This is a genomic window from Flavobacterium sp. UMI-01 (genome assembly GCF_019656315.1).
Lineage (GTDB): Bacteria > Bacteroidota > Bacteroidia > Flavobacteriales > Flavobacteriaceae > Flavobacterium.
This window is the reverse complement of record NZ_BPLU01000073.1, coordinates 57672-115342: the sequence shown is the minus strand read 5'-3', so window position 1 is coordinate 115342 and position 57671 is coordinate 57672. Positions and strand designations below refer to the sequence as shown.

The window sequence follows — 57671 nt, the reverse complement described above, 5'->3', positions numbered from 1 at the left end:
GGTAAAAACCGTAATCGATTCCACCTCCAATTGGAGCGCCATTAGAAGCGCCAGGGTCAAAACCTTTGTATTTCGTAAAAGTGTATAAATTATTAACCCCCGCATACATTCTTAGTTTTGTAATTTTGGCTTTTTGAGAAATTTTAGGATTCAAAGTATAGCCTAATTGGATGTTTTGGATTCTCAAGTACGAAGCGTCTTCTACAAAATAGTCAGAGAAAACATTATTAGCTGTAGCTCCAGTTGTTACTCTAGGCACAGTTGTACTAGTACCTTCACCAGTCCATCTGTCAAGAACATAGGTCAAACGATTGGCATCCGATAAGGTTCTTTCGTAGTTGCGCACCATATCATTTCCTACAGAAGCGAAAGTATATAATGCAAAATCTAGGTTTTTGTAATTTAACTGTAAATTGAATCCCATAGTTGCATTAGGAATTGGGTCGCCTATGTTAGTTCTATCATTGGAATCAATCACGCCATCTTCATTCACATCTACAAATCGAATATCACCAGGCGCTGCATTAGCTCCCAAGGCAATTTGAGATGGATGGGCATCGATTTCAGCTTGGTTTTGGAAAATACCATTAGTTTTATATCCGTAGAAATATCCTATTGGCAATCCAACTTCCATTCTTGAAGGTGCTGGCTGTCCTACCCCAAAAGCTCCCCCTTCAATAAATCCAGTACCATTATTAACCTCTAATACTTTATTTTTTAAGAATGTAACATTATACCCTAGACTCATATCAAAATCATCAGAGAATTTTGTTTTGTAATCAATTGAAAATTCAAGACCTGAGTTTCTCACCGTTCCAGCATTTACAGTTGGTGCAGAAGCGCCTGGAGCATAATTTCCGGTAATTCCTGAAACAGGAATACTAGGTATCAATAAATCTTTTCGAGTATCTATAAAATAATCGGCAACAATAGACACTTTGTTATTCCATAACTTCATATCCATACCTACGTCAAATTTTTGCGCTTCTTCCCATTTTAAATCAGGATTAGCAATTTGACCTGTAGCTGTACCATTAACCAGAGCACCATCAAACACATAGGTCGCTTCACCTGATAATAAACTTACATAACCGTTATTTGGAATTTGGTCATTTCCAAGTGTACCGTAACTCGCTCTTAATTTCAAGAAGTTGATTTTTTTATCCTCTCCAAAAAAACCTTCGTCAGACACTACCCAACCTCCAGTAAAGGAAGGGAAATACCCCACTTTGTTTCCAGGACCAAATTTGGTTGAAGCATCACGACGTAACATGGCTGATAAAAGGTATTTCCCCTTGTAATCGTATTGCATTCTTCCAAAATAAGAAAGACGTCTTTCGTCATAGCTGTACGAACTATTCGTTTTAGCATCTAATGTTCCAGTCGTTAAGGAGATATCCGCATAATCCCAAGAATTATTAGGTACATCATAGCCCGTAGCCGAAAGTCCAGTTCCCCACTCTTTGAAAATGGTATTTCCTAAAGTGAATACAAAATTATGATCCTCAGCAAATTTTTTGGAATAGGTAGCAAAAGCATCAAATGAATAGTTATTGTCATTCACAGTGCCTTGAGTTACAGAACTTCTGGTAACATCAAATACTTTTCCGCCATAACTAATTTGCTTTGCAAAGTCTCTAGACTTACTATTAGAGGTATTGAATCCCATAGTACTGGACAAAACCAAGCCGTCGATTACTTTGTATTCTAATCCAAAATTTCCATTTAATTTTTTAAAACTATAATCGTTATAAGTATTGGCGATTTGTGCTAATGGATTGATGATTTCAGTTCCTAATCCTGTTGTACTAGGTACTAAACTAAAATCACCACTAGTAGTATAAGGACTTAATGTAGAAGGCACGTTCAACGCATTGAACAATACCGACCCTAAGCCGTTTTCGTTTAATGTTTTACGATTAAAATAAGTATAAATAACATTGGTTTTAAGTTTCAAATTTTCAGAAACATCTGCATTCAATCCTATTCTAGCAGTATTTCTAAGAAAACCTGATTTGTCTTCTCCCACAATACCTTCTTGGTCCAAATGGGAACCACTGACAGCATACGTTATTTTATCCGAACCTCCAGAGATAGACAAATCATGATTAATAATAGGCACTCCTGTACGTAACACTTCATTTTGCCAATTAGTCCCTTTGCCTAATCCGCTTACATTTGTGTAGGGTAACGCTTTTCCACCATTAGCATAACTTTCATTTAAAAGCAAAGCATACTCGGTAGCATTCAATAGGTTTAATGATTTAGACGCTTCCTGAAAACCTGCATACGTATTGTACGAAATTCTAGATTTGGAATTTTTCTTTCCTGATTTGGTCGTTACCAATATCACTCCATTGGCACCAATAGTTCCATAAATGGCGGCTTGTGCATCTTTCAAAACGGTAACCGACTCAATATCATTAGGGTTTAACAATCCTAGTTCCCCTACATACCCATCAATAATGGTAGTAGGTCGGTTTTCCCCATTGGTAGCAATCCCGCGAATACGAATGTCCAATGCGGCCCCAGGCGAACCCGATTGCGTCGTTACATTCACACCTGAAACAGTACCTTGTAAAGCTTGTTCAATTTTGACTGGTTTTAATTTGTCTAATGTTTTGCTATCTACAACTGATACTGCTCCTGTTACTTCTCTTCGTTTTTGACTTCCATAACCAATAACTACAACTTCGTCCAATGTCTTCGCGTCTTCTTCAAGCGTAATGGTTATATTCATATTGGTTGTGGTAACTTTATATTCAAATGTTTTATATCCTACAAAAGAAAAAACGACGATGCTTCCTGATGGAATACTCTTTACAGAAAATTTTCCATCAAAATCAGATGCAACTCCTTTTGTAGTATTCTTAATTTGAATGTTTACTCCTGGTATCGATAGACCAGAACTTTTTTCTTTGACTACACCTCCAATATCATAGCTTTGAGAAAAGCCTACTGTTGAGAGAAATAGAAAAATCATTAATAGATAATTTGATTTCATATAGTTTGAGTTTTTTGTGAATTATAAAATTAGGTAGTCGTTTCTTTAAAATAGCAAAAATTGCCTTTACAAAAAACATACAACACAAAAAAAACCACGAAGTATTGAGAATAATTCAATAAAACAACGGTTTAACTAAGTCTTAACAAATACAAACAAGTCTTGAATTATATAAAAAACACCACAACATTTAGCGAATGTTGTGGTGTTGTATAGTTTTTTTGTCGAGAATGAAGCTACCTATACAGATAAAATATACTCCACTAGCCCCTGTTCATGCGCTAAATCCATTTTTTTACGCAAACGGTACCTTTTTATCTCTACACTTCGTACGGAAATATTCAGTAATGGAGCTATCTCTTTGGAAGAAAGATTGAGTCTCAAATAAGCACATAATTTCAAATCATTGGCCGTTAAGGAAGGATGAGCCTCTTTTATTTTTTTCAAAAAATCTTTATCTGTTTTATCAAATGCCTCTTGAAAAACACTCCAAGCATCATTCTTAGTTATGTTTTTATTAATCGTTGAAATAACGGATTTGATACTTCTACTGTCACTTGCTTCTGTTTTCTTCAAATCTTCTTGAATCAAAGCCAGTAATTCGTTTTTACTATTGAGACTCATTGTGGATGCCGCCAATTCCTTATTCATACTATCTACATCTTGGGAAAGTTGTTCATTTTTTAGGCGCATCAATTGCTGTTGGTTTTCTAACTCTTGAATTTCTAACAACAAATTGTTTTCTTCAATTAGTTTTTGTTCTTTTTTCAAATAATAACTGGTGTATTGGTTATGCATGAATCGAGAAAACAATAATAACAATACGAAATACATACAAATAGCTAGATTGGTTCCGTACCATGGTTTTTTTATCGTAAAGGAATACGTTACTATAGTATCGAGATTGGAATTGGCAAACTTTGCTTTTAATTTAAACACATACTCCCCTGATGGCAAATTTTTAAAATTCACATTAGATCTTGTATTCCAATTGCTCCAATCGTCTTGAAATCCTTCTAATATATATTGATACTCTGGATTGATGTATTTATTGTATTCAGGTACCGTAAAGCTAAAACTGATGTTGTTTTCATCGTGCGCAAAAATTCCTTCGGTTTGAATAGGATTACTTCGCGAGGATGCATTCAATCGATTCGTTGTAATGTTTGAAATAGAGACTTTATAATTTTTGAAAACCAAATCATCAATATTCATCGTATAATACCCATCTGTAGTACCAAAAAGGTAATCAGAATTAGCCAAATGCGTAATATTTTCATAGCCTAACATCGAATTGGTCAACGAAGCTGGAATAGGAATGCTATTTTGTTTCAGCTGATCACTTAATTTGGTTGCGGCATAATAACTGGTATAATTTTTAGAGAACAACCATATCTTGTGAGTTTCATCCACAATCATTTTACCTGACGTATATTCGTCTTTCTCAAAAACAGTACTCAACAAAGCATCCTTATGGAATTCTTTTGTTTTCGCATTTAATTTAAAAACCCCCTCTTTATAAGCGTAATAAATGGCATTATTAAACTTAACCAAACTGGCATTTTTTCCTTTCGTAGGATGCTTGTAGGTGGTAAACGTATTGATTTTAGCCAAGCGAGCATCTGTTGCTAATCGAAACACGCCCTTATATTCATGGCTCACATAGATTTCAAAAGCATCCGTTATCTCAAAATATTTGGACGAATAATCGAATCCTTCGAGCTTATTTCTAAAATACCATTGACCTCCTCGCCTTTCCAAAACAGAGATTCCATAATAATTCCCTTGAAGCAAGATGTCTTTTTGACCTGGAACGGTGTTCAATTTCCAAGTCCCTGATTGTGAAAAAATGGATTGGATACTTCCATTTTGAACCACATAAGTTCCTCTATCATGTCCGCAAAATAAAGTCCCATCGTAAGCAAATAAAGTCCAAACCTGACCTTTGGTACCTGAAACAAATTTAAAATCCTCGTTGCTACGGTATTTTTTATAAAACAATCCTTGATTAGTCCCTACATATAACCAACCATCATGAAGTTTTGAGGTATAAATGGTACCCAAAATACCTGAGTCGTCCACATAACTTTGTATAGGTGATTGCAAATTGATGCAATTAATACCGTTGTCCAATCCTATCCATAGGTTTTTTTCAGCATCTTCAAACAAAGACAAAGCAGTGTTGTTACTCAAACCTTTGCTTTGGGAAATATGATAATTTAACTTTCCTTCTTTAGTTAAAATAAAAATTCCATTAGAGACTGTTCCTATCGCTATACCTCCATTAGTAAGTTTTTCACAACTATAAATACTACTAGATTCAAGTGCCTTATCTGCTTCTGTACTGAATTTAGTGATTTGATTACCTGATAATTGATAAAACCCATTGGACTCAGTAACGACTAATAGTCCATTTTCATTGGAAAAAACATTTACAATTCGGTTATTTTTAAACACTGGATGACTCGATTTTAAGGTGCTTTTGCCAGCTTCAATTTCGTACAATCCTTCATTGTAAACTTGATAATACAACCCATTGGTTGTTTTAAAAGCCTTAATAATAGTAGCACTTGGTGCAATAATCCTAAATTTTCCAGTTTTGGTATCAAACACATAAATACGATCCAATGATTGAAAAATTACCCAATGGTCGTAATGTAAAATATTCCAAAATTGTTCGTCGTCACGAATGTATTTTTTAATGGATGCACTGAGCGATTGGTACTTCAATTTCCCATCATTCATGTGTTTCCAAAAACCAAATTCCATATAACTCCCTGTATAGATTTTATCCCCTATCACCTTAACAGAACGAATAATCGTTTCATTTGGGGAAGGATACAGTTGCCAACTCGAACCATTGAACTCTAATAATCCCTCGTTATTAGCAAATAAGATGAATTGCTGTGAATCTTGACTTATCATCCAATTTTGATTGCCTGCACCATAAGTAGTTGGAGCATATTTTACAATGGGAGGCAACTCTTGTGCAAAAAGAGTGATGGAGAATAAAAAGGATAAAAGGGCAATTTTTGTTTTCAATGTTGGTTTCGTTTTGATTTAGGTAAATTTAAAATTAAAAAAGAATTCAGTCCTAAAAAATAGCGTTATAATAACTATACAAGAATAAAATCTAAAAAAAACATTTTATCAAGTCCAAAAACGAAAGTTATTCTTAAAATTTAGGAATCGTTTACCTTCCATTCTCTCTCTAAAATTGCTTACTTTTGTGCAAATTTCCATTAACTATGCAAGTTGACCTTTCTACATTAGACCCAAAGAAAAACATTATTATCAAAGGTGCTCAAGTACACAACCTTAAAAATGTGGATGTGGCTATTCCACGAAATCAATTGGTGGTGATTACTGGTCTATCAGGCTCTGGAAAATCGAGTTTGGCCTTTGATACTTTGTATGCCGAAGGACAACGACGCTATGTAGAAAGTTTGTCCTCTTATGCCCGACAATTCTTAGGCCGTTTAGACAAACCTAAAGTGGAATACATCAAAGGAATCGCTCCTGCTATTGCTATTGAACAAAAAGTAAACACTACTAATGCACGCTCTACTGTAGGAACCTCAACCGAAATTTACGATTATATCAAATTATTATTTGCTCGTATTGGCCGGACCTACTCTCCTGTTTCAGGACAAGAAGTGAAAAAAAACACCGTAACAGACGTTATCAATGATGTTAAAGCCCTAGAAATAGGTAGTAGATGGTTACTCCTTGCTCCTATTCATTTAGAAGATGGAAGAAAATTGGAAGACAAGCTCAAAGTCTTACTCCAACAAGGTTTTGCCCGAATATTGGTAAATGACCAAATGGTTCGTATTGACGAAATTGACCAACACTCATTAGACAATCAAGATGTAACCCTTATCATTGACCGAATTGTGGTGAAAGACGATGAGGAATTCTATAACCGACTAGCGGATGCGGTACAAACTGCTTTTTATGAAGGAAAAGGCATTTGCTATCTGCAAGAAGTAAAAACAAATAAACGCTTCGATTATTCCAATAATTTTGAATTGGATGGGATTTCTTTTTTAGAACCTAATGTGCATTTGTTCAGTTTTAATAATCCTTACGGAGCTTGTCCAGTATGTGAAGGCTACGGAAATATTATTGGTATCGACGCTGAACTAGTGATACCTAACACCTCTTTATCTGTATATGAAAGCGCTATTTTCCCATGGAGAGGCGAAAGTATGAGTTGGTACAAAGATGAATTAATCAAACACGCTTATAAATTTGATTTTCCGATACACAAACCCTACTTCGAACTGACAGAAGCTCAAAAAGAATTGATTTGGACAGGGAATAGTTATTTTCAAGGACTCAACGATTTTTTTAAAGAATTAGAAGAAAAAAATTACAAGATTCAAAACCGTGTCATGTTATCCCGTTACCGAGGTAAAACAAAATGCCATGCGTGTAAAGGAAAACGACTACGAGATGAAGCCAATTATGTGAAAATTAACGGCAAAACCGTTTCGGAATTAGTTGATTTACCTATTCAGCATCTGGTTGATTTTTTCAAAAACCTGGAATTAAATAAATACGAACAGCAAATCGCCAAACGATTGTTGATTGAAATTAATAACCGACTCTCTTTCCTGACGCAAGTGGGATTGAGCTACTTAACATTAAACCGAAACTCGGCATCCCTATCAGGTGGAGAATCCCAACGCATTAACTTAGCCACTTCATTAGGAAGTAGCTTAGTGGGCTCCATGTACATTTTAGACGAGCCAAGTATTGGGTTACATCCCAAAGATTCGGAGCGATTAATCCAAGTTTTATTGTCCTTACGTGATTTAGGAAATACAGTCATTGTAGTTGAACACGATGAAGACATCATGAAAGCAGCCGATATGATTATAGATATTGGTCCTGAAGCGGGAACTTTTGGTGGAAATCTAGTGGCACAAGGCACTTACAATGAAATTTTAAAATCTACTTCACTTACAGCAAAATATTTGAACGGCGATTTGAGTATTGCAATCCCTCAAAAACGACGTTCTTTTAAAAATTATATCGAAATAATTGGGGCTCGTGAAAACAATCTGAAAAACATCAACGTCAAATTCCCACTTGACGTACTAACTGTCATCACAGGAGTTTCGGGAAGTGGAAAAAGTACTTTGGTTAAGAAAATCCTTTTTCCAGCGATGCAAAAAAAACTGGATAATGCTGGTGAAAAAGCAGGTCAATTTAGCGAACTAAAAGGTTCTTTTGCTCATATCCGACACATTGAATATGTCGATCAAAATCCCATAGGTCGTAGCTCGCGTTCTAATCCGGTTACTTATATCAAAGCTTATGATGATATTAGGGATTTGTATGCCAAAGAAAAGTTATCCAAATTAAGAGGGTATTTGCCTAAACATTTTTCTTTTAATGTAGATGCAGGTCGTTGTGAAACCTGTAGTGGTGAAGGAACTATCAATGTAGAAATGGTTTTTATGGCCGATGTGCAATTGCCTTGCGAAACTTGTGGAGGCAAACGTTTCAAGAAAGACATTCTGGAAGTCCAATTTGAAGGCAAAAATATCCATGATGTATTGACCATGACAATAGACGATGCCGTTGCTTTTTTTGAAAAAAACAAACAAACTAAAATCACCCAAAAACTGAAACCTTTACAAGATGTAGGTTTGGGCTATGTACAATTAGGGCAGTCCTCCTCTACTCTTTCTGGGGGTGAAGCACAGCGTATCAAGTTGGCTTCTTTCTTGGTCAAAGGAGCTACTAAGGAGAAAGCACTTTTCGTATTTGATGAACCAACCACTGGATTGCATTTCCACGACATCAAAAAACTAATGGCTTCCTTTGATGCTTTGATTGAAAAAGGACATTCCATTTTAGTGATTGAACACAATCTCGATTTGATAAAATGTGCCGATTGGATTATTGATCTAGGACCTGAAGGCGGTGAAAATGGCGGACAACTCTTGGCCGAAGGAACACCCGAAGAAATTATCAAAAACAAAAAGTCAGTTACTGCGAAGTATTTGAAAGAGAAATTAAACTAAAAAGCATGAACTACAAAGCGGTAATCTTTGACTTAGACGGAACTTTAATGAATTCACTAAAGGATATAGGAGACGCAGCTAACAAGGTATTAGCTAACAATAACTTTTCTGCACATAGTAATTAAGCTTACATTTTTTTTGTAGGTAGTGGACTTCGAACAACGATAGCAAGAGCCTTACCACAAGAGGTGAATTCTAAAGAAGAAATTGATCATTATTATCACGAAATGATGCTTGTTTATAATCAAGTTCGTAAATAAAAAATCAGTGTATGCACAGTTTTACAATCGGGAACGAAAACCGATTAAAACTAATTACTCTAGTCTAAACTGAAAACCAATTTTATTTCCTTATTTTTATAGTTTATCAGTTAATTTAAAGTACTAGTAAAATTAGTTACAAACATTTTTTGAGAAATAATAACATTAAATGCATAAACAATGAGTAACCTTAAAAAAGAAGATATCAGTCAAGAAGTTTTTGACTTATATGATGATTATGCCCACAATAAAATAGGCCGAAGACAATTTGTAGAAAAACTTTCTGTATATGCCATAGGAAGTGTGACAGTAGGAGCACTTTTAAGCTTTATGACTCCTAACTATATCGATACTATTTTAGTCCCAAAAGACGACCCAAGATTAGAATCTGATTATATCACTTACAACTCCCCTAAAGGAGGCGGACAAATAAAAGGTTTGCTTTCAATTCCTAAAAAAAACAAAGGAAAACTACCCGGAATTATTGTTGTTCACGAAAACAGAGGACTGAACCCTTATATTGAAGATGTCAATCGCCGAGCTGCTTTAGAAGGATTTATCAGTCTTGCACCAGATGCACTTTCACCACTTGGAGGATATCCTGGTAATGATGATGATGGTAGAGAATTGCAAAAAAAACGTGACAAAAACGAAATGCTCGAAGACTTTATAGCTGCTTTTCATTATTTACAATCACATCCTCAATGCAACGGAAAAATAGGTGTTGTGGGGTTTTGCTTTGGTGGTTGGATTTCAAATATGATGGCGGTAAAACTCCCTGGTTTAGGAGCAGCAGTTCCTTTTTATGGTGGACAACCCACAGATGAAGAAGCTGCTTTAATCAAAGCACCATTATTAATTCATTATGCCGAGTTGGATACACGTGTTAATGAAGGTTGGACAAAATATGAGAAGGTGTTAAAAGCTAACAACATCAAACACACCGCTTATATTTATCCCAAAGTGAATCATGGATTTCATAACAACACTACGCCACGTTATGACGAGCAGGCAGCCACATTGGCTTGGATGAGAACTATTGACTTTTTTAAAGAAAATTTAAAATAGTGAATCCCGTTTATACGGTGTACATCGATTACTTTTTAATTCTCTTTACTAGTCCATTTATAACCTCGTTAATCTCTGGTGAGATAGCAAATTTATAATTTAGATACAAGTATACGAGGGTAACAAGTATTGATTTTAAGACAATTCCCACTAAAGGATAAACAGGGAAATCCCAGAAATAAAAGGCCAAAAACACAACAAAGGTGAGCAAAAGCGACCATATATTTTGTTTCGTGAAAGGATACAAATGCATCCTTTTGACTACAAAAAGCAACTTTGCCAAACTATATAGGGTGATAGATAGTAACGTAGCAAAAGCCGAACCTATAATTCCGTAACGAGGTATAAAAAACATGTTTAATCCAATTGTCAAGAAAACCAATAGCAACCCCAAAAACAATACCGTTCGATAGTATTTGGAATTAAAGATAATCGCATTGTTATTTCCTAAAATCAAATCAAAATATTTAGAGAGACCAATCATAAATACAACCACAATACCCCCGCTGTATTCTTTTGGGACCAACTCATACATCTGATTGATATTGACAAAAATACACAACATCACAAATCCACCTACAACTTGAAGATTGATGGACGTTTTTTTATACAAATCATTCAATTCATCATGTTTATCTTCATGCATCAACTTGGCTGTAATAGGATAAACAATTTGATGCATCGCACGACTAGGAACGGAAATAACCAAAGCAATATATGTCGCTACCGAATAGTAAGCGATATTATCAATCAGCATGTATTGATTCAACATAATTTTGTCTCCGTCTAAAAGCAAATTGGCCACACTCCCTGACAAAATAATGTAAAAGGTATATTCTAAAATTTCTTTTACATTTTGAGGAATTGTAAACTGAAAATTAGGCTGTTTAATTCGGAAGGCATACCACATCGTTACAATCAAAGCAAGAAAATAGATGCCGGCTGTAACATATACAAAATCCACTACCGTAATCCATTTATAATAAACGCCTATTAGAGCCAAAAGTGAAAAAATTCGTAACCCCACTTCTTTAATAAAGTTCCCAAAAACCGAATGCATGTGTACTCTGGCCCAAGCATAAAAAATTTCAAAATACGCCATGCACAGCCCAATAAACGGAATCAACCAAATGAATTCTCTAACAACAGGGTTTTTCTTAGAAACAAAATAGATAATGTCATCATAATACAACAAGCCTAAAAGTCCCAAAGGGACACACAATACGAGTGGAAATAATACGGTAAACGATAAAAACCGTTCTCTTTCTTCCTCAGTGTTGTATTGGGTATAATATTTTACCAAGGTATTTTGCATTCCAATCGCAAACAAAGGCATAATTACATTAGCCGCCGATAGAATATAATTTGCAACCGCATAATAAGTTGCCCCAAGAAAAACAGGATACAAATACAAGGTATTGATAGCTCCCACTCCAAACCCTAAGTAAGTAATGATGGTATTTTTTAATGACTGATTTAAAACGATTCCCATTAATGTAGTTAGAGATTATGAGTTAGTGGCCAGAAGAGTTGCCAATTCCTTAGTCAAATTCTTTCTAGAATATTTTTGTAAACCTATTCCGTGTGATTGTAATTTTCCTTCCAAAAAGTGATTGTAATAAAACTGAATTTGTTTTTTTAATCTTTCTTTTTCATCATAAGTAAAAAATACTCCCGTATTGGTTCCCGTTATAATTTCTGCAAAATCAGAATCTCTTGGACCTATTGCCATAATTGGACGATTGGATACCATATATTCAAATAATTTCCCTGGAATAATACTTTTGGTGTCTTGAGAATCAATTTCGATAAGCAACAATACCTGAGATTTTTTTTGATGAGCAATCGCTTCCTCATGTGAAACATAACCCAATTTATTCACAAATACATCTAACCCAAATTGTGAAATGGTTTCTAGAACTTCCTGACTCACTGCACCAAGTAACTTGATTTCGAGATATTTCTTAAAATCAGGGATTTCCGTGGTTAACTCTTTCAAACTTTCCCACAAAATCTTGGGATTTCTTTCGGATAAAAAAGAACCTATATGCGCCAAACTAAAGGACGTATCCAACATTTGATTTCCAACAGGCTCTACATCATATCCATTAGTAATTACTGCTATGGGCTTCGAAGTCAATTGCTGAAATTCGGTTTTAGTGGTTTTACTAGTAACTATAATGGTATCGGCTGAATTCAGTACTTGTTTCTCTAACTTTTTGTGTTTTTGAGCTGCAAATCGAGACAAGCGAAGTGATTTATGGTAACCAATGGTTGTCCAAGGGTCACGAAAATCAGCAAACCACTTAACACCTAACTTTTGCTTCAATTCCATCCCAATAAGATGTAAACTATGAGGAGGACCCGAAGTAATTATCGTCTCAATTTGATGTTCCTGAATGTATTTTTCTAAAAACGAAACCGATGGTTTGACCCAAAAAACACGAGCATCTGGAATAAAAATATTTCCTCGAATCCAGAGAAAAACTTTATCCAGAGTGGTTTGCTTCTTTTTATTGGGAATAATCCCAGAACTGATTTTCTTTGTTTTATTTTTTGAAAAAAAAGAAGCCAGTTGGTAGGGTTCAAAAATAGGATTTTTAAGAATGATGGCTTTAGGGGAAACATCAACTGCTAACTTTTCATCCACAATAGGATAAGTAGGATTTTCAGGAACATACACAATAGGTTGTACCCCAAAATCAGGCAAATATTTTACAAATTTTAACCATCGTTGCACACCTGGACCTCCAGCTGGTGGCCAATAATAAGTAACAATAAGAACTTTTTTTAGTTCACTATACTTATTATTTTTATCAAAAGAAAGATTTTCCATTTTATTCAACCCCTTCTTTGGTTGTCAACTTTCTCTTTCTTTCAAAATAGATTCCTCCAATAATGAGTAACAAAATACAGCCATAACTGATTAAGGTGATGGTGCTACCTGTTTTAATCACCTGAGGTTCAAACTTGAATTCGATGGTGTGTTTACCTGGAGGAACCATCATGGCTCTTAGGACATAATTTACTGGAAAATGGTCTGTCAATTCCCCATCTATATAGGCATTCCATCCTTTTTCATAATAAATTTCAGAGAAAACCGCCAACCCTTCCTGTTTGGTTTCGGCTGTATATTTTAAATAATTAGGTTTATAAACATTTAATTGGATGGTTCCTGTAGTATCCAAATTCTTTTTCAAACGCGCATTTCTAAACTTATGCCCGTATTTTTGAATATTAAAAACCCCCACAATTTTGGTGTTGTATTTCTCTAAAGCACGCATTTCGTCATTAGCTTTATTTACCAATTTTACATCGTGAACAAACCATGCATTTCCATTTGCATTTGGATTAATTGTCGGGAATTCGTTTCCTTCTTTATCAGTTTGAATAATATATTTTACATTCAACATATTCAACACTTCCATATTGCTTTTAGCAATTTGGTAGTCAAATAGCTGCTGAACTCGTCTAGGTTTAGCGGCGTGATAACCTCCAATCGACTTATGAAAATAAGATGCTCTAGCACTTGAAAAATTACCATTTACTTCAAAAACTCTATAATGTGAAGTATCTTTCAAAATTTGTGCGTCCGAAGGTGTTTCTTGAAACGGAACTGCTACTTCGCGACCGCTAATAAAATCTTTGGCGTCAACATATCTTTTGTCCACAAAAAACAAATCGGATATCATAAACAATCCTACCAAAATCAGAGCGGTATTTTGAGACAGTTTATTTTTGATAAAAAACCACAAAATAGCCGAAACAACGGCAATAAAGAAACCTGTGCGCAATAAATCAGCACTATACATGCTCATTCTATCTGATTTCAATGCATCTACAAAATCGGGACCGTAGGATTCCATAAAGTAAGTGTCACTAGCACCCGAGAAATGAAACATCCCTTTACATAGAAACAAGAGGATAACAATTCCTAAGGAAACAGCAGCACTTTTAAGTAATCCTTGTTGTTGTTGTTCTTTTTGACTATTAAAAAAAGATTGTAACCCCATAATAGCCAAGACTGGAAAGCATAACTCCAGAATTACTTGTATCGAGGATACCGCTCTAAATTTATTATACATAGGAACGTTGTCAATAAAAAAATCAGTCAAAACAGGGAAATTTTTTCCCCATGACAACACTAGAGCCACTATAGCCCCAGAAAGAAAAACATATTTAATTTTTCGTTCGTCAATGAAAAGTGCTAAAACGGCCAAGAAGAAAACGACTGCACCAATATAGGCAGGAGCCGCCACGATAGGTTGATCCCCCCAGTAGGTAGGCATACCAGAAACAAAATCAGCAGCTTGATTCGCAGGCACCCCCTTTGAAAGCATAAAATCATACATTTTGCTATCAGTACCCACGTTTTCATTATTAGATCCACCAAAAAGTCTTGGAACAATTAAGTTAAAACTTTCTGTCAATCCATAACTATATTCCGTTATATATTCTTTGGTTAAAGCACTAGAACCGGTTGTTTTTGAACCATCAGGATTGTAAGTCAACTCGCTTTTTCCTCGTGTACTAAAATTTGCATACTCCGCTGTGGCTAATAAATTAGTAGCATTAGCCCCAACTCCCAAAATTCCAGCAACTAACAATACACCAAAAGATTGAAACAAGGGTTTAAATTCTTTGTTTTTTATAGCTATATAAACAAAGAAAATAGAGAGAATAAGTAAAAAAATGAGTAAGTAATAGGTCATTTGGAAGTGATTGGCATTTATTTCTAACGCCGTTGCAAACAATGTGAGCAACCCACCTATTTTATATTTTTGTTGGTAAACCAAAATAACCCCAGCAACAACCAAAGGCATATACCCTATAGCATGCGCTTTAGCATTATGCCCCACTCCCAAAATGATAATCAGATAGGTACTAAAACCAAAGGCTATTGCGCCTAAAAAAGCTTTTAAAGTGTCTATTTTAAAAACCAACAACAACCCATAAAAACCTAGAAAATATAAAAACAAATAATCTGCTGGACGAGGCAAAAACCGAATCATGTCATCCAACGCCCCAATATAATCATGAGGATACTTAGCTCCTAATTGATACGTAGGCATTCCGCCAAAAGCGGCATCGGTCCAATAAGGTTCTTGATGTTCTAAAGCTCTAAAATCGTTTTGCTCTTTTGCCATACCCGTAAATTGGGCAATATCAGACTGAAAAATTTGTTTGCCTTGTAAAACAGGATAAAAGTAAAAAAGTGAAACAAGGACAAAACCTAAAACGGCAAGAGCATGAGGGTAAAACTTTTGTATAACTTTCAATTTTGAGCGATTTATAGAGGGTTAAATAAGGAACTTAAGGAGCAAATTTAATCTATTTCTTCATAATCTACATAATCCCCTACTTTTTTAGTGGACTTAGGATTTCCTGAAGTAGGTGGTTTGTAATAAATATCTCCTGCTGAGGAGGTTTTATTCCATGAGTTATCCTTAGTTTGTTGTTGTTGCTGAAAATTAGAACCTGCTTTTTCTACCGCTTTTTTCAATAATATTGGCAAAAATATTCGAGCCAAAAATTTAAAAATGTAGTAAAAGGCCATTATATACAATAGGGTTTTAAAAAAACCTATAAATGAAGCTGTTTCCATAAATCAAATATTTTTCCACAAAATTAACAAATCCTAGACTTAAAAATAAACTCTGGTTCTTAAATAAATAATAAAATATAGTACATTTGGGAAACCCAATTCTTGTAAATCCTAAAAACAACAACCATGCGCTATAGTCAATTTGCAATTATAATTGTTTTATTTTTGGTTCCCTTTGTACATTTTGGACAACATACTGACGAGATTAACTCCAACAGACCTGGCGAAACCATGTCGGCATTCGCTGTAGGAAAATCCGTTTTTCAAGTAGAAACTGGTATTTATGGTATCCAAGAAAATCACAGTTTACTTCATTATGACGCAAATGGTTTTGGTCTTGATGCAACTTTACGATATGGTGCTTTTCATGAAAAACTAGAATTTGTAGCTGATTTACAATACCAATACCAATTGGTTACGGATCACAATATTCAATACAACAAATCTGCTTTGAAACAAACCGTCTTGGGAGCTAAATTTTTATTTTACGACCCATTCAAAGGCTATAAAAAAGAAATTAATGTTTACAGTTGGAAAGCTAATCGTCGTTTTGACTGGCACCAATTGATTCCTGCTGTTTCCCTCTTTGCTGGGGCAAATTTTACTTTTTCTGACAATCCCTATTATTTTTCTAATGAGGCCGCCATTACGCCAAAAGTGATGTTGATTACCCAAAATCATTTTGGTGACGGGAGATGGGTTTTAGTTTCAAATATCATTGCCGATTACATCATGTCTGATTTCCCTAGTTATGGTTATGTACTCACTTTGACCCGTGGTTTTAATGCAAAATGGTCGGGATTCATCGAAAACCAAGGATACAAAAGCGATTTTTACAGCGATTCTATTTTGAGAGGAGGAGCTGCTTATCTAATTAATAAAAGTTTACAAATTGATGCTTCCATCAGTTCTAGTTTAAAAACCACTCCATCTATTTTATATGGTGGCATTGGATTTTCATGGCGTTACGATGCTAATTACAAAGATGTTATAATGAAATCAAATGATGGCGATTCTAAAAAAGCAGTACGAAAAGCAAAAAAAATTAAAAAAGGATAAGGAAGGTATTTGAGGCTAGAAGTTAGAAATAAGAGGTAAAGAAAGAGAACCTCCTTTTTACAATTAAAACCTTAAACATTAAACACAAACAACAAACCCCTAAACAATTAATGATTACAATCAAGGAAGCAAAGACGAAAAAAGAATTAACAGATTACATCAAATTCCCTTTTGCCTTATATAAAAACAATCCCTATTGGGTTCCTCCCATTATTGCAGATGAATTAGAAACATTTGATAAGACTAAGAATCCTGCATTTGAAAATGCCGAAGCCTATTTTTATTTAGCCTACAAAAACAATGAAATTGTAGGTCGTATTGCTGCCATTGTAAACTGGCAGGAAGTTAATACCCAACAAAAAAAGAAAGTCCGTTTTGGATGGTTTGATGTCATTGACGACATCAACGTCACTAAAGCTTTATTGGAAAAAGTCTATGAATTAGGTCGAAAAAATGCATTAGAATATGTAGAAGGACCAATGGGTTTTTCAAATTTAGACAAAGTAGGAGTTCTTACCGAAGGTTTTAACGAATTAGGAACAATGGTTACATGGTACAATCATCCGTATTACGCACAGCACTTTGAAACATTGGGCTATGAAACCGAAAAAGAATATATAGAAAGTAAATTTCCCTTTAGTAATGTTCGTCCTGAGCATTTTGAGAAAGCACAAGAAGTAATTAAAAAAAGATACCAACTCACTGCTTTAAACTTTAAAAAAACCGAAGAGGTTATGCCTTATGTGGATAAAATGTTTGATTTATTCAATACCTCATACGCCAATTTATCTTCCTTTGTAGCTGTTTCAGATGTTCAAAAAGAATATTTTAAGAAAAAATACCTCAACTTCATCAATCCCGAATACATAAAATTTGTGGTGGATAAAGACGGGAACTTAGTAGCCTTTGCCATTGTAATGCCTAGTTTTTCCGAAGCCTTACAAAAAGCAAAAGGAAAATTGTTCCCTTTTGGGTTTTATCATTTGTTGAAAGCACGAAAACACAGTAAAGACGTCGCTTTTTATCTTATCGGGGTACATCCAGAATATCAAAAAAAAGGGGTTCACGCAGTTATTTTCAATGAATACTACACCACTTTTAAAGAAAAAGGCATTGAAAATTGCATTCGTACTCCCGAACTAGCGGACAATCATGCCATCCATGCCATTTGGAAAAATTTTGACCCCAAAATTACCTGTCGTAGAAAAACTTTTAAAAAGAATTTAGAACAATACATCTTTAATCCACGAATTACTTCCTAACCACCAGAACAACCAGGGACTATTAGGGCTTTAATTCGTGGTTACTCTGTTATCGACAATAGCTTGGTAACATTTTTTAGCTTTGGTTTGCATGGGAGTATCTACTGTTGCAGGCGCAATCACAGATTCATTTTTGGTATTCTTACAAGAGGAAAAAAATGCAATGATAACCAATGTACAACTTACCACTATAAGAACGACATTACAAAACAATTTGACCACTTTCATTTCTTTTTAGATTTACAGTTATTACGGTCACAAAGTTATCTACTAACAAAAAAATCCATTCATATAATGAATGGATTTTGTTATATAATTCCCATTAGGAACACCTAATAGTCTTATCATTTTGTAACTTAAAATCTAGTTATGATACATCAACTGTTGTTTGCTCAGCAATTTGTTTGTAAGTACCGTTAACCAATTTTTCTCTAATAGCCTCAAAAGCAATTAAAGTTTCATCTATATCCGCTAATGTATGAGAAGCTGTTGGAATCATACGCAACAAGATAATCCCTTTTGGAATAACTGGATATACAACAATCGATAAGAAAATACCATAATTCTCTCTCAAATCGTTTACCATTACCATGGCCTCAGGAATACTACCTTCAAGATATACAGGCGTAATACAAGTATTGGTGTCTCCAATATTAAAGCCTTTTTCTTTCAATCCGTTTTGTAATGCGTTCACATTTTCCCAAAGCTTATCTTTAATCTCAGAAGATTTTCTAAGCAACTCCAATCGTTTCAAAGAACCGATGGTTTGAATCATTGGCAACGCTTTAGCAAACATTTGAGAACGCAAATTGTATTTTAAATAATCAATTACATCTTTATCAGCTGCCACAAAAGCCCCAATATTAGCCATTGATTTGGCAAAAGTTGAGAAATACACATCTATTCCGTCTTGACAACCTTGCTCCTCACCAGCTCCTGCACCTGTTTTTCCAAGTGTACCAAAACCATGTGCATCATCTACTAATAAACGGAAATTGTATTTTTCTTTCATAGCTACAATTTCTTTCAACTTTCCTTGCTGTCCACGCATACCAAAAACCCCCTCTGTGATAAAAAGGATTCCTCCTCCTGTTTCTTGAGCCATTTTGGTGGCACGTTGCAAGTTTTTCTCCATACTCTCAAGGTCGTTGTGCTTATAGGTAAAACGTTTCCCCATGTGCAAACGAACACCATCAATGATACAAGCATGCGAATCTACATCATATACAATGATATCGTTTTTGGTTACCAAAGCATCAATGATAGACACCATTCCTTGGTACCCAAAATTCAATAAATAAGCCGACTCTTTCATTACAAATTCAGCTAATTCTTTTTCCAGTTGTTCGTGATAGGTAGTGTGTCCACTCATCATACGAGCTCCCATTGGGTAAGCTGCACCAAATTGGATTGCGGCATCCGTATCTGCTTGACGCACCTCAGGATGATTCGCTAACCCTAAATAATCATTCAAACTCCAGTTCAAAATATCTTTTCCTCCAAACTTCATTCGAGGACCTAATTCTCCTTCCAATTTTGGAAACACATAATATCCTTCTGCTTGCGATGCCCATTTTCCTAATGGTCCTTTATTGTTCTGAATTCTTTCGAATAAATCTTTTACCATACTATCGAGATGTAATAACATTAATTTTAACAGTTTGCAAAAATAAATATTTATATTTTACAACCGTCCATTAAGCTCATTTATTTTAAAAATCCTTCCCTCTAAAAGCCTATATTTCTCATAATTTAACATTTTTTATTCCAAAGAACAATTCCAATTTCTTGAAAAAACGACTCCATACTACGACGAAATCAACTTATAAAACCTATGTTACTTTTAAAAAAGGTAGTACCTTTGAGTCTTTGTAACTTAGTATCTCAAAAAATGACTTTTACTAAAACCACCGAACTTTCTTCTAAATATGAACATTTAGAAAAAATGTCAGTTCAAGAATTATTGACTAATATCAATAACGAAGATAAAACAGTTCCTTTGGCTGTCGAAAAAGTACTTCCAAACATTGAAGCCCTCGTAACCCAAATCGTCGCAAAAATGAAACAAGGGGGACGCTTGTTTTATATTGGAGCGGGAACATCAGGTCGTTTAGGAGTGGTTGATGCATCAGAATGTCCACCTACTTTTGGAGTTCCATTTGATATGGTAGTGGGAATTATAGCGGGTGGCGATACTGCCATTCGTAAAGCAGTAGAAAATGCTGAAGACAATGCTACTCAAGCTTGGCTTGACTTACAGCAATTCAATGTAAACACAAAGGATGTTGTGATTGGAATTGCAGCTTCGGGAACTACCCCTTATGTCATTGGTGGTTTACAAGCATGTAATGAGAATGGCATTCTCACCGGTAGCATTTGTTGCAATGCTGGAAGCCCTATATCGCTCACCGCAAAATATCCAATTGATGTAGTAGTAGGGCCTGAATTTGTAACTGGAAGTTCTCGTATGAAAGCAGGAACAGCTCAAAAACTGGTTTTAAACATGATTTCAACCGCCACAATGGTACAACTTGGTAAAGTAAAAGGAAATAAAATGGTGGATATGCAACTAAGTAACAACAAATTAGTTGACCGAGGAATTAAAATGATAATGAGTGAAATTCCTGTTGGTTATGAGGAAGCATCTCAATTATTATCAAAATTTGGAAGCGTAAGAAAAGCTGTTGATAACTGGAAATAATACCTATACAATTACGTCATGAAAAAACGAATACCGCTATTGTTTCTTTTATTTTCTATACTCTCTTTTTCACAAGAAATTGTAAAAGTCAAAGGAAGGTACTATAGCAATAATAGTCAAATTTCACACCGTCATGTGAGGGATTTATTAACCAAAAACACTGAGGCTTTGTCTTTATTCAAAAAATCGCAAAACAAAGAAGCCTTGGGCGGTTTTTTTGTAGGCATTGGAAGCGCATTAGTAACAGTCGATTTAGCCATCGGACTATTTTCAGATGTCAAATACCCTACTCCTGCCACCTATTTAGGATTAGCCTCATTATTGATATCGGTCCCCATATTAACTGGAAAAAACAAAAAAGCCCAACAAGCCATCGATTTATATAATGAAGGCTTGCAACACAAAGGAGAAGATAGCACCCAACCCGAAATAAACATTATCGCTAACCAAAATGGTTGCGGCTTACAACTTAGATTTTAAAAAATGGCAACTGACAAAAATGTTTTAGCAAAAGGAATTAAGTACTTATCAGGAGCTTTACCTTTACTGTTTATTGGCCCTTCATTGATTTACAATGCCTTTATGAACCAACATACTTTTTGGCATTATTTGGTTTTAGGAATTGGAATTATTAGTTGTATAGCCTCGGTATTTTTGATTTTTAAAGGATTACAGTTCATTATGAAAAGTTTATTTAATGAGTAATGGAAGAATTAATTCACATTCAAAAAACCTTTGAGAAGGTAAATTTCATCGATAAGAGCGTACACAATCGAGAATTTGAAGATTGCATTTTCAAAAATTGTGATTTTTCAAATAGCGATTTTTCCAACAACTCTTTTATGGATTGTGAGTTTATCGACTGCAATCTTTCATTGACCAAACTAATTGGAGTAAGTTTAAAATCGGTTGAATTCACCAATTGTAAGCTCATGGGAATTCAATTTCATGCTTGTAATGACTTTCTTTTTCAAGTAAAATTTCAAGATTGTATTTTGGATTATGCCTCTTTTGCTAACAAGAAAATGCAAAAAACGCTATTCATCAATACTTCTCTTAAAGAAGTTGCTTTTATGGGTTGTGACTTAACGCAATCTTTATTTGATAATTGCAACCTTCAAGCGGCAATTTTTAATGAAACCCAACTCAAGGAAGCTAACTTTTTGACTGCCTATAATTACACGATTGATCCCGAATACAATCCTATGAGAAAAGCCCGATTTTCAACAGACGGTATACCTGGATTGCTTAGCAAATATGATATCAAAATTCAATAAAACAGCATCTTTGGAGTAAACACTAATACAATTAGCGCTATGGAAATCAACACCATTTATCTGGAAAGCATTAAAAAGCAGTTTTTATACTATAAGACCTTGGGCGAGAAAGCCATGGACCAATTAGAACCCGAACAGCTTTTTATACAAACAAATGAAGACACAAATAGCATAGCGACAATTGTAAAACACCTCGTTGGAAATATGCTTTCACGTTGGACTGATTTTTTAACTTCAGATGGTGAGAAAGATTGGCGCAATCGCGACAGCGAATTTGAAAATGATATTGCAACCAAAGAAGCTTTGTTTAAAATCTGGAACCAGGGTTGGCAATGTTTACTAAACACATTGGATGACTTACAACCTGAAGATTTAGCTAAAATTATTTACATAAGAAACGAAGGTCATACGGTGGTCGAAGCCATAAACCGTCAACTAGCTCATTATCCTTATCACATAGGACAGCTTATTTTTTATGCCAAACAATTAAAAAAAACTAACTGGGATAGTTTATCAATTGCTCGTAACCACTCCAAAAATTACAATGCAGATAAATTTTCCAAAGCCAAAGAAATTAAGAACTTTACGGATGATGAACTAAAACGCTTGGATAAACGATAAGTGATTGTACACTTCAACATGTTTTTTAATTAAATCAAAAAAACAAAAATAGATAACATTAGCCCCTTAAAAATGAAAAAAATACTATTGTTCTCCCTAGCCCTGTCACTAGCTTCGTGTAAAGAAGCTGAAAGAGATTGCAAGGATTTTAAAACTGGAAAATTTAAATTCGAAAGTGAGATTGATGGAAAACTCCATACTACATATTTTGAACGCAATGACAGCATTGAAATCGAAACCTATAATGGAAAAACAGATACAGCTTCCATTCGTTGGGTAAATGATTGTGAATATGTGTTACAAAAACTGCATCCCAAAAACATGGCGGAAGAAAAAGCCATCAACATCAAAATTTTATCAACCAAAGGCAACACCTATCTTTTTGAATATGGAATGGTCGGTAATGATAAAAAACAACGCGGTACGGCAACAAAATTATAAAGCATTATACAACACAACTTATTGGTCAATTTAAAAAAAAAGATTAAGACTACTCACTCTTTACAACGAAATCAATATTAAAAAATAAGAAAATCAATTATGGAAGTATTTATGAACCCAGATGCTTGGGTCGCTTTATTAACATTAACTTTTCTAGAAATTGTTCTAGGAATTGACAACATCATTTTCATATCAATAGCAACAGGTAAATTGCCGCCCGAAAGCCGTAAAAAAGCAACCAAAATTGGAATGTTCTTGGCCATGTTCATGCGAATTACACTTTTATTTGGTATCAACCTATTAATCCAAATGAAAGAACCTTGGTTCACCATCGATTTAAGTTGGTTTCAAGCTGGCATTACGGGTCAGAGTATCATTTTATTTTTAGGAGGTTTGTTTTTAATTTATAAAAGCACCAACGAAATAAGAGAAAAAGTAGATCATAAAGGTGAAGAAGAAATGGATTTGAGTAAAGCTGCCACAAAATCATTTCAAAATGTAATTCTGCAAATTATCATGATTGACTTGGTTTTCTCATTTGATAGTATTTTGACAGCAGTAGGGATGACAAATGGTGTTCCTGGAGCTTTATACATTATGGTTACAGCAGTTGTCATATCTGTTTTTATCATGATGCAGTTTGCCGTTCCCGTAGGAACATTTGTTAATAAAAACCCCTCTATTCAAATATTAGGATTGGCATTTTTAATATTGATAGGAATGATGCTATTAACAGAAAGTGCTCATTTATCCAATGCTTTAATATTTGGAAGCCACGTGACTCCTATTCCTAAAGGGTATTTGTACTTTGCTATTTCGTTTTCCCTTTTTGTAGAAGTACTCAATATGAAAAGTAGCCGAAAAACAACCAAATAACGCAACACCTTCAATCTATAATGACCGCTCAATTACAGCGGTCATTTTTTTTTAACTTCATTCGTGTTAAGATAATCCACTTTATCACTCATACCGTTTACATTAAATTAATATCCTTCCTCCATTCAATTTACATAAAATTCCAGTATTTCAACCTTTTACACGGTACTACTCACTTCACGATAAAACAAAGTCATTTCAATTCAAATTTTGAATGTAACCAAATTGTTTATTCAGACCGTAAAAACCCTGTTAGATTAAAAATTTGATAATATAAAATCCAACTTGTGGTAATAGATGAATTCTTTCTTTGTCAAAAAATTTAAAACAAGAAGATCAAATGAAAAGAATTATTTTACCAGCACTTTTAGCCTTGGCAATTGTGTCATGTAACAAAGACGAATCAGGTTCAGATTTTGTTACCAATCCAGATGTGGTTTTAAAAAACCATTCAACTACTCCAGTACTATTAACTAAAAAAACTGGTTTTGAAAACCTTGAATTGTTTTCTTTAATTGGTTCTGATGATGTGTTGTCTGAAAGTCCCAATTTTGTTTTCGGAGGATCAGCGGACGGAAGTGGTTTACTTAAAAATTCTGACGGTACATTTACTTTCATCGTAAATCACGAAGACAACTTTGCGGTATCAAGGATTTCATTAGATAAAACGTTTAAACCTGTAAAAGGAGAATATATTTTAAATTCTAATGGTGGAATTTGGAGATTGTGTGGTGCTACATTAGCTACCCCAGAAGAACACGGTTTTGGTCCCTATTTCTTAACATGTGGAGAATCTGGAGAAGAATCAAGAACACACCGTATTGATCCTTATGCTACTGCTGCTGGAGCCAATATCACTAAAGAATTACCTGCCCTAGGTCGTTTAAGTGCCGAAAATGCTTTGCCGCTTAACAAAACAGCTTTTGCTGGAAAAACAGTTGTTGTTATTGGTGATGATGATTCAGGAACTTATGGAGGTCAAGTATTCATGTATGTTTCAGACAAATTAGGTGACTTAGAAAATGGTTCATTTTACATGCTAAAAAGAAATGACGAAAACCAAAGAGAGAAAGACATGGTAGTAGGACAAGACTATCCTGTTTCATTTGTAAAAATTGACAATCATGCAAAACTTTCAGGTGCTCAAATTAATGCTGCTGTAAATACATTAAAAGGAATTAAATTTGGTCGAGTTGAAGACTTAGATTACAGAAAAGGAGGACAGTCAGCTGACAGAGAAATCTACTTTAATGTAACAGGACAAAATACTACTGGAGCTAATGCTGATGCTTCTAGAACTAAATATGGAAGAGTATATCAATTGAATTTAGAGGCTAACAACCCATTAAAAGGAACTCTAAAAGTTATTCTTGATGGAGACGACCGTAATGGTATTGCAGGAAAATTCCAAAATCCAGATAATATTTGTGTAACTAACAACTATGTTTACATCCAAGAAGATCCAAATGGATATGGTGATGAAACACATGATGGTTATATCTACCAATATGATATTGCTAAGAAAACAATGAAAGTGGTATTAGAATTAGATCACCGTCGTACAGCAATTGATGCTGCCAAATACAACGTAGGTGGTACTTCTAAATTTGGTGATTGGGAATACGGAGGATTGATTGATGTATCTAATCAAATAGGTGTAGAAGATACTTTCTTATTGTGTGTACAACCACACTCATGGAGAGGTGACAAATACAAAGGAGTTGATGGAGGTACACTTCGCTTAAACGAAAATCAAGCAAGTCAAATTGTAGTAATAAAAGGACTTCCTAGATAATTTCAACAGACAACATTTTAACAAAATCCACGATTCATAGGAGTCGTGGGTTTTGCTTTTATATTTTTAAATACGGTTTCATCTTAATTATGAGAAAATTTTTCTTTCTATTCCTTCCCTTCTTTTTTGTTGCCTGTACAACCAAACCCAAACACAGTCAGGTAAATCAACTGTTTCAAAATTATATAAAACAATTATCCCTTAATACCAAAAAATTAAAAGAAACTATCGCTAAAGACCAAAGCGAAAACGAAATACAAAACCAATTCAATATAGCACACCAATCCTATAAAAAAGTAGAAGCGTTTAGTGAATACTATTTCCCGGAGGTATCAAAAGCAATCAATGGCCCTGCTTTAGCTGAATTTGAAGAAAACGACAACAAAACGATTCCTCCACAAGGGTTTCAAGTGATTGAAGAAATGCTATTTCCTACTGTTTATAAAAGTGCCAAAGAGGAGATGCTACAACAACTCGATATGTTGTCTAGTAATTTAATACGTTTGGAAAAAATTGCAGCCACTAGCGAAATGACGGATGCTCACGTCTTTGATGCCTTGCGCTTAGAGGTATTTCGAATCATCACGATGGGAATTACAGGATTTGACTCCCCAATTGCCCAACAATCGATGCCAGAAGCTGCTGTAGCACTTCAAAGTGTTGCCGATTATTACCAGATATATACGGATAACCATTCAGACAAAACTAGTGATTTATTAAAAAAGGGAATAGCCTATTTAACAGCAAACCCTGATTACACAACATTTGACAGAGCTCATTTTATCTTGCAATATGCTAATCCTATAAGTAAAGCCTTGCTCCAAAAACAAACCGAACTCCAAATACCTACATTTGAAGAACTCCGCGGATTAAAAACTACTGCAGCAACTTTATTTGACAAAAATGTTTTTGACCCAGAAGGATTTTCAGGTTTTCCCGATTACAAAACTACTCCAGAGAAAATTGATTTAGGAAAAAAATTATTCCATGATCCTATTTTATCAGGTAATAATTCCCGTTCCTGCGCCTCATGTCATTATGAGGAACTCGCTTTTACAGACGGCTTACCTACCGCTAGAACTATGAACGGCAAGCATTTTTTAAAAAGAAATACCCCAACACTTAAGAATATTGCCTATCAACGAACTTATTTTGCCGATTCAAGAGTGAGTTATCTCGAAGATCAAGCCATCGCCGTTATTACGAACGAGGACGAGATGCATGGTAATCTTGATGAAGCGGCACAAAAAATAAAAGAAAACACCACCTATCGTACGCTTTTCCAAAAAGCATTCCCTAAAAAAGAAATCAATGCTTTTGGTATAAAAAATGCTTTGGCGTCCTATATCCGTTCACTGAGCCAATACGACTCAAAATTTGATCGTGTCATGAGAAAAGAAACTACTTTTACCCCTGAAGAAAAACAAGGTTTTAATCTTTTTGCAGGTAAGGCAAAATGCGCAAGTTGTCATTTTATCCCTTTAACAAATGGTACAGTTCCTCCTAAATTTGAAAAAACAGAAAGCGAGGTCTTAGGAGTTCCTAACAAAGCTGGGCAACTTGATGATGATTTAGGAAAATTTAATGTAACAAGAGGCGCTATTCATAGAAATTCTTTCAAGACACCAACTTTAAGAAACATCGAAAGAACAGCTCCTTATATGCACAATGGCGTTTTCAATACACTCGAGGAAGTAATCGAATTTTATAATAAAGGAGGTGGTGTAGGCTTGGGCTTACCGGTTCCAAATCAAACATTGCCTTCTGATCCTTTGAATCTGGATGAAAAAGAACAAAAAGCATTAATTGCATTCATGAAAACACTTAGTGACATCAAATAAAAATAACAGAATAGAGGCCGGTTACAAGAAAGTAATCGGCCTCTAAGGTTATTGTTTTTCTTTTAAAAAAATATCTACTTTATAAAATATGGGAATATTAAAATTTAGACAATCCTGTCTTTAACCAATTTTCATAGGCTTCAACTCCTACATAACTGATTGTAGGTTGAGCGGAATTCAAACTTTTACCTTCCCAATCAATCAAAACATACAAAGGTTGTGTATTGGTTTGATATCTTGAAATCATAAAATCAGTCCATTTGTCTCCAATGGTTTCAATGGTTGCACCTGTTGTTTTAGATACTGTTTGCTGTTCCTTAGGCAAGGCTCTTTTGTCGTCCACATAAAGCGAAATTAACACTACTTCATTTTTTAAAATAGATAATACTTTGGGATCAGACCAAACGTTATTTTCCATTTTTCGACAATTTACACAAGCATAACCAGTGAAATCAAGTAAAATAGGTTTATTCACTGTTTTGGCATAGGCCAAACCTGATTCGTAATCTTCAAAAACGGTTAAACCATGTACACCAAATTTAGCACCTTGAGGCAATACAGCATCAGAAACACTACTCGTACCCCCCACTCCTTGTGGACTTTCACTGTATTCCATTGGTGGCGGAAAAGCACTGATTAATTTTAAAGGTGCTCCCCACAATCCTGGTATCATATATATGGTAAAAGTCAAAACCAATAATCCCATCATGACACGCCCAACTGAAATATGAGTCATAGGACTGTCGTGAGGCAAACTTATTTTGCCAAATAAATACAATGCGAGAGTTCCAAAAATTGCAATCCAAATTGCCAAGAAAATCTCTCGTTCTAACAAGTGCAATTGTAGAACCAAATCCGCATTGGATAAAAATTTAAAAGCCAAAGCCAATTCTAAAAATCCTAAAAATACTTTTACCGTATTCAACCATCCCCCTGATTTCGGTAAGGATTGTAACCAACTTGGGAATAAGGCAAAAAGCATAAAGGGTAAGGCTAGAGCCAATGAAAAACCAAACATTCCTACTACAGGAGCAATACCTCCTTTGGAAGCTGCTTCTACTAACAAAGTCCCCACAATAGGACCTGTACATGAAAAAGAAACAATGGCTAAAGCGAGTGCCATGAATAAAATTCCAATCAAACCTCCTTTATCAGCCTGAGCATCCACTTTATTAGCCCAAGAATTAGGCAATACAATTTCAAAAGCACCCAAAAAAGAAACTGCAAAAACAACTAATAATCCGAAAAAGAATAAATTAAACCAAACATTAGTTGCGATTTCATTGAGTGCACCAGCTCCGAAAATTGTAGTAACCAACAATCCTAATAGAACATAAATAACGATTATCGAAATTCCATAAAATATTGCATTCCTAATTCCTGCTGCTCTATTTTTACTTTGTTTCGTAAAAAAACTGACTGTCATAGGAATCAACGGAAATACACAAGGCGTTAACAAGGCTGCAAAACCTGAAAGAAACGCAATAATAAAAATCGTCCAAATTCCTTTTGGAGCTTCTTGAGGCACTTCGGGAACTGCCTCAATTACTGTTTGCTCTTTATTCACAGATGCAACTTCTGCTGCTCCCAAACTGGGTGCAAGACTATCTACTTGAGGTGTAACTATATTATTATTTTCAGTCGTAGAAATTGTATTCTCAGGATTTTGAGTAGGAAGAATAAAACTAAATTTCTTTTCTTGATTAATACAAACTTCCTTGCATACTTGATAATTTAATTCGGCTTCAATTTTAACCAGTTTAGGATTCTCTAACCTAATTTCTTGTTGGATTTGTACCTTTCCTTCAAAAAAAGTTTCGTTTACTTCAAATATATCATTATAGGCAGTCCTAGTTTTGCTTTCTTTGGCTTTGCCAACAAGAATATAATTCCCTTTTTGATTTTTAAAAATGACTTCTAAAGGCAACGGACCACCCTCGGGTGTGAATTGTGAATACAAATGCCATTCTTTTTCAATGACTCCATTAAATTTTAAAACATAAGTGTTGTCTGATTTTTTTTCGATGGCAGTATTCCATTTAACAGGGTCTAGCATTTGAGCATTGGCAGTAAGCATAGCCAAAAAAGCGAGCACTAAAAAATATATTTTCTTCATTATAGCAATTGAATGTTTAATATGTTTTGTGTTTGTTTGTTTACTTTAAAACGTTCGTCTGTTCTTCTTCCGACCACCCAGACCACATTTGCGCCAGACCAAAGAATCCATGTGTTTTCTTTTTCTACCAAAGACATTTTTTCATCCTTAAAAAATTTACTCATTTTTTTTGTTTTTCCTCCCATACCAAAGGGCTGAAAAACATCGCCTTCATTCCATTTTTTTAAAATTAGAGGAAATTCCAACACATCTTCATCTACAAATATACTGGTATTAGTAGGACTAGAAACCTCGTTCACTTTTTGTAGGGACAGTTTTAAGGGAATATTAACTTCTAGTTGGCCTTTTTCGATAACATATTCTTCCGTTACATCTGTCTCTACAAGTGGACTTAATATCAATTGCTCCCTGTCTTTTAACAGTCGAAAATGAGACGAAAAAATTTGTTTTCCTGACATACTATCTACCAATTCATAAATATCATTCCATGAACTAAATCCAAAATCCTTCAGCCATTGGTACAAATAAGATTGATAATTAGGTAATCGCAACAATTGTTTTAAATCTATGTATATCAAATCCTCTTCTTGAGTCACCACTTGTTGGTACACCATAATAGAGGCATCCTCAACCATACCCGCCGATTCTTGTAAAAAGGTTTGTGTCTTATGGAAGGCTTCCATAAAATGCGGATTCAAGTCTTTCAACAAAGGCACCAATTCATGGCGAATTTTGTTTCGTAGGTATTTATCCGAAGCATTGCTACTATCCTCTCTCCAGTGAATGGTATTCTCATTGGCAAAAGCTAAAATTTCGTCACGACTCAGAGGCAATAAAGGACGAATAATGTTCTCGTTTTGCTCTGGAATTCCAGTCAATCCATCTAATCCTGTTCCTCTACTGAGGTTAATCAAAAAAGTCTCTAGATTATCATCAGCATGATGCGCTGTGAGGATGTAATCGTATCCTTTGGTTTCTAACAATTCATAAAACCAATTGTAACGCAACTCTCGAGCAGCAACTTGGATAGAAAGTTTGTAATCTTTAGCGAAAGCTGTAGTATCAAATTGTGTTACAAAAAAAGCAATGTTGTTTTTTTCGGCATACTCTTGAATAAAATTTTGATCCTCAAAACTTTCTAATCCTCGTAATTGAAAATTACAATGTGCAATGGCGATTTCGTATCCAAAATGCTTAAAAACGGACAACATGACCATGCTATCAAGTCCACCACTAGTTGCTAAAAGCAGTTTTTTGTTTTTTAAAAATGGAAAACGTTGTTCAATATGTAGTTTAATTTTTTCGAGCATAATTCATTTTTTCAACCTATCACTATTTACTAATCCTTAGAAACACTAACTCAAGACTTCCCGCATGGCTTTGGCTTTAAGCAAACATTCCTCGTATTCATTTTCAGGAATAGATAAAGCCGTAATGGCACTTCCTACAGAAAAAGAAACGTATTTTTTATCTTGATTATACAAAATACTTCGAATCACCACATTAAAATCAAAATCACCCTCAGGTGTAAAATACCCCACTGCTCCACTATACAACCCTCGTTTGGTTTCTTCCAAAGATTCCATAATTTTCATCGCTGAAATTTTAGGAGCACCTGTCATGCTCCCCATGGGAAAACTAAACCGAATAGCATCTACAATCGAAAATTTAGGGTCTAACTTAGAAGTAATAGTAGTAATCATTTGGTGTACTTGTAAAAAACTTTTTATCTCACACAATGCCGTCACCTGAACAGAACCGCGTTGTGCCGTATGAGATAAATCATTACGTACCAAATCAGTAATCATGATGTTTTCTGCACGTTCTTTAGGATTCGTTTTAAGATTTTGTTTAGACGTTTCGTCGGCAACTGCCTCTTCAAAACGTTTAGCAGTCCCTTTTATGGGTTGCGAAATGATTTGTTCTCCTTCTTTTTTTAAATAGCGCTCTGGTGAAGCCGACAATAAAAAATTCTTATGATTTTTAAAAAAAACTGAAAAAGGAGGTTTTGATATTTGATTGAGTTTGGTATAAGTAACCCACGGATTTATCTGTGCCGCTTCAGCATAAAACTCCATACAAAAATTGGCCTCATAGATATCTCCTACATGAACATGATTCAAAATCTTTTTGGCTTTATCCAAATACGCTTCTTTAGAAATTCGCTGCTGAATCATCAAAGCGGTGTGTCCTTCCGTTTCGATGGGTTTGATAGCAGTAATCTCCAAAAAATCTTCTTCGAGTTCGTCATCACAAAAATGCAAATACTGAATTTCGACAGTAGTTCCTTGAATCAAAAACAGCTTTTTGGGTTGAAAGAAAAACAAATCTGGGAATTCCAAGCCATCAAAATTTTGAGACACTAAATCCTCCGTATCATTTTTTAGATCATAGGACAAATAACCAAACAACCAATCCCGTGTCGTTTGTTGATACTGTTTTAAATCTTCAAAAGCATTATGGTAATCTGTTTTTAATGAGGTAAAAGCATCAACGGCAAGTACACAATCATACGAAGAGTATTCTTGCGGATAATCATTACTGTCTAAAAATGTAATTTCGCGGTAACGTTGCGACCAATTCAAAAGCTGTTTTTTAAACAATTTCAGGTCGGTAATTGTCTTTTTTACTATTAATCTCAATTGATTTTTGCTTTAAAACTCAAAATTACAACAAAAAATCACCTTATAATGAGTCAAATTACGAAAAAACCGTTGATTTTTTTGTAAATTTACAATAACGTACTGGCTTTAATACGATTATACTTTAAAACCACTACCGCATTTTATAATTGATGGAAGCCGATAGGATATTTTGTTAATGTACATTGTAACCCATAAACCGCTATATTATGAAAATTGCAACGCTTATCATTCGTACAATGTTAGGGCTTTTGTTCCTTTATACTTCAATAAGTTATTTTTTTCATTTGAATCCTGAACCCGTTACCACTGGAGATTTCAAAGCTTTTCAAGTAGGATTAATTGCTTCGACTTATTTAATTCCATTAGCAAAACTTACTGAATTGCTATGCGGAATCGCTTTTGTCTCAGGAAAATTTGTCACCTTGGCTAATTTAGTCATTTTGCCTGTATCCCTTAACATCTTATTAATCAACTATTTTCTAACTCCTGAAAATCTTCCACTTGGTCTTTTTGCATTTGGTGGCAATATATTCCTAATCATTTCACACTGGAAAAACTACAAAGGATTATTTATTATGAACGAATAAATGACTACTAATCTTTTGAAGATATAAAAAAACCCTGTTCTGAAAGGAGAACAGGGTTTATAAAAAATTAAAAACCAATATTTTATACGTGTAACGCTCTATTTTCAGTTGCAGCCAATGCCGCTTCTTTGATAGCTTCAGAGAAAGTTGGGTGAGCATGTGACATTCTTGAAATATCTTCAGCAGAAGCTTTGTATTCCATTGCAACTACCGCTTCAGCAATTAAATCTGCAGTTCTAGCCCCAATCATGTGTACTCCTAATACTTCATCAGTTTTAGCATCAGCTAATATTTTTACAAAACCATCCAAATCAGCACTTGCTCTAGCACGTCCTAACGCTTTGAATGGGAAACTTCCTGATTTATACGCAACTCCAGCTGCTTTTAACTGTTCTTCTGTTTGACCTACTGCCGCAACTTCTGGCCAAGTATAAACCACTCCAGGGATTAAATTGTAATCGATATGAGGTTTTTGACCTGCTAAAATTTCAGCTACCATAACGCCTTCTTCTTCCGCCTTATGAGCCAACATTGCGCCACGTACTACATCACCAATAGCATAAATATTTGAAGCTGATGTTTGTAAATGATCATTAACTTCGATTTGACCTCTTTCAGAAATTTTAACTCCTGCATTTTCAGCGTTCAAACCATCCGTATAAGGACGACGACCAACAGAAACTAATGAATAATCTCCCTCTAAAGTTACGATTTCTCCTTTGGCATTTTCTGCCTTAACAGTCACCACATCCCCTGCTCTTTCAACAGACTGTACTTTGTGAGACGTGTAGAATTTCATTCCTTGTTTTTTCAGCACTTTGGTTAACTCTTTAGATAAAGAGCCATCCATTCCAGGAATAATTCTATCCATAAATTCTACTACAGAAACTTGAGCTCCTAAACGTAAATACACTTGCCCTAATTCGATTCCGATAACTCCACCTCCTATAATAACTAGGTGCTTAGGAACTTCTTTTAAAGCCAAAGCTTCTGTTGAAGTGATAATTCTTTCTTTATCAATTTTAATAAATGGCAACGAGGATGGTTTAGAACCTGTTGCGATGATTGTATTTTTAGCTTCAATTGTTTCAGATGAGCCATCAGCTTTAGCAATAGCTATATGAGTAGCATCCACAAACGACCCCAATCCATTGAAAACAGTAACATTATTTTTTTCCATTAAATAGTTGATCCCCCCTGAAGTTTGATCTACTACCGCTTGTTTGCGAGCAATCATTTTTTCTAAGTTCACTTTAACATCTCCCGAAAGTTCAATTCCGTGGTCTTCAAAATGCTTGATTTCTGCATAATGATGTGATGAAGATAATAATGCTTTTGAAGGAATACATCCCACATTTAAACAAGTACCTCCAAGAGTTGAATATTTTTCGATAATTGCTGTTTTAAACCCCAATTGTGCACAACGAATAGCTGATACATATCCGCCTGGTCCTGAACCAATGATGACTACGTCAAATGAACTCATAGTATATTTTTTAAAATGTGTATTAATAATTGCGATTACAAAATTAAGGAATTAAGTTTTGTTTAAACTTCAAAGTTTGAGCTTTTTTGTTAAGAAAAATAGAATAAGAAGGACACTAATTAAGAGGTATGTGGACTCTCATTGTCTACTTTATGTATCAATTACCCGCTAATAGCTCCATACTTGACCTTCATAATTTTTCTATCATTCTAAAAGTCAAATTTATTCTTGGAAGGATCACTTTTTTGGAAACGGGCAAGCTATGAAGCCAATAGGTTTGTGTTTCATCTTTCATTACTAACAAACTACCCGATTCTAATAGTATGGTTACTGTTTCCTTTGTAACTTTATGTTTAAATACAAATTTACGTGTTGCTCCAAAACTCAAAGAAGCAATGGCACCATTTTTTTTCAAATCCTTTTCAGCATCACTATGCCATCCCATTCCTTCTTCACCTGAATGATACAAATTAAGTAAACAAGAATTGAATGTTTGCCCCGTTACTTCTTCTACTCTTTTTTTAAGAACTTGTAATAAAGGTGACCAAAGCGTGGCTCTTTTGGTTCGATTAGAATACGTGTACTCAAAACAAGAATCTCCATACCAAGCAACTTTTCGTTTTGTGACGATTAATTTCCCCATAATAAAGGCCTCATCATGTTTCCAGTCAATTTCGTTTAGTAACAATTGCAAATATTGAGTTGCTTCTTGTTGAGTAAACAAAAATCCATAATAATTCACAGTACCATCTTTGGGTAAAAGATTGTTTTGAGGATTTACATCAGGGTTAAATAAGTCCAACATTCGATTTGTATTTAAAAGCAATCCCTATTCAAGCCACAAAAAACTGCTTTCCTTTTATTAATTAAGTCTAACTTACCGTGCTATCCAAAATGTTTTTTAGGAAAACTTTGAAACAGCCATACTTTTAAAATTAACGTTTTAAAGAAAAATGAGAACGAAAAGTTTTTGCAGTACTATCTTCAATATAATCTATAACAAACCAATAATCCGTAGCAGGTAGAGGATTGTTGTTGTACATACCATTCCAACCATTGCCTGTTGGTTTTATTTCAACTAAAAATTTACCATAACGATCAAAAATTCGGATTTTAGCCGTTAGGTCATCTTTCAATGTCTCAATATTCCAGGTATCATTATAACCATCTCCGTTGGGAGTAAAATATCTAGGAAAATTAACTACCAAAATATCAGATTTAGTTATAGAAGCACTACAACCATCTGGGTCAACTACTGTAACCGAATGAAGTCCATAAGAAACACGTTCAAAAACGGGACTTGACTGTAAAGGCCCAAAATCAAGTTGGTATAAATAATCCCCAGGAGCAGAAGCATTTATCGTTATTATTTGATTTTCGGCAAAAGCTTCAGTTACCGTCCACTGAAAATCAACTAACGTATTAGATGGCTTAACCGTTATAGGAATCGAAACTGTACTAGCACAGAAACCAGCATCGGGTGTAAAGGTGTAATTTAGCGTCCCTGTTATTCCACTATCTACAAAAGAAGGCGACCATGTTCCCGTAATAGATGGATTATTTTCAGAGGAAGTTGGCAAAATATAATCACCCGCTCCTTCACATACAACAGGGGGCACCGATTTAAAATCAGGTTCAATAATTGGATTCACTATAATAGTCAAACTAGCCAAATTGGCACATTGGCCTGTATTTGGAGTAAAAGTATAAGTAGTTGTTTTGGTATTATCTAAAACTGGTGACCAAGTACCACTAATACTATTGTTAGAAGTAGTTGGCAAAGGACTTAATGCATCTCCCGAACATATAGGTGCTACTGCAGTGAATGTAGGTGTCACTTTATTATTTACGGTGATTGTCATCGTAGTACTCAAGGCACACTGTCCGGGATTGGGTGTAAAAGTATAGTTTGTAGTCGTAGTATTATTCAATGCTGGTGTCCAGGTCCCAGTGATACCCTCATTGGAAGTTGTAGGCAATGGAGCTATCACATCACCAGAACAAATTGGACCTACTGCAGTAAAAGTTGGTGTAACATTATTTGGTATAACTGTAATTGTAGTTGTATAGTTTGGGGCAGAAGTACATTGTCCAGGATTAGCTGTAAAAGTATAATTCGTAGAGCCTAATGTAGCTGTACTAACTGTCGATGGACTCCATGTACCAGTTACGGGCGGTGTATTATTAGAACTTGTAGGCAAATTATAGGTTGCTCCTTGACAAACGGTAGCTGGAATAGATGTAAACGACATAGTAACAGTAGGACTAATTGTAACAGGTAACGTTTGTGTTGTAGCACAAGGATGTGCCGCAGGATTAGGGGTAAAAACATAATTGGTCGTTCCTGGAGTTGTAGTATTGATTACAGCTGGTGACCATGTTCCTGAAATCCCATTTGGCGATGTAGGCTGTAAAACTGGTGCTGTTCCTCCTTGACAAATAGATGCAATAGGTGCAAAATTTGGAACGGGTGTAGTAGCAGGATCACAAGGCACAGTACATGTAATTACCGAACGATCACAAGGGTAAGTGGTATGCCATACAGTTAAAGTAACCGCTTGTCCTGGTGTTAATCCAGTTACTTGTAAATTAGTAGGCCCAGTGGTTCCATTTACTGGTGTACCGCCATCAACGGTATAAAAATAAGTATATTGATTCGGTAAGCCAATTGTATTTGTCCAATCAAAAAATACAGCATTATATCTTGTCGAAGGAGCAGTAATTTGTGTTGGATCACATGTTAAGCCAATTATTGAAGAACCATTATCCGCTACCACATTCACCACTATTTGGACTCTAGAACTTTCAGTAACACCATCGGTTTCACTCACATAATAGGAAGTTGAACCTACCGTAGCTGTTGAAGGAGTTGGTGCAGTAGTAGAAAATGTACCTCCTGTTGGGGTTGTGTACCATCTTAAAGTATTTCCTGCCGATGGTGTTGCAGTTAATGGACTTGCGGGACTATTTTGACAATAATATATGGGTGAATTCACAGTAGGAGGAGGTGGCGGTGGTGCTAAAATTTCAAAATCAGTAAAACAAATAAAATCAATTAAAACATAACACGACCTATCATACCTTTCGGTAAAGTTATTGGCATAAAGATTTGTATTTAAAAAAAATACAACTAAAAAAAGAAAATAAAATGACTTAGTATTTTTTTTCATTATACAAAATTTTTAGTTTGAACATGAGTGATGACTCCCATTAGTTCAATAATAAGTAAATATAAGAAATATGGTCATTTAATAAAATTAAAATCTTAAAATATCGTTAAAAGGTATTTTTTTAATCCAATCCAACAAAAAAGACTTTTTCAATAAAAAAAGATAAGTATAAAAAACTCCAACGGTAAAAAAAAAGACCCAACAAATGCTGGGTCTTTAATATTTATATAAAATTTAAATTAAGCTGCCGCTTCATGCTGTTTTTCAACAGTTGTTTTATCTTCTCTTGAAATTGTATCCACTAATACTGGAGTTGCAATAAACAATGAAGAATACGTACCAACAACAATACCCACAAGCATGGCAAAAATAAATCCTCTAATAGATTCTCCACCAAATACAAACATGATTAACAATACAACAATCATAGTTAATGACGTGTTGATTGTTCTTGACATCGTTGTATTAATAGATTGATTTACAATCTCAGAAAAATTCCCTTTGGTTTTACCTGCTAAGAACTCACGAACCCTGTCAAATACAATTACGGTATCATTCATTGAATATCCAATTACCGTCAAGATTGCCGCAATAAAATGTTGGTCAATCTCCATACCAAATGGCATGAACTTATAGCATAAAGAATAGATACCTAATACAAAAATAACGTCATGCGCTACTGCTGTGATAGCACCCAAACTGTATTGCCATTTTCTAAAACTTACCATTAAGTACAAGAACACTAACAACATCGCTCCCAAAACAGCCCAATATGCATTTGTCTTGATATCTTCAGCAACTGTAGGCCCAACTTTTGAAGCTTGTAGAATCCCTACATTTTTACCATCATAAGCATTAACAAACTTATCATAAGTTAAACCAGCCGAATAATGATGTTTCAAGTTTTCAAATAATAATTTATTTACTTCTTCATCTGCTTGAATACCGTGCTCTTGAACTTTATATTTAGTAGTTACTTTTAACTGGTTGTCGTTACCAAAAACCTTTGCCTCAGCACTACCAAAAACTTTAGTTAATTCGTCTTTTACCACTTCCGGGTCAACAGATTTTTCAAAACGTATTTGGAATGTTCTTCCTCCAACAAAATCAACCCCTTGATCCAATCCATTAGTCGCTAAAGAAACCACACTCACTACTACCACTACAGCAGAAAACATATACGTCCATTTTTTCATTCCGAGGAAATCAAAATTGAAATTATTAAATATTTTTTCTGAGAATTTAGTAACGAAAGTCAAATCATTTTTCGATCTTAAATTTCTATCCAAAAAGATTCTTGCGATAAAAATAGATGTAAACAATGAAGTAGCGATACCAATTAATAAGGTTGTAGCAAAACCTTTAATAGGTCCTGAACCAAAAATAAACAAAACTGCTCCTGTCAAAATATGTGTAACATTGGCATCAGTAATAGAAGACATTGCTCCTCTCCAACTATAGGAAGTTTTAATTGCTTCCTCCAGTGTTTTCCCTGCTCTTAACTCTTCTTTTGCTCTTTCGTAAATAATGATGTTAGCGTCAACAGCTGTACCCATTGTTAACACGATACCCGCAATACCAGGCAATGTCAAAACAGCACCTAAACTTGCTAAAATTCCAAAAAGAAACAATAAGTTTACTGCTAAAGCAACATTAGCATACCAACCCGCTCTTCCATAATATACCATCATCCACAATGACACGATAAGCAATCCTACAATCGCAGAAGTCGTTCCGTTATCAATCGCTTCTTGACCTAATGATGGTCCTACCACTTCAGACTGTACAATATCCGCAGCTGCTGGTAATTTACCCGCTCTTAATACATTTGCTAAATCAGTAGATTCATCTAAAGTAAAACTTCCTGAAATTTCTGATCTTCCACCTGCAATAGGCCCACTAGATACTCCTGGAGCTGAATAAACAATATCGTCAAGAACAATAGCAATATTTGATTTTTGAGTAAAAGCTCTACCTGTTAACTCTTCCCAGATTTTAGCACCTTGACCATTCATTTCAATAGAAACAGATGGTTTTCCCAATTGATCAAATGAAGGATTAGCCCCTGTAACCACACCACCACTCATGGCAGCAACATCATCTCTATTTCCTCTTAAAGCATATAATTCAACTGCTTCAATGCTTTTGTCTTTTGCATCTTTCATTTGAGTCGCTTTACCCCAAACAAATTTAGCATAACGGAATTCTGGAGCTAGTAAAACTCTGATGTCAGCTCTTTTTAAATAGCCATTTACTACTGCAGTATCTTTAGGAGCAAACAAACCTAAAACAGGACCACCTCCTTGAGATACCATTTTATCAAATAAAGGATTGTTTCCTTTTTTTGAATCTAATGAATCTTTGGTATCTGTCAACAATGCACTCAAAGAATCTTTAACAGTCTTTTTAGCTTCAACTTTAGTAACCTCAGTTTTCTTTAATGCCTCGTTTGCTGCAACCAAGAAATTACCTAATTCATCAATCTTATATGTTTCCCAAAACTCTAATTGAGCCGTACTTTGTAATAATTTTTTGATTCTATCTACATCTTTAGCACCTGGCAATTCCACCAAGATACGTCCTGATTCTCCTAATTTTTGAATATTCGGTTGTGTTACACCAAATTTATCGATACGTTTTCTAAGTACTCCAAAAGCACTTTCTACAGATTCGTCAACTTTTCTTCTGATTACTTTTTGAACCTCAGCATCTGACATTTGAAAATCAACACCACCTTCACCTTGTAAAGAACGATTGGCAAAAATATCTGGAGAAGCTAACTTTACAGTCCCTTTAGAATTTGCAGCAAAAGCTTCAAAGAAAGCATCAATATATGTTTGATTTCCTTTTTGATTAGCAGTAGCATCCGCTAAAGACTTGTTGAAAACTGGATTTTTTGAGTTATTTGATAACCCTTTCAAAATATCCTTAACAGAGATTTGTAAAATAACATTAATACCTCCTTCTAAGTCAAGACCTTTATTAATTTGTTTGTCTTTTACCTCATCAAAGGTAAAATCAGCAAATCCTAAATTGAACACTTTTTCTTTCCCTATAGAATCTAAATATCTCAATTCTTTATCTGGATCTCCTCCTGAAAAAGCTTTAGCATCATCTTTAATTTTATTGGAAACAAAAGTGAAAGAGAGCTGGTAAATACTTACCAATGCAAATAGAATTGCAAAAAATTTAATAAGTCCTTTATTCTGCATTATTACTAAAAATTAATTATTTTATATTTATTTTGTTTTTGTTTCTGCGTTAATTCCCTGTCTATATTTTAGCTTTCAACTAGAAAATCAAACCCCTAGATTTGAATTATTTTAATAAAACGAGCAAATATATAATTCTGGTTCAGACTAACCAATTTATTTTTCGATTAATCTCAAAAAAAAGACTGCAAAAGTGCAGTCTTTACCCTCAAATGGGATTTTTATTAACTTAAAATTGCCTTCAAAGCATCATTCATAGACCTTACTGCGTCAGCACTTTTAGCAAACAAGGCTTTTTCGGCATCGTTTAATTTGATATCAATAATTTCTTCGACACCATTTTTACCTATGATACACGGAACACCAATACAAATATCATTTTGCTCATATTCTCCTTCAACATAGACCGAACAAGCAATCATTTTTCGTTGATTATTCAAAATACTATCTACTAAAAAAGCCACCGAAGCGCCAGGAGCATACCATGCCGAAGTTCCTAATAATTTTGTTAGCGTTGCTCCTCCTACCATTGTATCAGCAGCTACTTTTTGTAACACTTCTTCTGACAAGAATTGCGAAACTGGTATTCCATTATAAGCAGCCAAACGAGTTAAAGGAATCATCGTAGTATCACCATGTCCCCCAATAACCATCCCTGAAACATCATTAGCAGGTTTATCAAGAGCTAATGAAAGATAGGTTCTAAATCGAGAACTGTCCAAAATCCCACCCATACCAATAATTCTATTTTTTGGTAAACCTGTTGATTTTAAGGCCAAATAAGTCATGGTATCCATAGGATTAGAAACCATTACAATGATGGTTTGCGGAGAATACTTCAAAACATTTTCTACAACGGATTTAACTATCCCTGCATTAATACCTATCAATTCTTCGCGTGTCATTCCTGGTTTTCTTGGAATTCCGGAAGTCACCACTACGACATCACTATTCGCCGTTTTAGAATAATCATTAGTTATCCCTATTACTCGAGTGTTAAAACCTGTATCTGTAGCACATTGCATAATATCTAAAGCTTTCCCTTCAGCAAAACCTTCTTTAATATCCAACAATACTACTTCACTTGCTATTCCTCGATACGAAATAACATCTGCACAAGTGGCTCCTACGTTTCCTGCACCTATAATTGATACCTTCATACTTTTTGAGTTTAATTTGTTAATTAATGACTAACCGCTATAAACAAACGGTTGGCCTAATTTAATAAATTAAGCATCAATATTTGCATAAACTGCATTTTTTTCGATAAAGTCTCTACGCGGCGGTACTTCGTCCCCCATTAACATAGAAAACACCCTATCCGCTTCTGCCAAACTTTCGATAGTTACCTGACGTAATGTTCTATAATTAGGATCCATTGTTGTTTCCCACAATTGCTCCGCGTTCATCTCTCCTAAACCTTTATAACGTTGAATTGCAGCACTACCTCCCATTCTTTCGTTGGCCTGATCACGTTGCACATCATTCCAAGCATATTCTTTTTTATTCCCTTTTTTCACCAAATACAATGGTGGTGCAGCAATATAAACATGTCCTTCCTCAATCAATTCTTTCATGAATCTAAAGAAGAACGTCAGAATCAAAGTAGAGATATGGCTACCATCGACATCGGCATCACACATAATAATAATTTTATGGTAACGCAATTTAGAGATATTCAACGCTTTACTATCTTCCTCTGTTCCGATAGTCACGCCTAAAGCTGTAAAAATATTTCGAATCTCTTCGTTTTCAAAAACCTTATGGTGCATCGCTTTTTCCACATTCAAAATCTTACCACGTAAGGGCAAAATAGCTTGGAAGTTACGGTCACGTCCTTGCTTAGCCGTACCACCTGCCGAGTCTCCCTCGACAAGATACACTTCGCATTTTGCAGGATCTTGCTCAGAACAATCAGATAATTTTCCTGGTAATCCGCCACCACCCATTACGGTTTTGCGTTGTACCATTTCACGAGCCTTCTTAGCCGCATGACGTGCTTGTGCTGCCAAAATCACTTTTTGAATAATAATTCGAGCATCATTTGGATTTTCTTCCAAATAAATTTCTAGCATTTCTGCCACCGCCTGACTTACCGGAGAAACCACTTCCCTGTTTCCAAGTTTAGTCTTCGTTTGTCCCTCAAATTGTGGCTCTGCTACTTTTACAGAAATAATAGCAGTCAATCCCTCACGGAAATCGTCTCCTGTAATTTCAAATTTTAATTTATCCAACATTCCAGAAGCATCCGCATATTTCTTTAGCGTTCTTGTTAAACCACTCCTAAAACCTTGCAAATGGGTCCCTCCTTCGTGTGTATTGATATTATTAACATAAGAGAAAATATTCTCTCCGTAACTCGTATTGTAGATCAAGGCTACCTCAACTGGAATTTCCCCTTTATCATTATCCATCGAAATCACATGACCGATGATTGGTTCACGGTTTCCATCTAAATAACGAATGTATTCTTTTAATCCTTCTGTAGAATGAAACACCTCACCTACAAAATTACCATCTTTATCTTTCTCTCTTTTATCTGTAAAAGTAATAGTAATTCCTTTGTTCAAGAACGCCAATTCACGCATACGTGCTGACAAAGTATCATACGAATACTCCGTAGTCTGAGTAAAAATAGTTGGATCTGGATAAAAGGTTACAATTGTACCTCTTTTAGTCGTATCACCAATTTGTTTAACTGGATACAATGCTTTTCCACGTTCGTATTCTTGTTGGTAAATTTTACCGTCGCTACTATGAACGGTTGCTGTCAAATGCGTAGATAAAGCATTTACACACGATACACCAACCCCGTGCAAACCTCCAGAAACCTTATAAGAATCCTTATCAAATTTACCTCCTGCACCAATTTTAGTCATTACAACCTCTAGCGCAGAAACTCCTTCTTTTTTATGAATTCCAACTGGAATACCACGACCATTATCTTCTACTGTAATAGAACCATCTTCATTAATAGACACACTAATCGTATCACAATGACCTCCCATGGCCTCATCTATCGAGTTATCTACAACCTCGTACACCAAATGATGAAGTCCACGAACCCCTACATCACCTATATACATGGAAGGACGCATTCTTACGTGCTCCATTCCTTCTAATGCCTGAATACTATCTGCTGAATAATTACTCTTGATTTCTTCGCTCATATGTTCTATTCTAATTGTATTTTTTGTCTAACACGCAAATATATAAAAACAGAAATTAGAACACGACTTAAATACTGTTTTAACGATTTAAGTTATCAACAAATAATGTGAATTTCGATAGAAAAATCAGCCATAACGACAAAAAACAATACCCTTTTCTCCTTTAAAATCGTCATCCTTAAAATTATTTTTTTTTATTTGGGCGTGCCACCATTAAGCAAAGGGGCTAACTTTTGGTTTCGTTTATTAAGCCCCTTTACTTAATGCTGTCGGGCTATCCGCTCCGCTATGGCGGATTGCTCCTATCCCTCACGCATGTCCCTGCAAATAACAACATCAATTACAAATGCACCCGAATATTTTTTAAAACTTTGTCGTTTCCCAAAATACCGATTAAAAAACAGCCCGCTCCTCCGGAGCTAAAAAAATCCTAAAATATCTTTTGCTACAAAAAGGTCACTCCTAGCGGAGTTTTAAAAACCAAATAACACTCAATTACATACAACACAAATACAATCTAGTGTTTAAAATCAGCATAAATCATGATAAACCCGTGACATTTTTGAATGAACCAAAAATCTAAAAGTCAGCACAGAGCATCAAAAAATTGAAAATACTACCAACAGTTTGTACTTTTGCCCCATGAATGACAACTTTGTAAATGAATTTTTCGGAATCGGAATCCAAAACGGCAAAACTCCTGAAAACTTAGGCGTACTATGGCGCTCAGCACAAAACCTTGGCGCTAGCTTTATTTTTACCATCGGTAACCGCTATGCCAAACAAGCCTGTGACACTGAGAATGCTGTAAAATCGATGCCGTATTTCCATTATGAGAATTTTGAAGATTTCTTCAAAAACTTACCGAAAGGTGCTCGCTTAGTTGGTGTTGAACTTGACGAAAGAGCCGAAGATTTAGAAACTTTCGAACACCCAAGACGCTGCGTTTATTTATTAGGTGCCGAAGACAACGGACTTTCAAAACAAGCTATTGCCAAATGTCATCATTTGGTAAAATTCAAATCTACCAAGAGCTTGAATGTATCGGTTGCAGGGACGATTGTGCTTTATGATAGAGGGCTTAATAAACCTAGGTCTTAATTTTTAGCCACGAAATCACGAATTGATTTTCTAATGAATTAATTCGTGAATTCGTGGCTAAAAACTAGTTTCATAAAAACAGTATTACAAATCATTTTTACACAATAAAAAAAGCGGATTCATACTCTTCAGTACGAATCCGTTTTTACTTTAATTTATAAAATTTGAGAAATCTACTTTCTCATAATCTTCACATTCATTTCTTCTACCTTTTTATCTGATAAAATCGATGGTGCTCCGAATAATAAATCTTCACTAGAACCTGTTTTAGGAAACGCCATTACCTCACGAATCGAAGCTTTTTTCTCTAAAATCATCATTAAACGGTCAATTCCCCATGCAATTCCTCCGTGTGGTGGTGCTCCGTATTGGAAGGCTTTGTACATCGTTCCAACACTCTTCATCATTTCTTCTTTGTTGTACCCCATATTTCTATAGGTTGCTTCTAAGATTTCTGATTTGTGCGCACGAACAGAACCTCCACCTATTTCATACCCGTTTAAGATAATATCGTATTGTTGCGCAATGATGGTTCCGATTTCGTCATCGTCTCCTTTCATGTGTTTCTCTAAATCATAAATCGCAGGCATCGAGAATGGATTGTGTGTAAATGTCCATCTTCCCTCATCGGTTCTTTCAAACATTGGGAAATCAACTACCCAAGCCGGACGCAATTCTTTCGGATTAATCAAGTTCAACATTCTACCCATTTCTTGACGAACAGCATCTAAGGCTTTGTTAGCCGTTGCATAATCTGCCGCCGAGAAGAATACAATATCACCTACTTGCGCATCTGTAGCTTTGATTATTCCAGCTGCGATTTCTTCACCTAAGAACTTAATAATAGGCGATTGCAATTCGCCTTCATTTACAATGATGTAAGCCAATCCACCCAAACCATGTTGTTGTGCTACAGCAGTCAACGCTTCAATTTGTCCTTTCGACATACGTTTATTTCCTTGCTCTGCAGTCGAAACTTTGATACATTTTACGATTCCACCTTCTTCAATTGGTTTAGAGAAAACTTGGAAAGTGGTATCTTTTACGATTTCGGTAATGTCTTGCATTTTTAAACCGTAACGCAAATCAGGACGGTCACAACCGTAGAAATCCATCGCGTCTTTATAAGTTATGATTTCAAACGGATGTAAAATCCATTTTTTACCATAAATTTTAGTTACAATTTCATTGAACATTTTGGTGTTCAAATCGATAATTTGTTGCATGCTAGCATACGCCATTTCCATATCCAGCTGCGTAAATTCAGGCTGACGATCTCCACGAGAATCCTCATCTCTAAAACAACGTGCAATTTGGAAATACTTCTCATACCCACTCACCATCAACATCTGCTTGAACTGTTGTGGTGCTTGTGGTAGTGTATAAAACATCCCTACCCCTTTACGAGTAGGCACAATAAATTCACGGGCTCCTTCATCCGTTCCGGCACTCAAAATTGGTGTTTCTATTTCTAAAAACTCTTCTTCATCAAGAATGTCACGCAATAACTTAATTACTTTATGACGGTTAACAATCGCTCTACGAACCTCTTCATTTCTGTGATCCAAAAACTTGTATTGAAAACGAGTTGCCTCATTGGTTTTGGCCGCTCTTTTAATCTCAAAAGGCAAGGTTTTAGACAAGTTTAACACCTCTAATTCAGATGCTTTTAATTCGATTTTACCGGTACGTAAACCTGCATTGTAATCGTCTTCGTTACGACCAATCACAATTCCTTTTACCGAAATCACAGATTCTGGTTTCAATTTTACCAACTCATCGATATTAGGAAACGTTTCTCTACTAATATTCACTTGGAAGATTTCATAACTCGAATCACGCAAATCGATAAACATCAAATCTCCGTGGTCACGAACACTCGCAACCCAACCTGACAACAACACTTCATCATTGATGTTGGTTTCTGATAATTGCGAAATTTTATGTGTTCGGTACGTATCTTTTATAATGATAGGAATTTCAGGAAGGGATTCTTCTTGAATTTCTTTATTTTCAAATGTTATCTCTTTTGAAGCTTTTTCAGAAGCGGCAGCTTTTTCTAATACCGCTGCTGCTCCTAATTTATCTAAAATAATTTGACGGATGACCTTTCCATTCGCTCCTTTCCCGATGATTCCTAAAACTTTTCCAACCAAAATTCCTGCTTTTCCTTGGTCACCTGCTTTGATATCATTGGCCACAGCCTCATTTTCTGAAAGTACTTTTTCTATTACTTCTTGGATTTTATCTTCAGAAATGGTGTTTTCTGCGAAGTATTTATTATAATCAAAATTTTGATCTTTCAAATAACCTGCAATCGCATTTTGAACTAAAACTGCCGTAATCTTTTCTGCTTTAAACAACACAAAAATGGTTATTAAATGCTCGATATTATGAATTTTATCATAATCTTCTGCTTTAATAGTATTGGTAAGTGTTTTTGCAACAAACGAAGGATCATTTATGGCATTATTCAAAGAAACAAAAGTCCTAGAACGCAAGGCATCAGCAGTGAAAAACTTCGCATCTTGTGGCAAAACACCACCGCCAATCAAAATAGATTCTACTGCAAAAGGTAAAGCTGCAGTATCCACTGTAATGGCTTCAATTTCCGATTTGATATTTACAAACGGTAAATCAGGCTCCGAAATAAAACGGTAATCGGCTTCGAACTCTTTTTTACGCATCGTTTTGGTTTGCTTCAAATCAGCATCCCATAAAACCGTGGTTTGGTCAGGTCTGAATTCTTTATGTTCTTCGTAATAATTGAATTGTTTTTCGACCTCTTCTTTCAAAGCTTCGACCATAAACTTAAACGAGTTCAAGTTTTTGATTTCGGTTCTTGGGTTCAAAACATTCGAATTAATTTTACGCAAGGAAACCGAAACATCCGATTTGAATTCTCCTTTTTCCAAATTAGCTTCAGAGATTCCTAAATTCTGAACAATACGTTGAATGTATTGCGCATAGGTTGAAGCGTCTTCGATATTGCGAATACAAGGTTCGGTTACAATTTCAATAAGAGGAACCCCAGCTTTATTAAAATCGACTAACGAAATTTTCTTTTCGTGCATCAATTTCGCTGCATCTTCCTCGATATGAACCTGTGTTAGGTTTACCGTAAATTGCGAACCGTCATTTCTATAACAAGACACCTGTCCATCAGGAATGATTGGATTATGAAACTGTGTTATTTGAATATTTTTTGGGTTATCTGGATATTCGTAATGCTTTCTATCCCATGAAATCACTTCATTACTAAAGGATGATTCTACCGCTTTACCAAAATAAATCGCCTTGGTAATTGCTTCTTTATTTACGGCAGGTAAAACGCCCATTTGTCCTGTACAAACGGAACATATATTTTGATTAGGTGTTTCTATTTCTTGGTTAGGACAAGAACAAAACAACTTGGTTTTGGTATTCAATCGAACGTGCGTTTCAAGTCCGATTACCAATTCTAAATCATGAGCTTTTAAAGCTTCATTTAATTGTTCCAATTCCATTATAGTGTATCTTTTAAGAAGTTTGCAAATTGCAATACTAATTCATCATTATTTTTTGCTGCTGTAATTTGAAGCCCAGTACTTGTTCCTTGTGGCACGGTTAAAGTTGGCAATTGCCCTAAACTGAAACCAACAGTATAAGCATCTGACAAGTACATCGCCAACGGATCCTTCAAACTATCTCCAATTTTAGGAGGCGTACTTGGTGTCACTGGAGATAAAACGATATCTACCTCTTCAAAATCTTTACTAAAATTCTCCGAAATTTGGTCTCTTACCCCCAATCCTTTTAAATAAATGGCATCAGAAAAACCTTGAGACAATACTTGGTTCCCCCCTACGATTCTACGTTTGGTTTCTTCTGAAAAGTTTTCAGAACGAGTCACCGCATAGGTGTCTATCAAATTTTCTCCTTCAATTCGGTTTCCGTAATTGGTTCCGTCGAGACGTGATAAATTCGAAGCGGTTTCCGCCATTGCCAAGGTATAATAAGTCGAAACTAAAATATCCGATTTAAAGAAATCTAATTCTTTTACAGCAATTCCTTTCGCTTTAATTTTTTCGATACTCGCCAAGAAATCCGCTTTTACTTGGGCATCAATCGCTTCACTTTCGATAAAGTTTTTGAAATAACCAACCGTTTTCACTTTTGAAGTTGCAATTGCTTCTTCACTAATTTCGTTTGAAGTGATAGAAGTTTGATCTTTTGGATCTTTTCCGCTCATCACGTTCAATACAATGCGGATATCTTCGATTGATTTTGCTAAAGGTCCCACGCAATCTGTAGAAGATGCATAAGCCATCAATCCGTATCGTGAAATCCTTCCATAAGTAGGTTTGAATCCGTAAATATCATTATAACCTGCAGGCTGACGAATCGAACCTCCCGTATCACCTCCAATAGAAAAAACCGTGTAATCTTTGGCTACGTTTACCGCAGAACCTCCACTTGAACCTCCAGCAACCAATTCTGGATTGATAGCGTTTTTCACCGCTCCAAAAATGGTATTTTCACTAGACGAACCGTGACCAAAACTATCGCAGTTTTCTTTCACCAACGGAATCGCACCCGCATCCAATAATTTTTGAATAGCAGTAGCCGTGTAAGGTGATTTATATTTTGTTAACAACTCAGAACTTGCAGTGGTGTACGTTCCTTGCACCATGTACACATCTTTAATCCCAAACGGAATTCCTTCTAACAAACCGATTGTTTCTCCACTTGCTATTTTAGCATCTACTTTAGCCGCCAATTCTAGCGCTAAACTATCTAATAAAGAATTGACTGAGTTGTATTTATTTTCTTTAAGTAAGTCTAATTTTTCTTGTACCAAAGCCGTACAAGTAATTTGTTTAGACACCAATTGCTGGTGTATTTTTTTTATCTGAGAATCCATTTTTATCCTTCTATAACTTTAGCAACCACTAAAAATCCATTTTTCTTGTTCGGGAAGTTTTCTAAAATAATTTGTTTCTCTATAGCCGAACTTTCCACCACCACATCCTCTCTTAAATCACTAACAGACACACAATTACGATTGGTATTATGTAAGGAATTATCATTTGACGGATGTGCATTTTTTATCACATCAAATAATTTGTTCACGCTTTCCGATGGCTGTGCTCCCTTAATACTCGACAAAATGTCGACTGTCATAATTTTACTCATAATTTAATTTCGTTTTATAGTAAACTTTTAAGGTCGCGAATTTACAAAAGTTTTTTTTAGGGAATCCTATTTTTTAGTAATGATTTCGATAGGTTTGGATATAAAAAGAGGATTATGAAAATCATAATTGATGAAAAAGTATATCCTTTTAAGTATTGTTTTAAAACACTTTATTATTGGGACGCGGAAGACACAGATGCAAGCAACATAGATTTTGATTGATTTTTTACTCAACACTCTCAATCAAATACTTCGTTCCATTAATCTCAAAACCAAATCCTACTGTATTCCCCATTAACTTATTACCTAAAGGAGATTGAGGTGATAACGCAATAACATTCACGCCATCGATATTTATTTTTGGCAAAGCCAAAGACAAGTACAAATAAATCCCATTTGCCTTAACCAAACTTCCTAAAGAAATAATTTCTGAGCAAATCTCTGGATTTATTTTATCCAGAACTGCTTTTTGATGAAGCACTTCGGCTAATTTGGTATTTAGCTTTTCTTGCTCCAAGTGCATCATAGACAAAGCCGTTTCGTGCTTATCACCTGCGGAACCTTTGGCATCATTTTTAGAATCTTCCGTCAATCCCGAAATCATATCTCTGAAAACATCGATTCTATCTTGTACTAGTCGTAAATAATGCTGGTGGATTTTTAGTTTGAAAGTCATCTGTTTTTTGAAGAGCTAAGGTTCTTAGTTGCCAAGACACTACAAATTACAATGCCTTAAAACAAATTTAGACTTTTATTCTATTATGCCATTAGATTCATTTTAAAATTTTAACACCAAATTTTACCGTTATCCGAATGACATTCGATAAATTTAACCTTTAATCAATTAATTCCCTTTTATGAAAACAACTACATTAATCACAACAATCACTTTTGGATTAACTCTTCTTTTTTCCTCAAATGCTGAGGCGCAAAAATTTCCACCTTTAGACAAAAGCCCTATGGATGTCACTGCTTATCCTAATAGCAATAAAGAAGCTACTAAAACGATAAAAATATATTATAGCAGACCACAATTAAAAGGGCGTACCTTGAATGAATTAGCTCCTAATGGTAAAGTATGGCGAACGGGAGCCAACGAAGCCAATGAAATCACTTTTTATAAAGATATGTATTTGGGAAAAACTAAAATAAAAGCGGGCACTTATTCATTATTTACCATTCCTGAAAAAGACAATTACACCATCATCATCAACAAAGACACCAATGTTTGGGGTGCTTACTCCTACAAAACCGAAAACGACATTGCCCGACTTGTCGTGCCAGTTACTCAAGCCGAAGATTCCTTAGAAGCACTTTCTATGGTTTTTACTAAAGCTGACAATGGTATAATTTTAAACTTAGGATGGGATAAAACTCGTATTGCGATTCCTTTCACAGAATAACCATTATAAAACCGTCGAGAGCGCTAAGATTTACAGAGGTAGCAGAGTTCATTAATTCTTTACTATTCTTTGTTAAATCTCAGCGCTCTTGTCGATTAAAAAGCACTTTGCCGTTAAAAATTAGATTTAAAAATCAAATTTATAATTGGCTCCTAATATAATTTGCAATCCTTGAACTGGATAATTCATCCATTTTTGATATCCTTTATTGGTAAGGTTATTTGCTTTCAAAAAACCTGTCAATCGATCATTATGTTTGTAACCTAAATGGGCATTCACATCAAAATAACTAGGTAATTCAACTGCTGAAGACGGCAAAACAATTGACGTATTTTGTTGTATATCCATTCGCTCACCTACGTAAAACACTTGTGTGCCAGCAAACCATTTTGGAGTAATTACTACATCTAAATTTGAATCCAATTCAACTTTAGGCAAATTCCAGGCTTTCTCTTGAAAATTATTTTTATATTCATTTACAGTCGCACCAATTCCAAAAGTTACGTTTTCAGAAAAACTAGCTTTTAAATTCCCTGAGAAACTCAAGGTTTTCATGTCATCATAAACTACCTGAAAGGAATTTCCAAAAGCATAAGGTGCATTGGATGCATTTTCATTATAATCATTGCTTTTATACAATGCTTTGTTCTTTTCATTCAAATAAGAAGCTTTTAAATTATAACTCACATTATTGGCTAATTTTCCTTTCAAACCTGCATAAATATCATATTGTTTATCAGTAGGTCTAATAAAAGTAGAAGAGGATTTGTCTTCCATTGTGGGTGATATAAACGGATTACCATCTGCAAACTGTTGATACGAATTTTGCTCCAATCCCCCTTTAACCCCTGTATAAAACAACATTAAATCACCTACAACTTTATAGGAAGCATTAACCTGTGGATATACAAATACTGCGTTCTTATTGTTTTCCAAATCCATACTATAAAAGATACTCGCCCCTAGATTCAACGTCCAATCGTCTTTTAACATAACAAAACTTGGAGAAAGCCCTATATTAGTGTAACCATATTTAATTTCCTCTGTATTGGTTTGAGTATAATTATTTTCAAAACTTCCTCCAACATAATCTACCAACAAATCTGTTTTAACTGCTTGTTCACCTACTTCAAACTGAAAAGTAGGTTTTACATAAAAACGGTTTTCAGTAGAACCAAAAGTATCCGCAAAATGTAAAAATTTCAAATGCGCTCCACTCAAAATTTGCTCTCCTAAACCAATCGTTCCTCCGATGCTATAGGTATTAAAAGAATGTTGTGGGTTGATGCTTTTGATTAAATCCGTTCTTTGTTGAGGGGTTTGCAAACTACCAAAACCTGCTGGCAAACCATACCAATTATAAATTTGATTTTTATACCCTAAATCCAAATTAAAAGACATATCATTATAATTAGCTCCATACGTCAAATCAATATTGGTATCAAAATAATCGGTATCTAATTCAGCATTCTTGATTCCTCCTCTCGATGAAAAATGGCGAAACATCCCCCCTACATAATCATTATTATTGAGTTCTTGATTGACAAAAAGCTCAGCATTCAGCGTACTAAAATTTCCAAACCCTAAGGTGGCGTAATTATCATAAAGGGGCTCTCTTTGCGACTTTTCTACATCTTCTGCCTTCCCTTTTAAAGGCGCAAATGTGGACGCTACTGGAAACGAAAAAATAGCATATTTTATGGTTTCTTTTTTTGTATTACTATCATCGTCAAGTGAAGGTGTTTCCCCTATTTTGACTGCATCAGCAATCGTAGGGCTATACGATTTAACCACTGTAACTTCTTCTGAACCTATATTTGTTTCTTTCTTTTGAGCGAAGGTCAATTGAACGCCAAAACATCCAATTACTATTAACGTTTTATGCAGAAAATTAAATTTCATATACTATCTTTTTAGGGTATGTAAGCCAACTATTTCGCTTACTCATTCTGTTTTCTATTTGATTATTCGTAACCTTTTAATTAGTTTGTTATTGACGAATTGGTTTTAGACTCTTGAGCTTTAATTGCCGCTAATTCTGTTTTAGCCTCAGCCACAACATCAGGGTAATCTGTAAAATTTTGAATTACATTATCTAAAATATAAGTGGCTTGAAAACTATCTTTTAAACCATAAAAGTTTTTCGCCATAACCACAAGACCTTTGGCACCATAATACCTATAGCTTGAATAACTTTTAGCTAATTTCTGTACAGTGGTATTAGACGCTTCATACTTCCCTTCTTTATTTTTAAAATACGCATCGTAATACAAAGCCTCGGCTGCTAATTCCCCTTTTGCAATAGTTAATAATTTAGCATATCCCGTTTTAGCTTTAGTCTCGTCACCAGTTTGCATTGCGGAACGAGCAATGATTATTTGCGCGTCACTTTTGACATTATCATCGATTTTAGCACTGTTTAAAACTTTTTCGGCATACACAACCGAATTTGAATAGTCTTTATTGTCGTAATAGCATTTCATCAAATTGGATTGTGCAAATACTTTGTTTTGTGACAATTCGGCTTCGTTTTCTAAACGTTGTAAAACCGAAATGGCTTTGGTTTTATCATTGCTTTTTAAGTAAATCTGACCTAAACGTGTTAATGATTGCTCCGTAAATTCATTGCGCGATTGATTTACTACAAATTCATAATTAGGAATCGATTTGGCTTCCATACCTTCAGAAAAATAAGTTTGAGCCAAATAGAAATGAGCTTTCAAACTATGCAATCCACGTGGAAAACTGGCTATATATGCATTGAATCCTGAAATTGCCTGGCTGTAATTTTTTTGACTAAATTGTTTGTAAGCTGATTCATAACTATCATTGTCCAAATCAACATCATTAACCGCAACAAAATCTAATGTTTTGACCCAGCTAGCGTATTCATCAACACGACCATTATCAACATAAATGAGTCGGGCGGTGGCTACGGCTTCTAAAGCCTCAGGACTTTTAGGAAATTCGGATGCTACTTTTTTAAATTTATTCAAAGCCAAATCATTTCTGTCTGAATTGTAATAAACCAATCCTTGACGCAACACTGCTTTAGCAGTAAAAGAACCTTTTTTATATTCATCAATCAATTTATCATAGGTTTTTAAAGCAGCATCTTGTTTGTTCGTAGCCACATAGGTATTGGCTAATTCAAATAACGCATCATCTCTATAACTTGATTTAGAATACATTTTAATAAAAGAATTCAGCTCCTCAATTTTTTTATCACTTTTACCCAAAAACCCGTAACAAAGTGCCTTTTGAAAATAAGCATAGTCAGCATCAAATCCGTTAAATTCTATAACTTTATTGTAGGATTCCATCGCTGGATAGTATTTAGAATTCACAAAACGACAATCTCCTAGTCGTAAATAGGAATCATTCAATCGGTCTTCATCACCTTTCACTTTGTTGATTTGGTTTTGAAAATAATCACCTGCTAAATCATATTCTTTTAATTTGAAATAGGCATAAGCAATGTTGTAATTAATATTTTTAAATTCAGGAGTTGTATTGGCACGAGGCAAACTCAAAAATTGTTTAAAACTCAACAATGAATTTTTATAATCCTCCACTTTATTTTCGGTTTCTCCTTTCCAAAAAGTAGCACGGGCTGTAAACTCAGCATCCACTTGATTTTCAAGTGATTTTTTAAACATTTTTTCTGCTTCGTTATAACTTCTATTGGTAAAAAGTTCTAATCCTCTGTAGAATGTAACTTTTTGGTAAGCTAACTTATTCTCAATTCTTTTGCTTTTTTCCAATAAAGCTAAAGCTTCATTGTAATTTTTTGACGAAATATAAGAATCAATCAACAATTTTTCGATTGTAGCCTTATTGGCATTATTAGGATACTTAGTAAGAAAACTTAACAAAACCTCAGGAACACTTTGATATGAATTTCCTATTTCATAGCTCAATTTAGCATAATTCAGACTAGCATCTTCTTGAATGGCTGCATCAAAACTCATTTCAGAAGCATTCTTAAAAGCATTGAGAGCTTCTTGTTTTTTATTTTGATTTAAATAACTCTCCCCTAGATGATAATAGGCATTTTGAGCAACAGCATCTTTACCTCCAATGATTTTATTAAACTGGGTGATGGCTTTTTCATAGTCATTTTGCTTGTAATAAGCATATCCTAATTGGTAGTAATCGGTATTATTCCATCGACCTCTTTTTCCTTTGTAAGCGGTTAAGTATGGTATTGCTTTGTCGTATTTTTTTAAATTAAAATAACTTTCACCGATAATTTTATTTAACTCTGATTTCTCTAAAGCTGAAGATTTTGCCATGGCTTTTTCTCCTAATTCAATCGCTTTTTGAAAATTACCTTGTTTGAAGTTCATATCAGCTTGATAGTATGAAAGCTTTTCTTTGTATTTTTCATCACCTGAAACTTCATCAAAATATTTATTGGCCTGCGAATAATCATTGCCTTCATAAGCCATAAAACCTAAATAATACTTAGCTTGTGAAGCATAAACAGGAGATTTAAGCACCTTATTAAAATAAGTCGTGGCTTCCTTCTTGTTTTTGGAATTGAATAAACAATACCCTTTTTGAAAGTTGAATTTATCTCTGTTTTCACTTTTTAATTGATATTCATTAACTTTTTCGAAATTTCTCAAAGCGCCTGCATAATTTTTTTGGTCAAAATAGTAAAAACCAACTTCAAGATAGGCCTGATTGCTTTTAGCACTTGTGGGATAATCTACCAAAAAACGTTCTATTAAATCACCCGCATTGCCACGATCCAAACGAATAGCACAACTTGCGTCATAGTACGCACAATCTGATTTTACTTCTGAATCATTGCTTTCTAAATACACTTTTTCAAATAGGGTTTGAGCCGAAGCATATTGCCCGTCTCTATACAACGATACGGCCTTGTTAAAATCTTTTAAATCATGAGTATGGATAGTTGATTGTTGTGCAAAAAGAGAAACTGCACTAGTTAACACCAACAAAATGAGGCTATAAGGAATTTTACGCATTTGTATATTTTTTTATCTATTCAAAAGTATCATATTCTATCGTCTATAACGAATTCTAAAACCATTTTATTATAAACATTCTTTTAACAATCCATACTGGAAATTGAAGCATCAAATAAAACTTCGTGAAGCACAACAACAATGATGCCTCTTTTTTTTAAATTTATGATTCTTTCCTATTTCCTAAAATTTATTTTGAATAGAAGCGTTATCTTATTACTTTTACCCAATAAATGAACCTTAATTATGTCTCAACCTATACTTTATTTAAGAAACGCAACAATTTACCAAGAGGATAAAACTATTTTATCAAATGTAAATCTAGAAGTTAATCGTGGTGATTTTTTATATATCATTGGAAAAACAGGAACTGGTAAAAGTAGCTTAATGAAAACATTATATGCTGACTTACCTTTAACTGAAGGAGAAGGACATATTGTCGATTTTGACTTAGTAGGTTTAAAAGACAACGATATCCCTTTTTTGAGAAGAAAAATAGGAATCGTTTTTCAGGATTTCAAATTACTCCCTGACCGTAGTATCAAAGAAAATATGATTTTCGTTCTAAAAGCGACGGGTTGGACAATAAAAGAGGAAATGGACCGTAAAATTGACGAAGTTTTGGATAAAGTGGGAATGAAACAATATCTAAACAAGATGCCACACCAAATTTCAGGAGGAGAGCAGCAGCGTGTTGCCATCGCCAGAGCTTTGCTTAACGACCCGGAATTAATCCTTGCAGATGAACCAACAGGAAATCT

Annotated in this window: 41 protein-coding genes (2 of these 41 cut by a window edge); 18 read left to right on the top strand and 23 right to left on the bottom strand. The window is 34.8% G+C overall.

The features are described from left to right. Both K5R64_RS16790 and K5R64_RS16785 read right to left on the bottom strand, forming a co-directional pair. A protein-coding gene (locus K5R64_RS16790; protein ID WP_220765080.1) for a TonB-dependent receptor crosses the window boundary here: on the bottom strand, positions 1 to 3004 show its 5' portion. The gene continues 44 nt to the left of window position 1, outside the view; 3004 of the gene's 3048 nt are visible here — the first part of the coding sequence; the start codon lies at positions 3002 to 3004; the stop codon falls past the left edge of the window. Between the two features lie 240 nt (positions 3005 to 3244). Next, positions 3245 to 6046 carry a triple tyrosine motif-containing protein gene (locus tag K5R64_RS16785; RefSeq protein ID WP_305038842.1) on the bottom strand — a complete coding sequence of 934 codons (2802 nt, stop codon included), beginning with the start codon at positions 6044 to 6046 and terminating at the stop codon, positions 3245 to 3247. Between the two features lie 206 nt (positions 6047 to 6252). Between K5R64_RS16785 and uvrA the strand changes: the two genes are divergently transcribed. The 3 genes from uvrA to K5R64_RS16770 all read left to right on the top strand — a co-directional run bounded on the left by uvrA (position 6253) and on the right by K5R64_RS16770 (position 10370). Next, a complete protein-coding gene (gene uvrA, locus K5R64_RS16780) occupies positions 6253 to 9042 on the top strand; it encodes an excinuclease ABC subunit UvrA (protein WP_220765078.1) in 2790 nt (929 codons plus the stop codon). 5 nt (positions 9043 to 9047) lie between these two features. Beyond that, the gene (locus K5R64_RS17325; RefSeq protein ID WP_220765076.1) at positions 9048 to 9167 is read left to right on the top strand and encodes an HAD hydrolase-like protein; all 120 of its coding nucleotides are present in this window, start codon (positions 9048 to 9050) and stop codon (positions 9165 to 9167) included. Positions 9168 to 9482: 315 nt separating this feature from the next. Beyond that, complete coding sequence (locus K5R64_RS16770) at positions 9483 to 10370, top strand: dienelactone hydrolase family protein (RefSeq protein WP_220765075.1); 888 nt, start codon at positions 9483 to 9485, stop codon at positions 10368 to 10370. A 28-nt stretch (positions 10371 to 10398) separates the two neighbouring features. On the opposite strand, the gene K5R64_RS16765 is transcribed toward K5R64_RS16770, so the two are convergent. Genes K5R64_RS16765 through K5R64_RS16750 form a run of 4 tightly spaced genes read right to left on the bottom strand, consistent with a single transcriptional unit; the run spans position 10399 to position 15975 of the window. Then, a complete protein-coding gene (locus tag K5R64_RS16765; protein WP_220765073.1) occupies positions 10399 to 11862 on the bottom strand; it encodes a lipopolysaccharide biosynthesis protein in 1464 nt (487 codons plus the stop codon). Between the two features lie 15 nt (positions 11863 to 11877). Continuing rightward, on the bottom strand, positions 11878 to 13206 hold the full coding sequence (locus tag K5R64_RS16760; RefSeq protein WP_220765071.1) for a glycosyltransferase family 4 protein: 1329 nt from the start codon (positions 13204 to 13206) through the stop codon (positions 11878 to 11880). Position 13207: 1 nt separating this feature from the next. After that, positions 13208 to 15649 carry a YfhO family protein gene (locus K5R64_RS16755; protein WP_220765070.1) on the bottom strand — a complete coding sequence of 814 codons (2442 nt, stop codon included), beginning with the start codon at positions 15647 to 15649 and terminating at the stop codon, positions 13208 to 13210. Positions 15650 to 15696: 47 nt separating this feature from the next. Next, on the bottom strand, positions 15697 to 15975 hold the full coding sequence (locus K5R64_RS16750) for a DUF4834 family protein (protein ID WP_220765069.1): 279 nt from the start codon (positions 15973 to 15975) through the stop codon (positions 15697 to 15699). A gap of 126 nt (positions 15976 to 16101) precedes the next feature. Here K5R64_RS16750 and K5R64_RS16745 point away from each other — a divergent pair, with 126 nt between their 5' ends. Both K5R64_RS16745 and K5R64_RS16740 read left to right on the top strand, forming a co-directional pair. Continuing rightward, complete coding sequence (locus tag K5R64_RS16745; RefSeq protein ID WP_220765068.1) at positions 16102 to 17034, top strand: transporter; 933 nt, start codon at positions 16102 to 16104, stop codon at positions 17032 to 17034. A 110-nt stretch (positions 17035 to 17144) separates the two neighbouring features. After that, positions 17145 to 18296, top strand: coding sequence for a GTP cyclohydrolase (locus K5R64_RS16740; protein ID WP_220765067.1), 1152 nt, complete (start codon positions 17145 to 17147; stop codon positions 18294 to 18296). Positions 18297 to 18326: 30 nt separating this feature from the next. On the opposite strand, the gene K5R64_RS16735 is transcribed toward K5R64_RS16740, so the two are convergent. Both K5R64_RS16735 and K5R64_RS16730 read right to left on the bottom strand, forming a co-directional pair. Next, positions 18327 to 18524 (bottom strand): hypothetical protein, encoded by a 198-nt coding sequence (locus K5R64_RS16735; RefSeq protein WP_220765066.1) that lies wholly within the window; start codon positions 18522 to 18524, stop codon positions 18327 to 18329. A gap of 139 nt (positions 18525 to 18663) precedes the next feature. Beyond that, positions 18664 to 19923, bottom strand: coding sequence for a pyridoxal phosphate-dependent aminotransferase family protein (locus K5R64_RS16730; protein WP_220765165.1), 1260 nt, complete (start codon positions 19921 to 19923; stop codon positions 18664 to 18666). A 264-nt stretch (positions 19924 to 20187) separates the two neighbouring features. On the opposite strand from K5R64_RS16730, the gene murQ reads away from it, so the two are divergent. The 9 genes from murQ (at position 20188) to K5R64_RS16685 (ending at position 27848) form a co-directional block, all read left to right on the top strand. Then, positions 20188 to 20997, top strand: a complete 810-nt coding sequence (gene murQ / locus K5R64_RS16725) for an N-acetylmuramic acid 6-phosphate etherase (protein WP_220765065.1) — start codon at positions 20188 to 20190, stop codon at positions 20995 to 20997. A gap of 18 nt (positions 20998 to 21015) precedes the next feature. Beyond that, positions 21016 to 21477, top strand: a complete 462-nt coding sequence (locus K5R64_RS16720; protein WP_220765064.1) for a hypothetical protein — start codon at positions 21016 to 21018, stop codon at positions 21475 to 21477. A 3-nt stretch (positions 21478 to 21480) separates the two neighbouring features. After that, on the top strand, positions 21481 to 21702 hold the full coding sequence (locus tag K5R64_RS16715; protein WP_220765063.1) for a DUF6095 family protein: 222 nt from the start codon (positions 21481 to 21483) through the stop codon (positions 21700 to 21702). Continuing rightward, positions 21702 to 22274, top strand: a complete 573-nt coding sequence (locus K5R64_RS16710) for a pentapeptide repeat-containing protein (RefSeq protein ID WP_220765061.1) — start codon at positions 21702 to 21704, stop codon at positions 22272 to 22274. The genes K5R64_RS16715 and K5R64_RS16710 overlap by 1 nt, the downstream gene beginning before the upstream one ends. A gap of 39 nt (positions 22275 to 22313) precedes the next feature. Continuing rightward, complete coding sequence (locus K5R64_RS16705) at positions 22314 to 22895, top strand: DUF1572 family protein (protein WP_220765059.1); 582 nt, start codon at positions 22314 to 22316, stop codon at positions 22893 to 22895. Positions 22896 to 22967: 72 nt separating this feature from the next. After that, entirely contained in the window at positions 22968 to 23336 is a 369-nt protein-coding gene (locus tag K5R64_RS16700; protein ID WP_220765057.1) for a DNA topoisomerase IV, read from the top strand. 99 nt (positions 23337 to 23435) lie between these two features. After that, entirely contained in the window at positions 23436 to 24212 is a 777-nt protein-coding gene (locus tag K5R64_RS16695; RefSeq protein WP_220765055.1) for a TerC family protein, read from the top strand. 340 nt (positions 24213 to 24552) lie between these two features. After that, positions 24553 to 26007 carry a hypothetical protein gene (locus K5R64_RS16690; protein WP_220765054.1) on the top strand — a complete coding sequence of 485 codons (1455 nt, stop codon included), beginning with the start codon at positions 24553 to 24555 and terminating at the stop codon, positions 26005 to 26007. An 89-nt stretch (positions 26008 to 26096) separates the two neighbouring features. After that, complete coding sequence (locus K5R64_RS16685) at positions 26097 to 27848, top strand: cytochrome-c peroxidase (protein WP_220765053.1); 1752 nt, start codon at positions 26097 to 26099, stop codon at positions 27846 to 27848. Positions 27849 to 27945: 97 nt separating this feature from the next. On the opposite strand, the gene K5R64_RS16680 is transcribed toward K5R64_RS16685, so the two are convergent. From K5R64_RS16680 to K5R64_RS16670, 3 genes are read right to left on the bottom strand one after another with little or no spacing between them, the layout of a single operon-like run. Continuing rightward, entirely contained in the window at positions 27946 to 29964 is a 2019-nt protein-coding gene (locus K5R64_RS16680) for a cytochrome c biogenesis protein CcdA (protein WP_220765052.1), read from the bottom strand. Next, on the bottom strand, positions 29964 to 31274 hold the full coding sequence (gene tilS, locus K5R64_RS16675) for a tRNA lysidine(34) synthetase TilS (RefSeq protein WP_220765051.1): 1311 nt from the start codon (positions 31272 to 31274) through the stop codon (positions 29964 to 29966). The genes K5R64_RS16680 and tilS overlap by 1 nt, the downstream gene beginning before the upstream one ends. A gap of 45 nt (positions 31275 to 31319) precedes the next feature. Beyond that, positions 31320 to 32606 carry an anthranilate synthase component I family protein gene (locus K5R64_RS16670; RefSeq protein WP_220765050.1) on the bottom strand — a complete coding sequence of 429 codons (1287 nt, stop codon included), beginning with the start codon at positions 32604 to 32606 and terminating at the stop codon, positions 31320 to 31322. 209 nt (positions 32607 to 32815) lie between these two features. Between K5R64_RS16670 and K5R64_RS16665 the strand changes: the two genes are divergently transcribed. Then, positions 32816 to 33196, top strand: a complete 381-nt coding sequence (locus tag K5R64_RS16665; RefSeq protein WP_220765049.1) for a DoxX family membrane protein — start codon at positions 32816 to 32818, stop codon at positions 33194 to 33196. Positions 33197 to 33278: 82 nt separating this feature from the next. Here the strand turns inward: K5R64_RS16665 and lpdA are convergent, their stop codons facing one another. From lpdA to gyrB, 6 genes are all read right to left on the bottom strand, one after another. Further along, on the bottom strand, positions 33279 to 34682 hold the full coding sequence (gene lpdA, locus K5R64_RS16660; RefSeq protein ID WP_220765047.1) for a dihydrolipoyl dehydrogenase: 1404 nt from the start codon (positions 34680 to 34682) through the stop codon (positions 33279 to 33281). Positions 34683 to 34872: 190 nt separating this feature from the next. Beyond that, the gene (locus K5R64_RS16655) at positions 34873 to 35484 is read right to left on the bottom strand and encodes an alpha-ketoglutarate-dependent dioxygenase AlkB (protein WP_220765164.1); all 612 of its coding nucleotides are present in this window, start codon (positions 35482 to 35484) and stop codon (positions 34873 to 34875) included. A 133-nt stretch (positions 35485 to 35617) separates the two neighbouring features. Continuing rightward, positions 35618 to 37852 carry a T9SS type B sorting domain-containing protein gene (locus tag K5R64_RS16650; protein WP_220765045.1) on the bottom strand — a complete coding sequence of 745 codons (2235 nt, stop codon included), beginning with the start codon at positions 37850 to 37852 and terminating at the stop codon, positions 35618 to 35620. 239 nt (positions 37853 to 38091) lie between these two features. Continuing rightward, positions 38092 to 41064, bottom strand: a complete 2973-nt coding sequence (gene secDF, locus K5R64_RS16645; RefSeq protein ID WP_220765043.1) for a protein translocase subunit SecDF — start codon at positions 41062 to 41064, stop codon at positions 38092 to 38094. Positions 41065 to 41288: 224 nt separating this feature from the next. Continuing rightward, on the bottom strand, positions 41289 to 42224 hold the full coding sequence (mdh, locus tag K5R64_RS16640) for a malate dehydrogenase (RefSeq protein WP_220765041.1): 936 nt from the start codon (positions 42222 to 42224) through the stop codon (positions 41289 to 41291). A 69-nt stretch (positions 42225 to 42293) separates the two neighbouring features. Continuing rightward, entirely contained in the window at positions 42294 to 44234 is a 1941-nt protein-coding gene (gene gyrB / locus K5R64_RS16635; protein ID WP_220765038.1) for a DNA topoisomerase (ATP-hydrolyzing) subunit B, read from the bottom strand. A 642-nt stretch (positions 44235 to 44876) separates the two neighbouring features. On the opposite strand from gyrB, the gene K5R64_RS16630 reads away from it, so the two are divergent. After that, positions 44877 to 45335 (top strand): RNA methyltransferase, encoded by a 459-nt coding sequence (locus tag K5R64_RS16630; protein WP_220765036.1) that lies wholly within the window; start codon positions 44877 to 44879, stop codon positions 45333 to 45335. Between the two features lie 173 nt (positions 45336 to 45508). Here K5R64_RS16630 and gatB/aspS read toward each other — a convergent pair whose 3' ends face one another. The 4 genes from gatB/aspS to K5R64_RS16610 form a co-directional block, all read right to left on the bottom strand. Then, the gene (gatB/aspS, locus tag K5R64_RS16625; protein ID WP_220765034.1) at positions 45509 to 48841 is read right to left on the bottom strand and encodes a bifunctional amidotransferase subunit GatB/aspartate--tRNA ligase AspS; all 3333 of its coding nucleotides are present in this window, start codon (positions 48839 to 48841) and stop codon (positions 45509 to 45511) included. After that, a complete protein-coding gene (locus K5R64_RS16620) occupies positions 48841 to 50238 on the bottom strand; it encodes an amidase (RefSeq protein WP_220765033.1) in 1398 nt (465 codons plus the stop codon). Before K5R64_RS16620 ends, gatB/aspS begins: the two co-directional genes overlap by 1 nt. A 2-nt stretch (positions 50239 to 50240) precedes the next feature. Further along, on the bottom strand, positions 50241 to 50498 hold the full coding sequence (locus K5R64_RS16615; RefSeq protein WP_255580411.1) for an aspartyl/glutamyl-tRNA amidotransferase subunit C: 258 nt from the start codon (positions 50496 to 50498) through the stop codon (positions 50241 to 50243). 238 nt (positions 50499 to 50736) lie between these two features. Then, positions 50737 to 51186 (bottom strand): hypothetical protein, encoded by a 450-nt coding sequence (locus K5R64_RS16610; protein WP_220765031.1) that lies wholly within the window; start codon positions 51184 to 51186, stop codon positions 50737 to 50739. Positions 51187 to 51367: 181 nt separating this feature from the next. Here K5R64_RS16610 and K5R64_RS16605 point away from each other — a divergent pair, with 181 nt between their 5' ends. Further along, positions 51368 to 51913, top strand: coding sequence for a DUF2911 domain-containing protein (locus K5R64_RS16605; RefSeq protein ID WP_220765030.1), 546 nt, complete (start codon positions 51368 to 51370; stop codon positions 51911 to 51913). Positions 51914 to 52039: 126 nt separating this feature from the next. Here K5R64_RS16605 and K5R64_RS16600 read toward each other — a convergent pair whose 3' ends face one another. Both K5R64_RS16600 and K5R64_RS16595 read right to left on the bottom strand, forming a co-directional pair. Continuing rightward, a complete protein-coding gene (locus K5R64_RS16600) occupies positions 52040 to 53815 on the bottom strand; it encodes a TonB-dependent receptor (RefSeq protein WP_220765029.1) in 1776 nt (591 codons plus the stop codon). A gap of 80 nt (positions 53816 to 53895) precedes the next feature. Further along, positions 53896 to 56910, bottom strand: a complete 3015-nt coding sequence (locus K5R64_RS16595) for a tetratricopeptide repeat protein (protein ID WP_220765028.1) — start codon at positions 56908 to 56910, stop codon at positions 53896 to 53898. A 246-nt stretch (positions 56911 to 57156) separates the two neighbouring features. Between K5R64_RS16595 and K5R64_RS16590 the strand changes: the two genes are divergently transcribed. Further along, positions 57157 to 57671, top strand: partial view of a cell division ATP-binding protein FtsE gene (locus tag K5R64_RS16590; protein WP_220765027.1) — the 5' portion only. It continues 169 nt past the right edge of the window; only the first 515 of its 684 coding nucleotides appear in the window; the start codon lies at positions 57157 to 57159; the stop codon falls past the right edge of the window.

What these genes read in the sequence shown, in the direction of transcription:
- uvrA (WP_220765078.1), top strand. Translation starts at nt 6,253, where the DNA reads ATGCAAGTTGACCTTTCTACATTAGACCCAAAGAAAAACATTATTATC.
- K5R64_RS17325 (WP_220765076.1), top strand. Translation starts at nt 9,048, where the DNA reads ATGAACTACAAAGCGGTAATCTTTGACTTAGACGGAACTTTAATGAAT.
- K5R64_RS16770 (WP_220765075.1), top strand. Translation starts at nt 9,483, where the DNA reads ATGAGTAACCTTAAAAAAGAAGATATCAGTCAAGAAGTTTTTGACTTA.
- K5R64_RS16765 (WP_220765073.1), bottom strand. Translation starts at nt 11,862, where the DNA reads ATGGGAATCGTTTTAAATCAGTCATTAAAAAATACCATCATTACTTAC.
- K5R64_RS16760 (WP_220765071.1), bottom strand. Translation starts at nt 13,206, where the DNA reads ATGGAAAATCTTTCTTTTGATAAAAATAATAAGTATAGTGAACTAAAA.
- K5R64_RS16750 (WP_220765069.1), bottom strand. Translation starts at nt 15,975, where the DNA reads ATGGAAACAGCTTCATTTATAGGTTTTTTTAAAACCCTATTGTATATA.
- K5R64_RS16745 (WP_220765068.1), top strand. Translation starts at nt 16,102, where the DNA reads ATGCGCTATAGTCAATTTGCAATTATAATTGTTTTATTTTTGGTTCCC.
- K5R64_RS16740 (WP_220765067.1), top strand. Translation starts at nt 17,145, where the DNA reads ATGATTACAATCAAGGAAGCAAAGACGAAAAAAGAATTAACAGATTAC.
- K5R64_RS16735 (WP_220765066.1), bottom strand. Translation starts at nt 18,524, where the DNA reads ATGAAAGTGGTCAAATTGTTTTGTAATGTCGTTCTTATAGTGGTAAGT.
- K5R64_RS16730 (WP_220765165.1), bottom strand. Translation starts at nt 19,923, where the DNA reads ATGGTAAAAGATTTATTCGAAAGAATTCAGAACAATAAAGGACCATTA.
- murQ (WP_220765065.1), top strand. Translation starts at nt 20,188, where the DNA reads ATGACTTTTACTAAAACCACCGAACTTTCTTCTAAATATGAACATTTA.
- K5R64_RS16720 (WP_220765064.1), top strand. Translation starts at nt 21,016, where the DNA reads ATGAAAAAACGAATACCGCTATTGTTTCTTTTATTTTCTATACTCTCT.
- K5R64_RS16715 (WP_220765063.1), top strand. Translation starts at nt 21,481, where the DNA reads ATGGCAACTGACAAAAATGTTTTAGCAAAAGGAATTAAGTACTTATCA.
- K5R64_RS16710 (WP_220765061.1), top strand. Translation starts at nt 21,702, where the DNA reads ATGGAAGAATTAATTCACATTCAAAAAACCTTTGAGAAGGTAAATTTC.
- K5R64_RS16705 (WP_220765059.1), top strand. Translation starts at nt 22,314, where the DNA reads ATGGAAATCAACACCATTTATCTGGAAAGCATTAAAAAGCAGTTTTTA.
- K5R64_RS16700 (WP_220765057.1), top strand. Translation starts at nt 22,968, where the DNA reads ATGAAAAAAATACTATTGTTCTCCCTAGCCCTGTCACTAGCTTCGTGT.
- K5R64_RS16695 (WP_220765055.1), top strand. Translation starts at nt 23,436, where the DNA reads ATGGAAGTATTTATGAACCCAGATGCTTGGGTCGCTTTATTAACATTA.
- K5R64_RS16690 (WP_220765054.1), top strand. Translation starts at nt 24,553, where the DNA reads ATGAAAAGAATTATTTTACCAGCACTTTTAGCCTTGGCAATTGTGTCA.
- K5R64_RS16685 (WP_220765053.1), top strand. Translation starts at nt 26,097, where the DNA reads ATGAGAAAATTTTTCTTTCTATTCCTTCCCTTCTTTTTTGTTGCCTGT.
- K5R64_RS16680 (WP_220765052.1), bottom strand. Translation starts at nt 29,964, where the DNA reads ATGAAGAAAATATATTTTTTAGTGCTCGCTTTTTTGGCTATGCTTACT.
- tilS (WP_220765051.1), bottom strand. Translation starts at nt 31,274, where the DNA reads ATGCTCGAAAAAATTAAACTACATATTGAACAACGTTTTCCATTTTTA.
- K5R64_RS16665 (WP_220765049.1), top strand. Translation starts at nt 32,816, where the DNA reads ATGAAAATTGCAACGCTTATCATTCGTACAATGTTAGGGCTTTTGTTC.
- lpdA (WP_220765047.1), bottom strand. Translation starts at nt 34,682, where the DNA reads ATGAGTTCATTTGACGTAGTCATCATTGGTTCAGGACCAGGCGGATAT.
- K5R64_RS16650 (WP_220765045.1), bottom strand. Translation starts at nt 37,852, where the DNA reads ATGAAAAAAAATACTAAGTCATTTTATTTTCTTTTTTTAGTTGTATTT.
- secDF (WP_220765043.1), bottom strand. Translation starts at nt 41,064, where the DNA reads ATGCAGAATAAAGGACTTATTAAATTTTTTGCAATTCTATTTGCATTG.
- mdh (WP_220765041.1), bottom strand. Translation starts at nt 42,224, where the DNA reads ATGAAGGTATCAATTATAGGTGCAGGAAACGTAGGAGCCACTTGTGCA.
- gyrB (WP_220765038.1), bottom strand. Translation starts at nt 44,234, where the DNA reads ATGAGCGAAGAAATCAAGAGTAATTATTCAGCAGATAGTATTCAGGCA.
- K5R64_RS16630 (WP_220765036.1), top strand. Translation starts at nt 44,877, where the DNA reads ATGAATGACAACTTTGTAAATGAATTTTTCGGAATCGGAATCCAAAAC.
- gatB/aspS (WP_220765034.1), bottom strand. Translation starts at nt 48,841, where the DNA reads ATGGAATTGGAACAATTAAATGAAGCTTTAAAAGCTCATGATTTAGAA.
- K5R64_RS16620 (WP_220765033.1), bottom strand. Translation starts at nt 50,238, where the DNA reads ATGGATTCTCAGATAAAAAAAATACACCAGCAATTGGTGTCTAAACAA.
- K5R64_RS16615 (WP_255580411.1), bottom strand. Translation starts at nt 50,498, where the DNA reads ATGACAGTCGACATTTTGTCGAGTATTAAGGGAGCACAGCCATCGGAA.
- K5R64_RS16610 (WP_220765031.1), bottom strand. Translation starts at nt 51,186, where the DNA reads ATGACTTTCAAACTAAAAATCCACCAGCATTATTTACGACTAGTACAA.
- K5R64_RS16605 (WP_220765030.1), top strand. Translation starts at nt 51,368, where the DNA reads ATGAAAACAACTACATTAATCACAACAATCACTTTTGGATTAACTCTT.
- K5R64_RS16600 (WP_220765029.1), bottom strand. Translation starts at nt 53,815, where the DNA reads ATGAAATTTAATTTTCTGCATAAAACGTTAATAGTAATTGGATGTTTT.
- K5R64_RS16595 (WP_220765028.1), bottom strand. Translation starts at nt 56,910, where the DNA reads ATGCGTAAAATTCCTTATAGCCTCATTTTGTTGGTGTTAACTAGTGCA.